This is a genomic window from Microcystis viridis FACHB-1342, from assembly GCF_014698335.1.
GTDB lineage: Bacteria > Cyanobacteriota > Cyanobacteriia > Cyanobacteriales > Microcystaceae > Microcystis > Microcystis ichthyoblabe_A.
Map to the genome: position 1 here is coordinate 1 of NZ_JACJSV010000022.1, position 57,522 is coordinate 57,522.

Consider the following 57,522-nt stretch of genomic DNA (forward strand, 5'->3'; position numbering starts at 1 on the left):
CCAGACCAACCGATGAAGACGAAACGGTCTCTTTTGAGCCAGTCATCGAGAGCATCAAACAGCCCTCTTTCTGGGGCGCGTCCGACAGCAATGGTCATGGGTATTTTTCCTCTTGCTTAACTGAAATCACGGGCAAGATTTCTTAACTTTTTTGAGTCTGGGATTACTCCCATTGTCTTATAAGATGGCGCGATCGATTGACTGGATTAGCTTAACTAAACTAGCTGCGATCGCTCGTTAATCCTCACAAACTGTAAAAGATTAACGTTTCTTAAACTAGCACAAGCTAGACAATAATTTCGAGTTCGGTAAGACTTTGGTTCCTTGCGGCCTCTATCTACCTTTAACTATTATTAGCAAAAAATTACAAATCTATACAACTTGACTCATAATTGATTTTTAATACACACAAAAACTTTTTTGTCAATGAGTATTTATATTCATTTTTTTAATTGATCGCCATTCCCAATCCTCTAGGGGTTGCTCTAGCAATTGACAATCAAAGCATTCCTCGGCGGCGGTTTTCAGGGTAGCGATAATTGTCTCTAGGGTCAAATCTGGGGCTAAATTGAGCTTTTGAGGGGCAGCACTGGCGAAAACTTGCTCAAACAGCGAATTATCCTGCTCTAACACCATCGAACCATGTTGGAGAACCGAGGAACCCCGTTGCAGTTGGGCGCTCCCAATAAATTTATTTCCCCAATTATCGACTAAATCCGCACCGGTAGCTGTACCGAAACAGTTAGCAGAATGGATATATCCCCGGCCGGCAGCACCGTAGGACAATTCTAGACCGAGATTTTGCCAGCCTGTGATTAAAAATTGACAGATTTGACAGTAAACTTTCCTAACATTCCCCTTCATCCCCGAATTTACCACCATATAAGTCAAATCCCCCTGATGTAGTACGGCCCGGCCACCGGTAGGACGACGAACTAGGGAGATTTTTTGACCTTGCCAAGTCAAATCACGCCAAAAATCGGGATATTGCCGTTGATGATAGCCCAAGGAAATAGCTGGGGGCGACCATTGATAAAAACGCAGAGTCGGGGGATGATGACCACAACGGTGTTGTTCTAGTAACCAAGAATCGATCGCCATTTGTAGCTCTGCCGATGAGATAATTGGAGGGATATAACGCCAAATTTTAGCTGCCACCAAAAGATTCTCGTAACATTTCATCATTATTATCTGCTACCGTCGCCACGAGAGTAATTGCTCGCGAAATCTCCCCAGCAGACAAATCGGCCACAGTACGCTGAGAAATCACCACCACCTGCTCATTCATAATGGCAAAATGAGATTCAAAGGTTTCGGCACAATTCATCGCTAATAACTTGCGGGTTAATCCCAATTCATCCTGAACAGGCAATTTCAGCACAGAAGACCACACCGTGAGAAAATCATCATCGCTTTCCCCAGTTAACTGCACAAATACCTCAACGCTACCATACTGAAACTTCCACAGATAACCTTTTTCTGTATGTTGTACCATAGCAGTATCATTCTGCTGCAGAGTAGAAATAACCATTTCAATCATTTCTTGGTGACTGCTCGTACTAGCCAGAAATTCATCGGTCATTGACTCTATTGCTTCTGAAGTCGCTAAACTTTCTGTGGTCATAAAAATTCCCTAAACTCGATCGATCACAATCTTATCCCAAGAGAAAAGAAAAAAAGACATTCGGGTTGGGGAAGTGGGGTTTTAGGGTTTTGGGGTTTTGGGGTTTTAGTTGAATTTCCCCACTTTCCCCACTTTCCCCACTTTCCCACTTCCCCAATTACTCAAAATTTTATGAAGCATTTGAGTAAACACCTAACTTGATCGATGACAATGGCTCTATCCCTTTCTAGCTGTCAATAATTATGCAAAGTCTTTTTCAACGTTCCCTAACTGAGACCAATTCTGGGGAAGAAGATACCCGTAGTCGTATTCTACAGGCCGCTTTACGTTTATTTGCCGCTAAGGGTTATGAAGGAACCACGACCAAAGACCTAGCAGGAAAAGCAAATGTGGCAGAAGGAACTTTATTTCGTTATTTTCCCAACAAAAAGGCGATTTTAATCGAAGTGGCCACTAGGGGATGGGTGGACATTCTCACCGACTTGCTGACGGAATTGAGCGAAATGGGCAGTTATAAAGCGGTAGCGCAGGTGATGCGACGTAGGGTGTTGAGAATGCGAGAAAATAGCGATTTATTGCGAGTTTGTTTTATAGAGGCACAATTTCACCCCGAATTAAAAGAGCGGATTCAATCGGAGGTAATTGCTAAAATGACCGATGTGGCTGAGGCTTTTTTTCAAACAGCGATCGATCATGGTATCTATCGTCCCATGAATCCGAAAATTGTAGCCCAGGTTTTTCTAGGAATGTTCGCAATTGCCGGTTTTTCTAGTGAAACTATTTTAGATAGTAATGCTTCCCCCTTAGCTTTACAAGAAATGGCCGAAGGTATTGCCGAAATTTTTCTGAATGGAGTGTTAGTTAAGTAGTCGTGCAAAATTAATTTCCTAGTCGAGACTCCGAGACTCCGAGACAGCTAATCTAAGGATAGGCGGTTAAAATCCTTTTTAGCTTACTTAAGTAGGGTTTACGGCAAAAAGTTTATTGGTGGGGTTAGGAGTCGGTCGTCAGGAGTCAGTAGCCGGTCGTCGGGAGGGGAAGTAAGAATAACAGAATGACCTCTTTAACTTAGACAATGGTGAAGTAAAAGTCGTTAACAATATCCCAGAATTACTCGAATTATCTATAGATAATCCCAATAAATTTAAAGAACACATGGACAGAGGAGATTTTGAGCGTTGGCTGGATAATATAGAGATAGGAGAAACAGAACTAGCAAATATAGCTCAGGCAACTCGAGAGAAGAATGATGATGAGCGCCTACATTATTTTCTCAGAGAATGCTGTCTAGTCTTGATTGAGAGAAACCCTTAATATTTCCTAACAAAAACTTGATTTGATCGCCAACTACCTGCAAGATAAAGAAAGAACGAATGAGATAGGAATTTACAAGGGGATAAAAATTAAAATCTTTCTGATTTCAAGCTACCAACGACCAGCGCTAGTCACTGATAACTGAAACCTGAAAACTGAAACCTGATAACTGAAAACTGAAACCTGATAACTGATAACTGATAACTGATAACTGAAATGACTCGATCCTATTTTGCTACCACCGCTAGGGGACTAGAAGAAATTGCCGCTAGGGAATTAGAATTCCTAGGGGCCAAAGAAGTGAAACCAGTATTCACCGGAGTCCATTTTCAGGGGGATATCTCCCTACTCTATCGAGTCAATCTTTGGTCAAGAATTATTTTTCGGGTTTTGGTTCCCATTGCCGAAATTCCCTGTGGGGATGGGAAGGAACTGTATGATGGTATTCAAGCCATTGATTGGCGAGATTATCTCAGCAGTGAGGAAACTTTAGCGGTACAATGTACGGGAACGAATGATCGCCTCAATCACACCCATTACACCGCTTTAAGCATCAAAAACGCTATTATCGACCAACAGCGTCAACAGGGCAATCCCCGTTCCTTTGTGGATACAGAAAACCCCGACCTGCAAATTAACGCTCATATCGAGAAAAATCGCTGTGTGCTTAGTTTAGATAGTTCTGGCCACAGTTTACATCGTCGCGGGTATCATCGGGCCATGGGAGTCGCACCTCTGAAAGAAAGTCTTGCCGCTGCTTTGGTAGAATTATCAGCATGGCAGGATGATATGGTGCTTTTGGACCCTTTCTGTGGTTCGGGAACCATTGTCATCGAAGCGACGTTAAAAGCTTTAAATATTGCCCCCGGTTTATCCCGTTCCCAGTTCGGATTCCAGAAATGGCCAGACTATCAACCGGATTTATGGCAATCTTTGCTTCAGGAAGCTAAAGAAAAACAAAAATTTCAGCTAAATGCGCCAATTTATGCTAGTGATGCCGATTATGAGGTTTTGCGTCAGGCCGAGGATAACGCCTATTTTTGTCAAGTGCAGGACTATATTAATTTTAGCTTGCAAAGCATCACCGACTTAGAACCGACGAGCGATCGAGGGATTATTCTCTGTAATCCCCCTTACGGCAAAAGATTGGGCAATACCGAAGAATTAGGGGCCTTATATAAATCCTTCGGTGATGTCTTAAAACAGAGGTTTAAGGGTTGGACAGCCTATATTTTATCGGGAAACAAAGAACTGACTAAACAAATCGGTCTGCGTTCTTCCCGTCGCACTCCCTTGTATAACGGTTCTTTGCCCTGTACCCTCTTAAAATATGAGTTGTATTAACTACATCAAAACCTTGAGACTGTCAAGGGCTAAATGAACATTCTGACGAACTGAGGCAGCAGAAGTGTGTAAATCCAGACGTTCAGCATCGGTCAAACGCACTTCCAGAATACTTTCCACACCCCGACAGCCTAAGCGACAGGGAACCCCCAGATAGACATCCTGTAAACCGTATTCACCCTTAAGATAGGCTGCCGCCGGCAGTAAACGGGATTGATTTCTCAATATCGTCTCGACCATGGTACAGGCAGAGGAAGCAGGGGCATAATAAGCGCCGCCAGTTTGCAGTAATTTGACGATTTCAGCCCCACCGTTGCGAGTTCTCTCCACTAAACGGTTAATTGTTATCTCGTCCATTAATTCGGTAATCGGCACACCACTGACGGTACAGTAACGGGGTAGGGGCAACATTAAATCACCGTGACCACCCAAAACCATAGCATGAACGTCGGCGGTACTAACCCCCAATTCCATGGCGATAAAGGTTTGTAAACGGGAAGAATCGAGGACTCCCGCCATTCCCATCACTCTTTGGGGGGGTAAACCGGTCGATTGCCAGACTAGATAGGTCATCACATCCAGGGGATTAGTGATGACAATAAAAATGGCTTCCGGAGAATACTGGAGGCATTTAGTGGCGGCCTCGACGACAATTTTAGCATTGACATTCATGAGATCATCGCGACTCATGCCCGGTTTTCTGGCTAATCCAGCCGTAATCACGACAATATCCGAGCCTGCCGTGTCTTCGTAGTTATTAGTGCCAATAATCTCGCTGTCGTGCAGTTCTATGCCCTGAGCTTCCATCAAATCTAGGGCAATACCCTGGGGCAAACCATTGACGATATCGAGGAGAACCACATCAGCGAGGTTTTTTTCGGCGATGCGTTGGGCCAGGGTGCGTCCGACGTTGCCAGCACCAATAACCGAGACTCGGGGCGATTGACAGGGGATGAGTGTATCGTAGAAGTCAACCATGGTTTATGGATGAGGCAATTCCTCATCAGGCGGGTTCCAGTTGTTCGAGCTTTAGCCACACACTGGGGGTGGGAACACAGAATTTAATCAAAGCATAATCATCTTTTACATCCAAGACTTCTGCTGTCGAGTCGAACATATAACTGGGTAAACGGCGATCGCTGGCTAGGGCTTCGAGGCTATTTTCTAGGTTTCCCGTCACCACGCGGACTAAAGCTCCTTTCTTAATTGTAGCTGCCATGTTTTTCTGGTTAAATTTGCTGGGGGTTTCCCCCATAAATTGTTACATATTCGGGCAGACCTCTGACAAGAGCTTTTTTCAGTCATCGGTTTACTGATGACTAATACCAAAGGCCGAATCTAAAACCTAATTGGTTAGGCTCAAAGCTTTGATGTACTTAGGTGGCTGGTTATAATTAAATTAAAAATGGATTTTAGGTTCGATCCCCCCCTTATTAAGGAGGGTGCCGATCCCCCCTGCCCCCCTTGATAAGGGGGGTGCCGATAGGCGGGGGGATCCCCCTTAATAAGGGGGGCATCTGAAAGTTTTCAATACCTACCTACTTAGTTTTTACCCTTGTTTTTAGGTGGGAGAATTGCCAGATTCTTTCTTGTGCATGAGTGCCTGTCGCCCCTTGCCTTTAGAAACTAATAACTGATTCCGGGCTGATGGCTTTTTGGCTTAAGATAAAGTTTAGCCCTCGATCGAGTTCTCGTGTTTTCATGGTTTTACAACTGCGCGTCTATGTTCCCGAACACCCTCTGGTTAAGCATTGGCTGGCGATCGCCCGCGATCAAAATACCCCCTCGGTACTGTTTAAAACAGCGATGACGGAACTAGGGCGCTGGTTAACCTACGAAGCAGCCAGGCAATGGTTGCCGACCCTGGAAACTAGCGTTAAAACCCCTCTAGCGGAATGTCCCGCTACTTTTATCGATCCTAGCGTACCGATCGCCGTAGTCCCGATTTTACGCGCAGGATTAGCCCTGTTGGAAGGGGCGCAAAGTCTTTTACCCCTAGCTAGTACCTATCATCTCGGTTTAGCCAGAAATGAGGAAACCCTGGAGGTGAGTTGTTATTTAAATAAATTACCGGCTAGTTTTGATCCAGCCACGAGAGTGTTAATTCTGGAACCGATGTTAGCCACGGGGGGATCAATTTCAACGGCAATGGCAGAAATTACCAGCAGAGGCGTTGATCCTGCCCTAATTCGCCTGATTTCCGTGGTGGCTGCCCCGCCGGCTTTACAGAAATTGAGTCAGAATTATCCCAGCTTGAACATCTATACGGCTATTATCGATGAAGGATTAAATAGCCGCGGTTACATCGTGCCGGGGTTGGGCGATGCCGGCGATCGAGCTTTTGGAACCTATTAGGAGAAAAATGGATTATGAGTCAGCGAGATGGGTTTGCGGGCGGTTTTTTGGCTGGTGCGATTGTCGGTGGTTTAGTGGGCGGTGTTTTGGGGACAGTGTTGGCTAATCGCAGCCGTCGCGGTTTAGCAGATGGTGATAATCAGTCTTTTTTGGAGGAGATCCGCAATGGGCGCTTGACTCCAGAGGAAGGTATGGAAATGGCCCGCCGCAGTTTAGAAGATAAAATTGCCCAGTTAAATCTAGCGATCGATGATGTGCGTCAACAGTTAGGATCGGTACAGGAAAACGGCAGCGATCATTAAATAGGGTTGGCTGAATAAATCTCAAAACCTTTATATAACTTTGAGTTAGGGATAGGTATAGCCGCTTCTTAAAAGTTGCCAAACATTAATCAAATCAAGGAGAATTTATTCTCAATTATCAAAATTGAGACAGTTTGTGCCGCTTAAATAAAGAGATTTTGATAACTAAATTAAAGCATATCTAAAGAGTTTTGAGTTAAGAGTAAAACTTCAAGTTTTCATTCAGAATATAGCGTTTCTTAAGCTAGTGAGGTACACCTATTCTTCTTTCCTTTCGTCTAAAGCCCATAACTTTTGTACCTCAGCAGACTGAAAAAAGCTATAGTTTAAGAGTCATGAGAAGAAAAACATGGGGAAAAAAGCAAAAAAAAGTTAGCGGACAAAGAAGAGGTGGTCGAGTAAATGGGATGGGAGGAGTGAGATATTCCGATAAAAAAAGATTCGTAGAATTCATCAAAAAAGGAAATTGAGAAACTTTTTATGAAGTGGTAAAAGTTTTTTATACAAAAATCATTAAAGAATGGGTGGAAGCGGGGAATAAAGAGGAGGATTTTCGAGAAAAGGGTCGAAAGATTGTCCTGATTCTCGATAATGCTAGTGTTCACAAAAAAACGGATGTTGTTGGTAAAATTGCTGAAAATATGCCCAACTTAATTTTAGAGTGTTTACCCGCATATAGCCCAGATTTAAATATCATTGAATTGCTCTGGCACTCGACAAAAGAATTTATCGCTCATCGACTTTTTAAATCAGTTGAAGAATTAGAATCTCTTTTACATCAACTTTATAAATGAAGGAGGTCTAATTATTAAGTGGGATCGCAAGTTGAAAAACAAGGGTAATTCTGTTAACGCAATTTAAATTACGAACAGCTTACTGCACACTTAAAACTCAAATCTGATAACTGATAACTGATAACTGATAACTGATAACTGATAACTGTCTTACTCGGCCTTTACCAAACCCTGAGAGCGAATACAGGCCTGTTCCCAGCGACAATCGGGATTAACTTCCACTGGTTTGAGTCGCGCCCAGATTTCGCCTTGATCATCGGCATAAAAACTATCGATAATAGCAGGAATACGAGTACCAAAAGGTTCAGTAATCAGGACAGAATCGGTCAGATTAAATACTTCGCCATTAGCTCCCGTCGCTTTTTCGATGACGGGAATTTCTGCTTTGGGAATCGGTTTTCGGAATGGAGGAGCCGAATCGAAACGGGGACGGAGAGGAGATTTTATCTCACTACTGACTGATTTTACCGTTTCCTCGGCTGGTTTTTCCTCAATTATTTCTGGAGGGGTTTCTGGAGGTTTGGGGGGTACTGCAGCCCTAGAACCCTTTTTAATAATTTGTAGAGGTTGTAGGGGAGGAGTGGTTTTAATTGGCTCTTCGGGAGGTTCAGGGGTGCTAGGGGTTTTCTTCGGGGGACGTGGCATGATACGACAAGGAAAATAAAAACTATAGGATTATTGAAGCATATCGAGCCGCTAACCCGCTCGACCAGTGCTTGTGTCAATTTTGCTGTGGCTAATTCTTCCCTGGATCCGGGCCAGATACCCCGCACTATAGCTATCTAGGAATTAGTCGATTCCCCTCTCCTCTCCAACTTATTGAAAAAACTTCTCATTAAGTATTGACAAAAATTCCTAATAAGCTTATAGTTATTTATAGTGTTCTCCTCTTAAGGATCGGCAGTGGAACCGCGCGGCAGTCTCTAACAATGCGGTTCCCATTTTTTTTTTGGAACGATAGAAGGCTTTTAACGTCTCTAAACTTCTAGGTTTCCTCATCCTTTGGCTTTTATGAACGATAATTCCGACCTGTACCTCGATCATCTCACCCATGCGGATACTGTCATCACTGCTGAAATTGTCGAGCATGAGAGTCAATCAACAGATGAGACAGATTGGGCAGCTCTATCCTCTCATTTACGTCAACAAAATCAAGAATTACAAGCGGAGATCTGGCGACGGGAGCAAGCTCTGGCGGAACTGCGATCGCGGTTAGCCGAGCAACATCGTCGCTGGCAAAGTTGCGATACCCTAATCCAGCAGCAAAACGAGGAACTGCAATACGAAAAGCAACAATTACAGCGAGCTTTAGGAGAAATCGAACAGTATCGTCAAGCAGAACAACGACAACCGATGATTATTGCCAATTTGACCGCAGAATTGACCCGCACGCGCCAACAATTAGCCCGTTTAGAGCGAGAATGTGCCTTAATTCAGGAAAGTTATCAGGAAAAAAGCCAAAAACTGTGCAACTATGACCAGCAATTGCAGGAATTACGCACCCGTCTCCAACGTCAGCAACGCTACACCCTCCAGTATAAAGCGGCCTTGGCCCAGTATTTCCAGCGCGGTAGCGATCGCAATTTTTCCCCAGATTTAGCCATTGTTGACAAGGCAGCTGCGATCGAGCCTTGGTCTCAGACAGAGAATCAAGAAAACGATGAAGTGGCTCCCATCGATGATTTTGTAGCGGAATTAGAGACTATTGAGCCAGTAGAATCCTTAAATAAGAAAGACAGGGATTGGCCCGCACCTATCATCTCTCCTTCCCCGAAATATTCCTCTTTTCGGGTTGATTTGCCCACTTTTATTAAATATCGCCAAGAAAAAGATAATTCCTGAACAACAGAAAGAGAGCCGGCGACTGTCCATGTTTCGTCTCGGCTCTCTATTCTGGTTCGCTCCTCACACTAATTAAAATCTATCATAAGCTGATGGTTTTGTCCACTAAATTCACAAAAGTTAATATTTTTATAGTTCCGTCATCGGCAGCAGTTGCCATTTTTGACGGAGAAGACGGTTAAGTAGTTTTTGACTGACGCTAATCAGGATTAATCTCGATTGCTGAATTGGGGCCGATTCTCCGATAATGCGACAGTTACGCTCAAAATTGAGCATCGCTTCGCAAAAATTCGCAGTTAGGGGATAGAGTTTCTGGCCTTCCCAACAATCGCAAACGGTTAAAATTTGCAGGATTAAGGCTATTTCGGCGGGATGATGCCATGATAATAGTTCAGACTCGGTTAATCTAATTTTTTCCCGATTGAGCAGTTGTAACAAACTAGAATAGCGAGCGTGGGTATATTGAAATAAAAAGAAAAATTCTCCTTCGGGATGGAGAGGAAGCTGATCGGAGAAAAATTTATCAATTAAATCGTTTAGTTTCAGTAACCAAAAGGACAAAAATTGCTGATCTAATAATAATTCTAGCCATCCTTCCCTAAGCTGAATTTGTGGAAAAAGGGCGATTAAATGGTTAAATATGGTTTGACATTGAGCGGGTGTAAAATAATAAAACAGAGGTGAACGATAGAGGATACTATCAGTTTTTTGGCAACGATAGAAAGTTAATTTATGGTTGTTTTCTGGAAAAAGATTAATTAATTGTTGTTTTAAACAATGCTCGATCGAGGGGTGATTGCAGATAAAATTCATACTCAGAAGGGTAAACGTAGTTGCGTGCGCCCAAAACGTCCTCTAGATATTTCCACCAAATTGAGATGCACCCAAATTATCCCTATTCTTCTTCCTTCCACACAAACACCAGAAGAGCCAGTTTTCGGATATTGTAGTAGATATCTATGGGAGAAATCCAGATATATTCTAGAACGTGAGGTGTGGAACCTGACGCGATTGCCCATAAAAATGCCAGGTTTTTGAATGTGGACTCGTTGAACCAAGAATCCCGAAGCGCTGGGATGGGAGTATCAATCGGATTCTCTCAGGAAACCCGCTTTCTGACTTGCAGTAAGATTGAGGGCATAGTATGGCAATTTCGTAGGCGATGAAGGCAGCGGCAGTTATTGAACAGTACAAAAACGGGCGGCGGGATTTCCGGGGGGAATCCTTGCGGGGTGGTAACTTTCGCGGTGCGGACTTAACAGGGGCGGATTTCAGTGGTTGTGATATACGCGGGGCAAATTTTAGTCGGGCGAATTTGACGGGGACGAAGTTTGCCGGGGCGAAGGCGGGATTGCCGAAGCGGTGGCTGGTGATTTTGCTGGGGTTGGCTTTGGTGTTAATTGTGGTTTCGAGTTTTTTCTCCCTCGTAGCCGCTTTTATGACGAGCTTAATTTTTGATTCATCCAGTACAGAAACCCAAGTTATTGGTTGGTCCACCTTAATCTTTATCATCCTCTTTTGCCTCATCTCCTGGCGCAAAAATATTTTGGCCGGAGCCGTAGCCGGAGCCGGAGCCGTAGCCGTAGCCGTAGCCGGAGCCGTAGCCGGAGCCGTAGCCGGAGCCCTAGCCGTAGCCGGAGCCGTAGCCGGAGCCGGAATCGGAGCCGTAGCCGGAGCCGTAGCCCTAGCCGGAGCCCTAGCCGTAGCCGTAGCCCTAGCCCTAGCCGTAGCCCTAGCCGGAGCCCTAGCCGGAGCCGTAGCCGTAGCCGTAGCCCTAGCCCTAGCCGGAGCCCTAGCCGGAGCCGTAGCCGGAGCCGGAGCCGGAACCGTAACCGCAGCCGTAGCCATATCCGTAACCGTAGCCTTATTTTATTGTTGGCTCGGTTGGCTGACCCTTAAACAGGAAAGCCGCGATCCTTGGTTGCGTAAAATTGTGATAGCCTTTGCTGCTATTGGTGGCACATCCTTTTTTCAAGCCAATTTAACCGCAACAGATTTTACAGGAGCCACCTTAAAAAGTACCAATTTTAATCAGGCAATCTTGAATAAAACAATTTTTAAACAAGCAATTAAATTGGAATTAGCCCGCCCCGGCAATACCTTATTAGCCAATCCCCGGTTTAGAGAATTTTTGATTGATTCCCGCACCGGAAGCGGAAAAGACTTTGCCCAAGCCAATTTACGGGGGGCATATCTGGAGGGGGCAAACCTGCAAGCTGCCAACTTGCGCCTAGCGAATATCAGTGAAGCCAGCTTGCAATACGCCAACCTTGCGGGGGCAAACCTCACCGAAGTCAACGCCGTCAATGCCGATTTGCGCCATGCTACTCTGACGGGTGCTTGCGTGGAAAATTGGAATATTGATGCCACCACCCAACTGGATGAGGTGGACTGCCAGTACATTTATCTGCTTAATGGGCAAAAAGAGCGCCGCCCCAGTAGTGGCGAATTTCAACCGGGCGAATTTACTAAATTATTTGCCGAAATGTTCGACACCGTTGACCTCATTTTCCGCAATGGGGTAGATTGGAAAGCTTTCATTGCTGCCTTAAAAGAAGTGCAAGTGCAGAATGAAAATACGCCGCTTCAGGTGCAGAGCATTGCCAATAAAGGAGATGGCGTGATAGTGGTAAAAGTCCATGTACCGCCCGATACTGATAAAGAGAAAATTCATCAAGAATTTAACCAAAATTATCAACTACAACTCGCAGCCATTGAAGCCCAATATAAGGCACAACTCACCGCCAAAGAGACAGAAATTGCCATCTATCGCCAACAAAGTGTTGATATGATGGAAATTACCAAAACCCTCGCCAACCGTCCCATCCATGTAGAAGCAAAAGCCATGAGCAACAGTAACGACAGTTCTCCAAATATCACCATCCGCGATATTAATAATTCCGCCGTCAATTTCGGCGAAATTATCGGCGATGTAACTAATACCATTAACCAAATTGCAGCCGATGCTTCCCCAGAAAATGCCCAACTTAAAGCCTTACTGCAAGAACTAACCCAGGCGATTGAAATTGACAGCCATTTAGATGAAGAAGAAAAAGCCGAAGCCGCCAATCAAGTGAAAAAGATTGCCCAAGCTAGTCAAAATCCTGATGATGCCGGACTGCAAAAGAAAGCCCAACGAGCGGTTAATTTTCTCGAAACAATTGCTAAAGCTTTGGAACCTGCCAGCAAACTTGCCCAAGCCTGTCAAAAAGCCTTACCGATAATTTTGGGAATATTAGGCTTCTGATAGGTTTGTAGTTGCGCTTTAGCGCAGTTCTAGTTAGGGTCTGCTGAAAAAGTTTTTCGGTAGAGGCAGGGTGTGGGGTGTGGGGTGTGGGGTGTGGGGTGTGGGATTTTACGGGTTTTGAGGTGGCCAATTACCTAATTTTTAGGGAAAAAGTACCTGAATTTTCCCCCTTATCACTCCCATACTTGGTACTTTTTGATTGACAAAAAGTCTAAAAGTCTTACCCAACAAGGTTTTTAGATTTATTCAGCAAACCCTAGTTAGGGCTATCGATGGCAATTGTCGATGATAGCTGAGATTCTATCACTTGATGACCGAGATTAACCGGTCGAGCATTTCCCTCTACTGGCGCGCAATAACGGGGAATTGGGCTAGAAACGAGGCTAATATGACGGTCACTCACCGCTAATCCATGGCTAGGATCATAACCTTTCCAGCCGCCCCCCGGCAAATACACCTCTACCCAAGCGTGTAAATGTCTTTCTTCTTGGTCTAAATCTCCTTCTTGATAGCCACTGACAAAACGGGAAGCTAATCCCACACAGCGACACACATCCATAAATAAAACCACAAAATCGCGACAGGAACCCTGCTTATTTTTCCAAGTGTTTCCGGGTAGATAGGGTTCCCCAGTAAGACGAATAATTTGCTGACAATTGCGGTAAATTTTGTCATTAAGATTAAACAGGAAAGATAGCACCTGTCCCTCAGTTTCCTGCATAATTTCTTGGGCTAATGCTGCCATATCAGGGTCATTATTTAACCCATAGAATTGTCTGTAGGGTTGTAATTGACTGTGGAGAGAAATAGGATAATCAAAGGGTAAACAGGTCGCCCAAGGTTCCAACAAATACTGAAAAGGATTAACCCCATGGGTTTCCACTTCACTGACCACATCAATCAATAATTCTTCCGTCGGTTGATTAAACCAAATTTGTAAACAAGAATTACCATCGAGGTCGATAATATTAGTTATTGTTAAAGGTTCTGGGTTAATTTTGAGCGTGAACTCTCGCAAAGTTTGCCCACCATCGGATTTTGGCCGCAAGCGCAGCAGATGAGGCGATAAAATCACGGGTTGATTATAGAAATAGTTGGTTTGATGCCGAATGTGATAACGCATTAAGTTGTTAATTGGGATTGATATTGAAAGTTATTTACTGGCAGAGGTGAGGCAAGTTCGGGATTAAAAACAAAGAAAGTTTCTGTCATTTTTATTCCCACATCATTAACTCTTTTTTGAATATGGTCGAGGAATTCATGCAATCCCATTTCAATAACATCCTCGATAGTTAGATAACTCATTTCGGCACAAAGTCGCCCTAAACTTCTTTCTACCGAATTGCCCCAAGTTCCTACAGGAGTACCGGTAACTTGATGCAAACAGTGGTCTAATTCCCGCAGACAAAAGTGAATTGAACGAGGAAATTCTCGATTAAGAATTAAAAATTCAGCCACGTCACTAGGAGTAATCCGTCGTTGACATTTACGATACATTTCGTAGGCACTCACCGACCGCAGTAAAGCAATCCATTGAATTTGGTCTAGAGAAGTTCCTACCCATTGAGCGGAAGGCAAGAGATAATAGTATTTAACATCAAGAATTCTGGCGGTTTTATCGGCGCGTTCCTGTAATCTTCCCATAACGCCAAAATGCCAACCTTCATTATGAGTCATCGTTGCATCCATTACCCCCGCAAAACGGTGACTAGCCAATTTAACTTGGGTAAAAAAGTTCGGTAAAGTAGTTTGAGGATGGTAAGAGGAAGCGTCTTTTACCATCAAGAAAAAACCATTAACCTGTTCCCACATTTCCGAAGAAATAATCTCGCGAACTGACCGAGCATTTTCTCTGGCCCAGCGCAAACAAGAGATAATTGAGTTACTATATTCCGTGTCAAATGTCAAGAAATTGATCACATTTTCTGCGGTGGCTGTGCCGTAACGTTTCTTGAATTGTTCTAAATCTCCCGTGGTTAAAACCAAAGGTTCCCACTGTTGCAAAACGCTGGTAGGTACATCTAACATTAAATTAAGATTAACATCCATAAACCGGGCGACATTTTCTGCCCGTTCAATATAGCGATTTAACCAATAAATTGAATCAGCAACTCTACTAAGCATAATTAACTGGGAAAAAGTGAAAAGGAAAAAGAAAAGGGTAGGGTGGGTTAGTAACCCACCAAAATTTTGATTATTGTCCTGATTACTTGGTTAAAACCCAAGTATCTTTACTGCCACCACCTTGAGAAGAATTAACCACTAAAGAACCCTTTTTCAAAGCTACGCGAGTTAACCCCCCGGGATGCACATAAATTTCATCACCCCGATGGAGAATATAGGGACGTAAATCCACATGACGACCTTCAACTTCCGTGTCAATTAAAGTGGGAACCCTAGAAAGACTTAACACCGGTTGAGCGATATAATTGCGGGGATTAGCAGCAATGCGTGGGGCAAATTCTGCCCTTTGTTCGGGGGTAGCTTGAGAACCGACTAACATCCCATAACCTCCCGATTCATTGGCAGCTTTCACAACTAATTTATCGAGATTATTTAAGACATAATCTAAGTCCTTTTCTCGCCAACAAAGATAGGTAGGAACGTTATTTAAAATCGCTTCTTCTCCCAGATAATAACGAATCATATCGGGGACAAAAGCATAAATAACCTTATCATCGGCGACTCCCGTACCCGGGGCATTAGCTAAAGCGACGCGACCTTCCTGGAAAACTTTTAGTAATCCGGGTACACCTAACATCGAATCGGGACGAAAAACCGCCGGATCTAAAAAGTCATCATCGAGGCGACGATAGACCACATCTACCCGTCTTAATCCCTTGGTGGTTTTCATTTGTAGATAACCATCAAAGACGACTAAATCACGCCCTTCCACTAATTCTACCCCCATTTGTTGGGCAATAAAAGAATGTTCAAAGTAGGCAGAATTATAGGTTCCGGGGGTTAAAACCACCACGGTGGGATTAGGTAATTGGGCTGGGGCTAAATTAAGGAGAGTTTCCAACAGATGGGAAGGATAATCATCCACCGGTTTAACATTCATTGTCTGGAAAATATCTGGGAAAGTGCTTTTCATTACCCGACGATTTTCGAGGACATAAGAAATACCGGAAGGAACCCGCAAATTATCCTCTAAAACGTACCATTGACCATCTTTATCGCGGACTAAATCGGTTCCCGTGATGTGACACCAGATACCTCCGGCGGGTTTCAGTCCCAGACAGGGTTTCAGAAATCCCGTCGCCGAGGCGATTAATTCGGGGGGAATAATGCCATCTTTAATGATTAACTGGTCATTGTAGATATCGGAGAGAAAAAGATTGAGAGCTTTGATGCGTTGTTTCAGTCCTCTTTCTAAATAATCCCAGTCCTCAGCCGAGACAATTCGGGGAATAATATCAAAAGGAAAGATTTTTTCCACCCCTTGATTGTCGCTATAGACATTGAAAGTCACCCCCAATTCAAACAGGGCCGACTGAGCCGTTTCCCGGTGTTGTTGAAGTTCTCGGGGCGGCAGATTCTGCAACCATTTGATTAAAGGGGACGAGTGGGGACGAGGTTGACCATCATCTAAGAATAGTTCGTCGTAGAAGCCTTCGGGATCGTAGGTATTTAATAGCACGCTGACCTCATTTCATACCTTACCTATTCCCAGTGTCGGACAATTGGCCTGATTTTTTGTAGTCTAGGAGACATTTTAAGGGAAATTTTAGGAAGTTAGCCGTTTTTCGTCCCTAGCGATCGCCAATCGATCCCCACCGGTGGAGAAACCTGACCGGAGCGAGAATTAGACCTGAAAACTGTGTTACATTTTTTAAAGGTCACACATTAAATCTTTCATTTTTCTTACTGGTTACGCGATGTTTACCAAACAAGTAACGGATTCTAAAGCCTATCAATGGTTTGAGGAACGCTTAGAAATTCAAGGGATCGCTGATGATATCAGCACCAAATACGTTCCCCCTCACGTCAATATCTTCTACTGTCTGGGTGGCATCACCCTTGTGTGCTTCGTGATCCAGTTTGCCACTGGTTTCGCCATGACCTTCTACTACAAACCCACTGTAGCAGAGGCCCTCTCCTCCGTACAGTACATCATGAACGAAGTTAACTTTGGCTGGTTAATTCGTTCTATCCATCGCTGGTCCGCCAGTATGATGGTCTTAATGATGATCCTGCACGTTTTCCGCGTTTACCTGACCGGTGGATTCAAAAAACCTCGCGAATTAACCTGGGTAACTGGGGTTGTCCTGGCCGTAATCACCGTTAGCTTCGGTGTCACCGGTTACTCCTTACCCTGGGATCAGGTGGGTTACTGGGCGGTTAAAATTGTTTCCGGTGTACCTGCTGCTATTCCCGTCGTCGGTGATCAACTCGTCACCCTGATGCGCGGTAGCGAAAGCGTCGGTCAAGCAACTTTAACCCGTTTCTACAGCTTACATACTTTTGTACTACCCTGGTCGATCGCGGTCTTCATGTTGCTACATTTCTTGATGATCCGTAAACAAGGCATTTCTGGGCCTCTATAATTCAGAAAAATATCTCTGTCGATCCGAAATCATTTTTAGGAGACATTATCCATGTCCACATTAAAAAAGCCCGATCTCAGCGATCCCGCTCTGCGCGCTAAGTTGGCTAAAGGGATGGGTCACAACTACTACGGTGAACCCGCTTGGCCTAACGATCTGCTCTATGTCTTCCCGGTGGTTATCTTTGGTACGATCGGACTCTGCACCGGTTTAGCGATTATGGATCCCACCATGATCGGTGAACCTGCCGATCCTTTCGCTACTCCCTTAGAAATTCTGCCAGAGTGGTATCTTTATCCCGTTTTCCAAATTCTCCGTATTCTTCCTAACAAACTCTTAGGTATCGCTTGCATGGCCGGCGTTCCCCTAGGCTTGATGTTAGTTCCCTTTATTGAAAGCGTCAATAAATTCCAAAATCCTTTCCGTCGTCCCGTCGCTACCGCTATCTTCCTATTTGGTACTGTGGTCACGATCTGGTTAGGTATTGGTGCCACTTTCCCCATCGATATATCTTTAACTCTCGGTTTGTTCTAAGTTACTGAACTCCGGCAGTTTTTTGCCCACGCTTGTGATTCCTGACTTTGGAAGAGCGATCGTGGGCAATTTTAATTGTGATTTCCTCTAACGGGTAATTTGTTGTACCAAAGCGATGACATCGCTGCGGCTGAGTTTTTCCTTACCTAACGCTAGGACTTCGAGAGTGCCATGGGCTAAAGCGAGGGGAATCTTACAAAAATCGAGTGCCGGCCCTTTCGGCAGCGATTGAGTGTAATAATCGGCTAATTTCAGATTACGACGGGCATAATTATGAATATCACTAATTGTCCAACCCTGGGGCAGAAAACTTACCCCCCGGCGCAGATCCTCGCCATGGTTGCGGGCAATATTAACCGCTTGTAAACCCCGACCAAAACCGATGGCATAACTGCGATTAGTTTGAGTGCCGTCGTACCAATTCCAGAGGTCAGACAGCAATAAACCCACAGCACCGGCCACACTAAAGGTATATTGATCTAATTCCACTTCTGTGCGAATATCCCAGTTATTCCCGGCCCAGTAGGCCATGCGATCGGCCATGGCCGCCGTGGCATCCCAAACCCGGGGGGCGATCGAATCCGGTGCTAACATTGCCCATTCGCCAATTCTCAGGGTGACTTCCGGCAAAATCTCCCGATGGACTAAGCCAAAAGTAAAATCCTCTTTGGTAGAATTTTGGGTACCTGCTTGTAAATTCAGGCTAATTTGTCTTAATATCTGGGCTTTACTGAAGTTATCTAGGTCTGGATGGTCTTCTACTTCATCGATCGCCCTCATACAGAGATAAGCTGAGGCTACTGCCTCGAGCAGACGATCCGGTAAACGACTTATGGGAATATAAAAAGTTCGACTCGTTTCTTGCAGAATCGTTAAAGCATTATCGCGCAAATTCATTCAGTCCACTCCTCACGCCAACTTAGGTAACTACGAGTTAAACCAATCAGATAGATCGGTTTAGGTGATTCCGATGTTCCTAAGACAAAGTTGCTGTCTATTGTAGTATGATTATTCAAAATTTCCCGATTATTCTCGAAAAAATCAACCATTAGGGTCTTCTTGACAATTTTTCTTTCTCGTATAGCTGAGGGACAATTACGGCAATTTTTCGAGATTACAGGCTTAAAAAGCGGTTTTTGCCCGTTTTTAAACGGTATTTTGCGGCTTCATGGCAGGGATTGAAAGGAGGTCACTTGTAAAATTGGCCCGATCATGGCCAGAGTCATCACATCCGAGCGAATTTGACCTATAACTGTCACTTTTGCCCTTGTTTGAATTAATTCGGCGGTCGGTTCCATTAATTCGTAGGTTTGACCGTTATCGGCAATTAATGCCCAAGTTCCCGTGCCTATTTCGATTCTTTTTACCTGACCCGTTACACTAACACTCATGCTTTGATTTCCCCGATCGAGGCGATCGCGATTGCCGCCCCTGTTACAAGCATTCTATCGATATCTTTCCTCGGCATTGATTGTCAATTTTGGCAGAATTTAACCCCATAAATCAGTTTTTTTTATCTAAAAAGCGATCGCTACTTCCGCCACCACCGCTAAGAGGGAGGCCACAGCCGCTAAAATCATTATTTCTCGATCGGATTGTCTCATAGCTATCTGAGTATAAATTACTAGTCCTAGTCTATATCACATCTAACCTAGAGTTAAATTGATCTAAATTATTTTATCCATAGATAAAAAGCTATAAAAGTTATCGGCAAGAAGGGAGAAATCTTTTTCTGAATTACCCTGTATTATTTGTTCAGAAACCCTAATTAAGCCTAACTGTTAATAGCTTAATGATATTCAATAACATTAGATTCCATAGGTATAAACCAATGGGAGATATTTTCTAGTTTTTGATGGATTTGATCGAGATGATCCTGCACGGGTTGCAGAAAAGTTTCGTACTGTTGCATCTGAGTTTTTAAACGCACTAATGCCAGATTAGCATCGCGCCATTGTCGCTCCTGTTCTTCAAATTCACGAGTTTTTTGCTCTAAATCCGAGCATTGCTCATCAATAGTATCTCTGTTTTTTTGTAAATCCTCTTGTAGCTCCTTGATTTCTGCGGCTAAACGTTGACTTTCTTGGAGATTATTTTGATAACTATCCTCCAGGAGAATTAACACTGGTTCAAAGCTACATTTTTGGGCATCTTCTGGGGATAAAATTCCCTGTCTGCGTTGCAGAATTTTCAGATGTTGAGAGCAAATAGCTTGCCTTTCCCGAAGATTCCGTCTTTGTCCGAACAAAGTTTCTGCCAGCATTCCTTTTCTCTCCTGTTCCTCGGCTAATTCCGCCTCTAAATTAGCTCGCTGGGATTCATCTATTGTGGCCATTCTTGCCTCTAATTCTTCCACAGTTTGAGATTGGAGAGTTAATTCTTCCTCTTGGTCGTTGACAAAAATTTCCAAGCGATCGAGGTCTGTTTGTAAATTGTTAACTAAGCTCTCCAATTTTTCTAAAGGCATTTTTTCAAGAGCTTCTAGATCGATTTTACCATCAAAATCTAGGTCTGCTGCTTGGGCGAGACGAAGGAGCATTTGTCGAGTAGAATCAGTGGTTTGTAGGGTGAGGTTAAGGTGATCGAATAATTCCTGTTTTTGACTCAGAACAGTTTCTTGTATTTGTAGTTGTATTTTCGCTGTTTCCAAAACACTGCGACTTGTCTTTAATTCCCTGGCTCTTTGTTTGAGATGATTGAGCATTTGTTCGTTGACGACCTGGCGATTTTCTACAGCTTTTTTCTGCTCCTCTAAACTTTGCCAACAACTATTTAAAATTGTCTGTTGTCCCTGCACAGATTCAAGAGTTGAATAGAGAATTTGTGAGGGAGAATTACCCAGATCGTGATTATTGGCTAAACTCTCCGCTAGAGAGCGAATAAATTGTTGTTGTTCTGGGGAAAGATTGGGGAAGGAGTTGAAATTTATTTGTTCTTCTTCCAGGTGTCGCTGTTGCTCTATCAATTGTTGTTTTAGGTTTTCCAGTTCTTGTTTTTTGCCCTCTAAATAATCGAATTCTACTTCTATGCGCTCAATTTGCTCAATTCTTTCCTCCATTTCCATTTTCTGGCGGTTGAGAATCTCGCTTTGATAGGTGAGGGATTGTTTCCACTGAGCGATTTTCTCTTGATCTTCCTTATTGCGTTCGATCAAACGGGAAATCTTTTGCAGTTGTCGCACCATCTCCGCTCCCGCTAATTCCGGTTTTCCTTGCAGTTGACGATTATCGCTCAAATTCACCAAGAGAAGCGCACCTTCTCCTATGGAGTTAGTTTCGTCGCAGGTTAAAATATCGTTTCCCGCTATGGCACTCCACGTCTGATCTTTATGCTGACAGGCCAATAGTTTCAATTCGGTTTTGTAACCACTGATAAAACCTCTAGTCTGTTTTTTTACTTCTGCAAGGTATAGCACGAGTAGTCTTCCTGTGTGATGAAAGTTTTTGTAATTGGTTTTAGAGAGAGTTGGTGATCGAGGCTAGGAACGGCCTGTCTATAGTTTCAGTGTACCCATCAGCTGCCAAAAAATTTTAAATTTCTATTATTCAAGTTTTTCTTTTTGAGACATACATTTGTCCTCAATTTTTCCTCTTACCCACTGGAAAATTTTAAATTTTTGAAGATTTTTAAGCACCAATTTACTGACCTAGTCTCAAAAAATTTGGCAGTCAATCTCATAAATCGGCTGATGTTTTCTGACCCCTTTTACCTCTGGCTGCAGTTTGAATAAGCTGACCACACATCTAAATTATCGTTTAAGACGGCGTGAGAGCGAGAGGCAAGGATAGAAAGCTAGACCTTTTGTACTGAAAATTGCCAAAGCTAGTTTAAATGCAGCAAAGCTTACTGAAAAATATCTTACATAATTAGCTTATCAGATTTATTATTAGTGACAAGAGCAAGGAAGACAGCGTTTCTTCTCAAGATGAAGTATGACGAGACTTGGCATCATCTCCAGACTAACACCTCCTCTTCCAGTATTGCCCAAGACTAGAGACTTCGTACCTCACCATTAAGATAACTGCTCTAGGTTATTCTAGACCAAAAGAAATAGCGTCTAGTGGGGGAGATTCCGAGAAATTAGGCAAGGAAGCTTCAATGAGATTGACATTCCCAGTATTTTACAATTGATTGAACTAGGACAAAGAACAAGAGAACTATTGATGGCGATCTCAGTATTGGTGAAAAAGTCGAGAGTATTTTAGAAAATTCCAACTATTCCTGGGATCTTTTCCCTAAGAAGCTCTCGCTCAGGCTATAGTGATCGAAGCTGCTCTCATTCTCTGGGATATCGCCCTACCAAAACTCGACGGTTTAACCAGTCAAGGGGGAGGCCACTGGCAAGGGTAAAAGCCAAAATGGTGGAGGCAACCGATTATTTAAGCAAACCTTTGAGCGAAAATGAGTTATGACTGCTGGTTGAGAGGGCATGAAAATCGGGTTCTACCGAACCTGTCATGTAAAACTATCAACAACTCATGCTTGTAAAGTTTGTACACTAAGGCTTTGAGTTTTTGTTAAATTGATATTTATCAACTTTAGAGCCTTGCTGTGCAGAGAGGGAGCTTGAGGAATTTTCTACAGTGTAAGTTCGGAAGAACCGAAAATCGGAGCCGATGCCTACATTGTCAAACCCTTTGAACCTATTGAGTTCATTTGCATCGTTAAACAACTGCTGCGCCGATAAAATCGCCTTCACCAGGGACAGTCTAGTCATGGTATAGGTCGAGATAGCTAAAAACGCCGCCCCAAATATTACTTAAGGCTTGCTGAATAATGGTAAAACCCTTTTAAAATAAGACTTTTGACCTGTTAAAATCCGATGTTAGTACAAGAATATAGGATTGGGACATTCAAAAACCTTGCATTATCCTTTTTATAGTACATAAGCTGGTACAAAAAAAAGAGGGCAACAAAGCCTGAAACGACCGGCTACTGACGACCGGCTACTAACCCCACCAACAAACTTTTTCAGCAAACCCTACTTACAGGAGAACAAAACAAATGCTTAACGATACCGATTTTTTTACTGGTGACGCTCAAAATACCGCCCCCGACACTCAGGAATTAGAAACTCCCTTCGGTGAACTGTACTTGCGATTTTATCTACCCTCTCAGGACGAGTTTGCCCTTAGTTCCGTGGGTATTCGCGAGGTGATGCAGCAACCAGTCGATCGCATTACCCCCATTCCCAATGCTTCACCCTTGCTTCTCGGCACGATCAATCTTCGGGGTCAAGTGATCTGGGTGGCGGATATCGGGCAATTTTTGGGAGATAGCAGCCCCTTAAACACCGATCGAGCCGAAATCCCTGTAATTGTGATTGAAGAACAGGAAACGATCCTCGGTTTAGCGGTGCAACGTTTGGGAGATATGAAATGGCTCGACCCAGATAAACTAGGTAGTGTCGTCAGTATTCCCGATCAGATCGCGCCATACGTGCGGGGAGAGTGGATTCTGGGCCAAGAATCAAAAAAAACCTTAAGACTACTCGATCATCTGGGCATACTCCGTTCTAGCCGTTGGGCGGCTTAAAACCTCAAAAAAATAGCAGAATAGCATTTATAGTAATTATTTCTTGAAACTACTAACTACTTCACCACTTTATCTTTACTAGGGGAGGGACAAATGCCGTCAGGGAAAGAATATGCGAAACTCTATGGCAAGGCGAACACCGCCTATTGCCAGGGCAACCTTGAGGATGCCGCCGTCATTGTCAAAGAAATGATCAGCAAGTATCCCGATGATGCCAACGTCATCCTTTTACAGGGACACATTTATGTCGGACTACAACAATACAGCTTGGCCGAGGGACGTTACGAAAAAGTGCTGGAATTGGCCAAAAATTCTGCCAATTTCTTTGAGCTGGTAGATTATGCTCGACGGGGTCTCGATCAGATTCAGCAATCGCGTTTTGAAGCCGAGAATGGAGATTTTATGATCGCCGCTGCGGAAAGCATTGCCTACAGCGAGGCAGCTTTCGATCCCAGTCAAGGTTTCAGCAATTCTTTGTCTGGGCGATCGCAAGCTGCTGATCGAGATCAGCAACAGGAGGTAATGGACTGGGATAGTGGTCTTTTCAATGACGAGGATTTCGGAGAGCCTACGGCGGGTACAGTTGATTCCTATGGCGATGATTTTGGGGAATCCGAGGAAACCGCCTTTAGTTCCCTTATCCTGGCTGGTTCAGGCTCTCACGGTTCCCAGTGGTCCGGGGATTCTGCGGATGGAGAACCCCCTTTCCCCTTTTTGGAAGCAGCGGAGATTGACCCGCTGCAGGAAGGGTGGGGCGGTGGGTTAGGATCAACGGGAGAAGCCACTTTTACGGCTGACTGGCGGGAAAATCCCGTCACCGGTCGAGATCAGGAGTTATCCTATGCCGATGCCCCAGAAACAAGCACTTTTGCCATTGAACCGGAACTGCCCCGCCGACAAGCGGCGAAAACTGACCTTAATCAGGGCAGAGTGACTCAAAAAAGATACGAGGAAGACGAAGCCAGAGATTTTAGAGAACTAAAACTCAATGATGAGGATTTAGACGGTTTTTCCCAACTACGTCTGACGGATATAGGCGAAGAACTGGGGGAATCGGAGCTATTTACCGGTTCGGGAGAGGAAGCTTTAACTGCTGGTTTTGTCCCCGAACCCAGGGCGAGCCTTAATGCCAGTTCTGCTGTGGGAGAGCCTAGTTTTCATCCTTCTCGTCTAGAAATCCCCGATGACAAAAGAGATAGTCATCTTGGCCCTGTTTCCGAGCGCCTGTTCGGGCCAGTGGTGGAAGTCAATCCGGGCAAATTAGCCTTTTTTGTCAACGCTTCTTTGGGCAAAAAACAACTAATTTTAGCGGCTTTAGCGGGTATTACCCCAGTGGTGTTAATTTTTGCCGTTAGCACCACCTCTTGGCTTTCTGCAAAAGTTGCCCCCAAAACAGCCCCAATACCACCAGCACCAGCCAGCCTTTCTCCTTGGAGTCAACCGAAACCAGCAATGATGTTATTAACTGGATTGGGAACCTTTGCCCTAACTTGGCTAGGTTTACAGTTGCTAATTAGTCAAATTAAGCGCAGTCTCGACGATTTGCAAAGCCAATTCGATCATCTTTCGGAAGGCAATTTTAACGCTAAAGCGACGATCTACTCGGAAGATGAATTTGGTCAACTGGCCAATCGTTTCAATCAGATGGCCAAGGTGGTGGCAACTATCACCACCTTGGCCCAAGGCCGCGCCGCCGAAACGGAACGGGAACGGAAAAATCTACAAAGGCAAGTGATTCGACTTCTCGATGATGTGGAAGGAGCGGCTCGGGGGGATCTGACCGTGGAAGCGGAGGTAAGTGCCGATGTTTTAGGGGCGGTGGCCGATGCTTTTAATTTGACGATCCAAAACCTGCGCGAAATTGTCCGACAGGTGAAAAAAGCGGCAAAACAGGTGAATCAAGCCAGTACCAATAGTGAATCTTTCGCCCGCAATCAGTCTAGCGATGCCCTGCGGATGGCGGAGGAGTTGGCCGTCACCCTTAATTCGGTACAGATGATGACCGACTCAATTCAAAGGGTGGCAGAAAACGCCAGGGAAGCCGAAGAAGTCGCCCGCACTTCCTCGATTACCGCTCTCAAGGGGGGCGATTCCGTGGAAAGAACCGTAGCGGGAATTCTGCAAATCCGCGACACGGTATCAGAAACGGCGCGAAAAGTCAAGCGTTTGGCAGAAGCTTCCCAGGAAATCTCGAAAATTGTCGCAGTAGTCTCTCAGATTGCCTCGCGAACCAATTTATTGGCTCTTAATGCCTCGATTCAAGCGGCGCGAGCAGGAGATGCAGGCCGCGGTTTTGCGGTGGTGGCCGATGAGGTACGTCAGTTAGCCTATAGATCGGCTAAATCTCTTAAGGAAATTGAACAGATCGTTTTACAGATTCAATCGGAAACGGGTTCGGTAATGATGGCAATGGAGGAAGGGATTCAACAGGTTATCGATGTCACCGAGCGCTCGGAACAGGCCAAGAAGTCCCTAGAAGATATTATCCAAGTTTCTAACCGCATCGATACGCTGGTGCGATCGATTACCGCCGATACGGTCAAACAACGGGAAAATTCCCTCAATGTCGCCCAAGTTATGCAGTCGGTGGAGTTAACCGCTCAGGAAACTTCCCAAGAATCTCAACAGGTGGCGGGTTCTTTGCAAAAATTGGTGAGTATCTCCCGGGAGCTGCTTTCTTCGGTAGAACGGTTTAAGATAGACTCGGAAGATAATTAATAATCGATGAGTGGTAATCAGTGGGTTATTGATCAGCTGCTATCGCTCAAGATTAACCGCTAGAGTTGATAAAGTTATGCCTAAACTTAGTCTCTGCATGATTGTCAAAAATGAAGCCGAAAATCTCCGGCGCTGTTTGGATAGCGTTAAAGAGGTGGTGGATGAGATGATCGTTATGGATACGGGTTCGACCGATGATACGATTGCTATTGCTCAAAGTTACGGTGCTATAGTTCCTAGCTACGATTGGCAGGGTAATTTTTCCGAGGCCAGAAATGAGGCTTTAAAATATGTTACTGGCGATTGGATTTTAGTTCTTGATGCCGATGAGGAATTAAATCCTGCTATCGTACCGAAAATGCGTCGGGCTATGGAAAAAGAGGAAAATTTAGTTATTAATTTAATCCGCCATGAAATCGGAGCCATACAATCACCCTATTCTCTAATTTCGCGGCTATTTCGCCGACATCCTCAAGTCACTTTTACCCGTCCCTATCACTCAATTATTGATGATAATGTGGCTATTTTATTAAAAAAAGAGCCTGATTGGAAAATAGTTGAACTGCCAGAAATTGCGATCTTTCACTACGGTTACACCGTCGATAAAATAGCCAGCCTAGATAAGTTTGAACGGGCAAGAAAAGCGATGGAGGGCTTTTATCAACAACATCCCCACGATCCCTATGTGTGTAGTAAATTGGGAGGGTTATATCTGAAGATTGGCAGGGATAAAGAGGGTTTTAAGCTGCTCAAACATGGTTTAAAATGCCATGGCTCTAATCCACATATTTTATACGAGTTATATTATCATCTCGCTAATTATTATTATTCAGTGGAGGAATTTAAGCAATCAGGCGATCATTTTGTTAAAGCGATTAAGCAGCCAATTTTAGATAAATTAAAACTGGGTGCTTATAATAATTTCGGTGGGTTATTATACGAAGCAGAAAAATACGAAACTGCCTTATCTGTCTTTGAGAAAACCGTAGAAATTGATCCTAGCTATGCTGATGGTTACTATAATTTAGGACTGGTTCTCAAACAACTGCACCGGCTACCAGAATCGATTAAAGCTTATAAAAAAGCTCTCAAGTTAAACCCGGATAATCCCACTATTTACCAAAATCTAGGGGTTGCTTATATAGTTTTCGGTAGTTATAATGAGGCGATCGAGATTTGGCAAAAAGGCCTACAATTATTGAAAGATCAGGGTAATTTCTCTCGCGCTGAAATGCTACAAGAAACCCTAAAAGCTTTGGGAGCAAGTGTATTGAAGGATGAACAGTAACTGTTCAGAGTTGTTGGCAAGATTGGGAGCAGCCACTGCATTTAAATTGCGAATAAGCAGTTTAAATGCAGTACATCTGATTGCTAAAACCCTGTCTAGTCAACTCCTGTGAGGATTTTTGCGAATTAATTCTTGATAGGATTATCGAGAAGTTAGACGCTGAAGACTTAGGGGTTTTGATAGAAATTATCAAGAGATAATTGCTGCCGTGTAATTGACCTTGACAAGAAATGCTATAATTTCCTAGCAAGGGGGGAAATTAATCCCTCTCGGTGTTGCCGTCGCACAATTTTGTCGGTTACTGGTTCTCGTCAGCTTGTCTGTCAAATATACCAATTCTATTTTGAATCGGTGCCGTTATGTCAAGATTCAATATTTCTGGCTGCAACGGAACTGGAAAATAAAACAATCTATTTCTTCAAATCTTCTTACCTTGGACAAAAATAATGAAATTCGAGGAAATCCAAGAGATTCTTAATGGGCAACTGCTCAAGCTTGAGAATCGCTGTCTCAATGACACAGAACAATTATTATTGCGAGGACTTTGGCAGAAAAAGAACTATCAAGAAATTGCCCAAGAAAATGGTTATAGTAGCGGCTATCTTGCCAATGTAGTTGCCCCAGGACTCTATAATAGAGTCTCGCAACTGATCGGACAAACGATCAATAAGAAAAATTTTTTATCTAGACTACAATCTCATTTTACCAACTCCACATCGCTTCAGTATTGCGATCAGGAATATCTCCAAAATGAGCGTCCAGAATACCCCGATGCTCCTATTCCCTATAATTCTTATTATTATCTAAAACGAACAAAACTTGAAGCAAAAATTATCGAGGAAATCGGACAATCTGGGGCGTTAGTACGCATTAAAGCTCCCAAAAAATGGGGGAAAACGTCTTTATTATTAACAATTTTAGAGGCTTGTCAACAGCAATTCGGTTATCAAATTGTTAGTTTAGATTTACAAAAAGCAGACCAAGACATCATAGCAAATTTTAACAAGTTCTTACGCTGGATCTGCCGTAATTGCGCTCGGCAGTTGAATTTAGAAGCCAAATTAGATGATTATTGGGATGAAGATATAGGAATTAAAATGAGTTGGACAATTTATTTTGAAGAGTATATTTTACGAGAGATAAAACAGCCACTGGTATTGGCTTTAGACGAAGTGCATCGAGTCTTTGAACATCCGAAAGTAGCGGAAGATTTTTTACCTTTAATCAGAGCTTGTTATGAAGAATCTAAGCGATCTCCCCTGTGGCAGAAATTACGTTTAATTATTGTTCAATCCACAGAATCTTATGTTTCTCTGCGATTAGAACAGTCTCCTTTTAATGTGGGATTACCCATAGAGTTACAGGGTTTTGGTCAAGAACAAGTGGCAGAATTGGCAAAAAAATATCAATTAAATGAATTAGCAACCAACGAAATTCAACAGTTGATCGACTTAGTGGGGGGACATCCTGCCTTGATTCATTTAGCGATTTATCATCTTAGCCAAGAGCGAATCACGATGCCAGATTTAATCAAATCAGCAACTACATCAACGGGGATTTATTCCTCTCATTTACAGCTGCACTGGGTCACTTTACAAAAACAACCCGAACTTGCTGGTATTTTTCAACAGATTTGTCAAGGGAATCAACCAATGATAGTCGATCCAATTATTGCTTACAAACTTAATAGTATGGGTTTAATTAAACTCAGAGAAAATCAAGCAATTGTCAGCTGTCAGTTGTATCAAAAGTACTTTATAAGCCAATATACTGGTTCAGTATAAATAAATTTTTGAACCATGGTATTAAGATAGCGATCGCTCAAGCCAATCATTATTAAATATCGTCTGATAAATCCGATTATGAACGTCCATTTTTCCATGGCGTTTTACCACTAATCCAGATAAAAATAACTCAGGTAAATAGGGATTGTTATCAATCTGTATTGGTTCTTGATGCAGGATTTGTCGATACAAGGTTAATAACTGGGGTCGGTTTGGACTTTGAAGAAGGCGATCTTGAATGGTTTTTAAATGTTCGGGTTGATCCTGCATCTCCCAATCTTGAATAATTTTTTCTGCTACTAAGTTGGCCAACCATTGTTCTTCTTGATTAGAGGAGATTGGTTGCTCACTATCCCGCATCAGTTGACAGAGTTTTTGAGTTAAGAAAGGTTGCCCTCCCGTCCAGCTTAAGACTTGTTTGAGCATTGTCTGAAGATTACTGACTTTTTCTGTTAACCCATATAATAAAGGTTGGGCTTCGTGTTCTTTAAAACTTGCTAATTCAATAGCGTTACCAATATTAAAAGGTGTTTTCTGGGGGTCAGTAATTAAAGCTGAAGGTGTGGTAGCACCAAAAAAGGCAAAAGTTAGCTCTTGAAATTGAGGTTGAATCGCTCTCTGGTTATAAAAAGAACGAATTAAAGCAAAAAAGTCAGAGACATCAAATTTTAACCCTAAAATGCTATCAATTTCATCAATAAATATAACAGTCGATTTTCCAGATTGCCGCTGATCAAAATCGTCATTAACTAGAAGAAAATTTTCTATAAATTGTCCTAATCGTTGTACAGGAGGCAGGTCTAATTGTTCACTCCACCAAGCTTTAAAAGTTTTCAATTCTTTGATTAATCCAAAACTGCGGAGCAGATCAACGGCTAATCCTTTATACCATTGTTCGGGGCTAATATTGTCTGTTCCTAGCCGAGTTAAGTCAATTACTGCACATCTAATTCCCTCCTTTTGTAATTGGCTCATCATCCGTACCATTAAGCTAGATTTTCCCATTTGACGTGCATTTAAAACATAGCAAAATAGACCTTGTTTGAGAGCTTTATAAAGATTGCGATCGGCTTGTCGAACCACATAATTCGGTGCATCCATCGGTAAACTGCCCCCCACTTGATAGACAAATTTGGGAGGTTGTTCAGCACTTTTAAGTAGGTCATTTTCCAAGATAAGTTCTGCTTGAGTTGCTTTCAGTACCTCTAAAGTATTTGTGAGTTCTTTTGTCCGTTCTTCTACTCTTTGTTCTAAGGTTTGATAGAGTCTTGAGTTATTAATAGAGATAGCAGCTTGAGCTGCTAGAATATTTAATAGTTCAACTCTTTCTGAGGTAAATGCGCCTGTTGTTAAATTATTTTCTAAATAAACAATTCCTTTTAATTGACCTTGATTGAGTAAAGGAATACAAAGAATGGATTTAGTTTTTTTAGCCACAATATAATAATCATTAGTAAATTGACCTTCAGAAGTGGCATCATTTAAAACGATAGTTTCTTTTATCCGAGCGACATAGTAAATAATACTGGTGGGTAAGATAGGAATTGAATGATCATAGTCGATAGATTCTATGGGAATCGGCTGTAAGATATTAAGCGTTTCTTGATCAATTGTTCCTTGAGCTTCAATGACCCAATTTCCTTCCTGTTCTAAAATCAGACAACCTTTCTGCGCTCCTGCATTTTCAATGACAATTTTCATTAAGTTTTGCAGAAGATTTTCTAGTTTAATTTCTCCAGAAATCGCTTGCCAGGCTTTAAGAATAGTGGTTAAATCAAGAACTGCTCCATCATTACCAGTGGTTGAAATGGTGGTACTCAGTCCTTTAGATTTGTTTTGATTGCTGATGCCTAATAAATATTGAGGGTATTCTTCTTCTAATTGTTTAACTTTGGCCTTTGCACCCCAACAAATGTAACAATGATGAGCATTTCTAAGATACAATTTTCCAAATTCTTCTCTACCTAAAGTAAAATAAAATTCAGAGGCACGTTCATAAGCTAAAGCCTCTTCATGGATAAATTCATATTTCTTTGCTCCTGCTATAGCACTATCATAATATTTCATTGCTGTCAAAGGTTTTCTCAAAACACGAGCCATTTCTGCCTGTATTAAATTGTATTTATGCTGAAAATTCATCGGGGCATGATCTTGCCAACATTTCATCAGTTTCTGATTTTCTTTGACTTGCTTAAGATATTGTTTTTTATTTTTTTGATCGAGGGATGGATATTGAGTTAGTAATGCCAAAGAATAATAAAAATTATGTTCTGTAAAAATAATTTCCGCTTTCACAAAACCTGAATATTCAAGGGCGATCTTACTGTTTTCTATTGCTTGAGGATAATCTTTAAACAAGTAACAAAGCCAAGCTTTATAAAAATAAATATTAAAGACAGAAATTCGATTGTTAACTTGGAGTAACTGCCTTAAAGACTTTTCCTCGTCGAGGATAGTACCCGTCAAGTTTTTGACGACGGATTCATTTACTAAAATTTCGACAAATTGGGCGCATATTTTTATTAAATTTAAGGGATGTTCTTGCTGATATTGAGCAATAAAATCAATATATTGTTTTTGCTGATTATGAACGAATTCTAAGTTATTCCCTACAAATAATAAATGATCGCAGTAGAAATTAGCCCCATGGCAAGCAAATTCAAGATCGCCAACTTCTAGAGCCTTTTGGATAGATTTCTTAAGGGGTTCAAGCGTTTGTTTAATATGATGTTTTTTATAGGTTATATTAATGGAAATTGAGACATAAGCTTTAGCCCAAAAATTCTTGGCATTTAATTTCTCTAAAACCTGTAAAGATAATTGTCCAAGTTGATAAGCTAAATCAATATCTAACATGAGCCAAGCAATAAGCGAGCCGTAATTAATATAAGCGTAAATCGCTGAGGGTGAATTGCCATACTGCTGGGATAGGGTAATCTCAGTATAGAGAATTGGTAATACTATAGAACTTTCAGCAAAACAAGCAGGACCCAAAATAAGACTAAAAATCTTCATTGCAATCAACTTATTAGGTTCTTTCATCACTCCTAATCTGGCTAATTTTTCAATGTTTAACGCTTGTGGTGGTGATTCCACTAAAGATATGCCTAAAATTTCTAAAGCTTTTTGTCCGTTATTTAGAGCTAAATCTATTGCGCCTCTAGCCAAGTTTATTTTAATCTTTATTTCGTAAAATTTAACTTGTTCTAAAGGACTTCGGACGTGCAGTAAAGCAAAATCACAGAGATTATCAGCCGTTTCTAGATTAGTATTCAGATAGTGAGCTTCTACTAATTCAAGATAAATATTAAAGGTAAGCTCATATTGCTTTTGCCAACTATCTAATAATAAAAGCTGACAAGCAAAATGTAAATAATTTACTGAAGCTTGGTAAGCATTAGCCGATTTAGCTTTTTTTCCCGCCCTTAAATTTAATTGACACAACTGTTCTTTATCTGAGGTATCCTTTAATAAATCAATCCCAAAATTGAGTTGATTAACTATGTCAAATAATTTGTTTTGTTGAGCTTGAGTAGTTGTCTTTTTGAGAAGAAATTGACCAATTTGCAAGTGAGTTGCTTTTCGTTCTGATTCGGGAATAAGTGAATAGGCTGCTTGCTGTACTCTATCGTGTAAAAATTTGTATTTAATCTCTACATTTTCTAAATTTAACTTTTGGTATTCTATCTGATCAAACAATAAAGGAAGTTTATAGTCTTCTGACTGAGGTAAAATAAATCCTTGTTGAAGAGCTATCGCTAATTCTTTCGCTGTAGCGGAGATAGATTTTTGTTGAACAAATGCCAATAAATCTAAACTAAAAGAGTTGCCAATACAAGCAGCTAATTTGATTATTTGTTGCGTTTTTTCAGGAAGTTTACCAATATTTCTAGCAATTAATTCCACAACATTATAATCAGTAATACCGACAGATTGTATAGCCTCACTAGACCAAATCCAACGATCTATATTGACTTGATAGGTTATTAAATTTTCACTGTATAAAGTTTTAAGAAACTGAGAGATAAAGAAAGGATTGCCTTGGGTTTTATAAAAAATTAATTCGGCTAAATCTTTAAGCTCATCCCTATTAACCTTACCGTTAAAAGTTTCCTCAATTAATTGTCGAACATTGTCATAAGATAAGGGTTGAATTTCAAGATGATTGATCACTAAATGGGTAGTTTTTAGTTTCTCTAGCATCAAGGTTAAGGGATGAGTTGAACTAACCTCGTTATCTCGATAAGCACCAATAAAAAACAAATATTTGCCTCTTTTATCGGTCACTATAAGTTGCAATAATTTTAGGGATGCCGAATCTATCCATTGTAAATCATCAAGAAAAATTACCAAAGGATGATTAGGAGTACAAAAAACCTTGATGAACTCTTTAAAAACTTGATTAAAACGATTTTCAGCTTCTAGAGAGTTTAATTGAGGAACTTCTGGCTGTTTACCAATGATTAATTCAACTTCAGGAATGACATCGATAATAATTTGAGCATTTGGCGTAATAGCCCTGATAATATGGTCTTTCCAACCTTCAATTTCCCTCTGATTTTCAGTTAATAACTGGCGAATCAATTCTTGAAATGCTTGAATCAGAGCTAGATAAGGAATATTGCGTTTTAACTGCTCAAATTTTCCCCTAATAAAATATCCTCTTGCTTCAACAATTGCTTTTTGAACTTCATTAACAATGGATGTCTTACCAATTCCTGAATAACCAGAGACTAACATTATTTCGATGGCAGATTCAACTTTTTCTACTCCTACTACTTTTGGGTGTGCTACTCGTTTGAATGCTTCTAGTAATCTCACTATTTCTTGACTTCTTCCATAGAGTTTTTGAGGAATCAGCAATTGATTGGGATAATCCCGTTCTCCCAAAGCAAAAATCTTAAGCCGGCTCTGTTTTTCTAGTTGACATAAACAAGTTTCCAAATCAAATTTGAGTCCAGCAGCACTTTGATAACGCTCTTCTGCATTTTTTGCCATTAGTTTTCTAACAATGTTAGAAATCATCGGCGGAACTGAGAATTGTTCTAAAGGAGGAGGTTGTTTCGCAATATGACAATGAACTAACTCCATCAAATCCTGAGATCTAAAGGGCAACATTCCTGTGAGCATTTCATAAAAGGTCACTCCCAAAGAATAAAAATCACTGCGATAGTCAATCCGGCGATTCATTCGTCCCGTTTGTTCTGGGGACATATAAGCCAGTGTTCCTTGTAAAAAGCGAGGATTGGTAATAGTTTGCCGCTCAAATGTTAGGTTAGAAGCAATGCTAAAATCAGTCAGTTTAACCTGTTTTGTTTCTTGGTTGATGAGGATATTACTGGGTTTAATGTCTTTATGAATAATGGGAACTTGGTGAATCTTAATTAAGATGTCTGCTAAGGAGATAGCAATGGTTAAAAACTGAGAAATAGAAAGGTGTTGGGTTGTTAAAAATTCAGCTAAAGATTGACCACCAAAATCTTCGAGAATTAGGGCAAAAACATGACGATAGTTAACCAAAACATAGGATTTAATTACCCCATCATAGTTTAAATTTTGAATAATTTCATGCTCCTGTCTCCAACAAACGATCTCTTCTATGGAGGGATATTCAGCTTTGAGAACTTTGATGATTACGGGTTGTTCTTTCTGACAAGATTTACCCCGATAAACGACGCTTTTAACCCCTTCGTAAATCTTGTGATTAATCTCATAGTTAGGAAGAGCGAACATCGAATCCTTATCTCCTACACTAAATGTCAATTATCTGATGGAAAGAAGGGATATATTTCATCTTCAAAAAGTTTTTGAATATCGGGGGAACTGTCGTTTACCAACTGCTGAAAATCCGATTTGACAGAAATATTGTAACTCACTTGACGGCGACCAATTTTGGGAAGCCAAGCCGTGTGCAAACTATAACCAAAATTTAAATCCTGATGTCTTAGCTTAGTCAAAGGACCTTGGGCGAGGTCCCCCCCATCAAAAATCCAAAATTCGCTACTACTAGGGGTAAAGACACTACAAATAATGTAACCCTCTGTAGAATTTTCTTCGCTGCCATAACGAGGAACAAACTGAGGAGAACTACCAATATATCCCCTAGGAAACTGATAAGAATCGGCAATCTTCAGGAAATCATCTGGGGTATGTAATCGAAACAGGGAAGATGGAACGCCTTGTTTCGCTAAATTCAGTAAATCCTCCAAAGCCACTGCTCGGTAGGGGGTATCTTTATATAAATCATAGAGAAACTTTGTCATCGTTTCCTGCCAAAGTCCAAAGGAAATCCAGTAAATATTATCGAGTCGTTTGGGCTGCCTTCCTGATGATAACCGATCTCGGTAAGCGTATAAACCCGTTCCCCAAGTATAGGGAGATGAGTAGATAACATTTGATTGAATGACTTCTCCTCGGTTTCCATCAATTACATAGCGTCCCAAACGGCTAATATCCATCTCATTGGGTTCCATAGAATAAACCCGCTTGGCGATTGGATGATAGGGTGGGTAAGCCGATAAGTCATATTTACGAATCCACTCAGCCACATCCCAAGAAGCAATGTGAGCAACATGAAGCGTAATCTCTCCATCAGGATTTTCGTAATCAACCAAAAAGTGAGCGGCTGGTAAAGGAATGACGAGTTTTTTAGCGATGACAGTCACTTCTTTGTCAGAATAAGCAGGGTTTTGTCCTGCTTTCAAATCGCTACGGGAAACAATATAAATAGAGGAATTAGGCAGATTGGGAGATTCAAGTAATTCTCGGAGAGTTTCTTCGACTTTCTTATTATTTGGCAAGGGATTATTGAGCACCTGCTCTATCCCAGTAATGAAAGATGTATCCATTAAAATCACATAGTCTTTAGTGACACCAATTTGATGTATAGTTTGTTTAATTCTCACGGGTGAGCCACTGGGAAGTAGTAATTTCCAGCGTTCCAAATAACCTGTTCCATCCCAACGAATTAAATAGACAAAATCGCTAATATTTTCCCCAATTAATCTTAGCAATATCTCTATATTTTTTTGGATAACATCTTGTCCCAATTGAAGACTAAACCGCAGAATATCTCGAATGATCCCAGCATCAAAAAAACCAATTACTGTGGAAACTAATTGGTAAATTTCCTCTGGTAGTTCCTCTAAGGCTAATATAGCAGGTAGTGTTTCCATAAAATTGATAATGGCTCTACCATAATTTACACTAAACATCTCGCCTGTATAAGCATCAAAAGCAGGATGGGCGGTACTCAGAATCGGCTTGAAGGGATATTTAGGCTTGTTAATCTCCGCTTGCCATTCTTGATTAGAGCCAACAGGTGTAACGACTTCAAGTGTTTCGGTATCTAGTTCATAGGGACGGCTTACATCATAAGTCACCAGCAAACGGTCCAGGGATTCATCCGCTGATGGCATGGGTAAAAAGGCAGTATTTAGCTCATTACGAAAGCCAAGCGAATAAGAAAAGCGGACAATTCCATGATTGCGAAATCTATATTTTTCGTAGGGGCTTCCTAGTTGGGTTGCTTTATCTGCATAATAGTCTGCGGGTTTAACCAACCTTGTTTTAATTCTCGCTTCACCGGGCCGATCAAAATCGAGTCGGTAAATCATACCGTCGCCATTCAAAAATGAGTCTCCATCAGGAAAAGGGAGACCCCCAGAATCAACCGTTCCTACTGGTGCGACCATAAAAAAATGACCCTGCAAGTCTTCTGGTAATTGCCCTTCAATCTCTAAGTTAAGCTCCGTGTGTTCACATCTATTCGCAGTCAGGATTGATTCTGGGATCAAGGGACAACCAGAAGGTAAGTTAGAACTATAATTATTGGGGTTTTCAGTCATAATATCTTAATAATCTGAGATTGATAGGGAAAATACTTGGATTAAGTTCAACCTAATCTTATTCTTTATATCATACTATAAATTTTTATACTCTTCGTCAAGCTTCCATAACCAATAGGGAAGCCAACCACACCCGGACTCTAGAAACGCCACTCTCAGCCTCCGATGACGTTCTAACACCCCCCCTTCAATTAAGGCTAACAGTGCCATCATTTGTTCCATCGGGTGAGAACAAGCATGAAGCGCAAACCGACTATTAAATCGCTCTGCACCAGTGGTGGATAAGCGGCTATGAGTGCCTTCATGAATTCCTACAGCCATGTCCAAATCCTCGCAGGCCGTCCAAAAGGGTTCATAGGCTGGATCGCTCAAAATTCTGCCTTTAACGGGGTTAGGGCGCAAAAAAACCGCCTTCCAGCCCAAGTTTGCCATGCGGTGTAGCTCTTTTACCATGTCTTCGGGATCGTGTTGATTGACTGCAGCGACTCCTTTGAGTCTGGCCGGGTCATAGCTACAAAATTCTTCATATAACCATGTATTGTAAGCACGGACAAAAGCCCCCATCACTTCAGCAGGTAGGCTATCAATGGCAAATAACCACAGTCCGTAATTAGGATAAATAAAAGCCACATCTATGCCCATTTGTGTCATAGATTGAACATGGGACTCTGGGTTATAGCGATTGAGATAAGCATGGGGATGAGCTTGCATCATCTGCTTATTCCCTTCTGCTTGGACTTGTGGGGAGATTTTTTGACTAATCGGTTCTCCTTTGATTTTCATGTCAGCAGAAGGATCAAATTCCCTAAATTTAGGTTCTAGGTATTGTCCCCACATTGCGGGGGGTTCAATGACATGGGAATCAGCATCAATAATTTTGTACCCGTTGAGCATAGAGGTTTTTTGGGAATTTTCTACCTAAATTATATTTGATTGGGAAAAAGCGATCGCTTTTTTGCGGCTTTCTTTTCATCCCCTAAAACTGCCTGGATTGATTGGGTTAAACTTGATACAGCACTTTATTAAACTTAACGAATGGAAGCGATTGAATTTAAAATGATTCTTCATGATGGCACAGTTGTCATTCCCCCTGAATACCCCTCTAAGTGGGAAGGTAAGGCGATCCGTGTGATACTCTGAAGGGGTTTTGAGCTTGACTCAACCTTCTAAGATACATATCATGTATGTATAACATTTGAATATGATCCCAGAAAAGTAAAAACCAACTGGCAAAAGCACGGTGTTTCCTTTGCAGAAGCTGAAATGGTGTTTTTTGATCCCCTCGCTATTCATGATCTTGATCCCGATTGTATAACAGAAGAACGTTTTATTGCAATGGGGATGGGAAACATGGGATCACTATTAGTGGTTATTTATACTTTGCGAGGTGAAGTCATTCCCTTGATTTCCGCTCGTCGTGCTACAAAACAAGAGAGAAAAACTTATGAGAAAGGAATATGATTTTTCTAAAGGAAAACGAGGGGCGCTCATTTCCTCTCAGGGAAAAACACGCATTACCATTTATCTAGATGATGAGATTCTAGCTTATTTTCGAGAACAGGCTGAAACCGCAGGAATGGGTTATCAAACCCTAATTAATGAGGCTTTAAAACAATATATCCAATCTCCTTCTGAGCGATCGCTCACTCAGTCCGATTTACGCCGTATTCTTCGGGAAGAATTATCAGCCCTCCAATAATGTTGCTTGTGATAGTTAAAAGTTAGGCGATCGCTGTCTGTTTTCAAGGATTGCGATCGCTTTTTAATTTTTTCTTGTCAAAGTTTAGTTAAACGGTAAGAGGGGTAATTTTGTAAAGATGTGCTAAATTGGAAGCTTTTTGTAGATCACCTTGACGAAGGGCTTCTCGGACATCATCTAATTTTTGAGCGTCTTCTAATGATAAATAGGGCGACCATCCTTCGGGAGTCTCAATCAGTTCTACTTCCACTTCAGCCATGTACTCTCCAATGTGGATGAGTTTAATGTGAGGCTTTTTTGTCATGGTTTTCTCCTTGTAAAATCACTTGACCAACGTGCTGGATCAGGTCTATAGGCAGTGACTAGAACAGCAGGCGATTCGGTATTCTTGGCTATACCCCAAACCACATGAACGGGTTTACCCTGACTATCTTTCTGTAAGACTAGCACACAACGCCCTTTAGGATATTCCGGGTAATCTTCGAGAATGACAGCTTCTCTAATACCTGTTATCACATCCCTTACCAGAATACCGTCATTTGCTAGTTCATCGTAGCCATGGGCTGATATTTTGACTTGCCCACGGGAAAGTAAAGCCAGAACTAATTGGAAGGTTATACTCATCATCTAATCATAGCATCTCTTTATTCAAGGAAGAAGGTGATCGCTGTCTGTTTTCAAGAATTGCGATCGCTTTTTTGCTGCCTTCTTTTCATCCCCTAAAACCGCTACAAGTCAGAGGGTAAAAGGGTTTTGAGGATTTTAGCCGAATGATTAATTCATTAGTTCTACTTTCAGGGATGAGGGAGTCATACCATAAAGTCACCCTTTGAATCTAATACAAATCTAATATAAATCTCATATAAAAGTTAATATTCTGCTCAAAAAAACCTATTAGAAAAGTATTAACTTTAGAGATTGCCATTACTCAAAATAAAACTTATTCTGGTATCAAAGGTGATTGAACCAATCACTTTTAACCCCAAAGACAAGGCATTTTGCTTAAGGCATTATGGCTAACTCGAAAAATTCAGAAATGGATTTTTGAGAGTGTTTTAGGGGTAGAGAATTAATTGGCAACCAGTTAAAAAGAGGACTATCTATTATGGGTGATTGGCAAATACAATACCGTAATCTATCTTCTCAGGAAGTGATGATAACACATTATGGTGGAGTAACCCAAGCTGTAGTTGGCGAAATCAATCATGAGCCAGACCAAAAACTAGGAGTTGGTGGATCGGACTACCTTTCTATGGATCAGAATGCGATGAAATTTATCGCAGATGGAGATATAGATTTCTACCAAGGTATTGTCGGAAAAGGACAAACCTTGTGGGTTCGTATTCATGTTCCTATCCAAGTATTTGGAATTGGTACTTCACCTTATTGGTTTTATCTTATCAATAGGGGTGGTGATCCTGGGCTAGATTCGCCTTCATGGTCTCAGCATGATTCAGATACGGTAAATACAACTTTCGGTGAACTGATGGTTACGATGAGTCCGACTAAAAGTCATTCGACAATTACAGTCAATGTTACTTTAGAGGATCAATCTTAGCCTAATCACGTTTAACACTAAGCTCATTTGAGCTTAAATTTCACAGTACATTTCATCTAAAACAAGGAGAATTATCATGGCATTTGAAGAGGAATTGTTCGATTCTGTTATTGAAGATGAAGAACTTATGGGAATAGCAAGAGAAGTAGAAGGATACGGAACCTTCTCAGAAGAAAGTATTGTAAGAGAAGAAGTAACTACTTTCACAGATCAAGTGCTATCGTCCGCCAAAACCTTCAAAGACTGGGTAGTTTCAAAATTGAAAGGGCTTACTCTCACTGATGTTGTTATGGTTGGTACTGGCGTTATTATGCTGTACGAATTCATTGAGAAGCAAGCTCAAAAATCCTCACAAAGTGGCAAAATGATTGCCTTAAGTGAGGCAATTAAAGGGGCTAAACAGACCTTAGAAACTGATTACGACAGAACAATTGTCCAAGCGGCAAAAAAACAGCAATCAAATCCCAATTTTTCCACGTGGCCAAAAGAAGTTCAAGATACCATCACAAGTGAAGCAAACATGAATGGTGAAGTCTATTGGTTAGTGATTGGACCAAAAATCATGGAAGCAATGGCAACAATGCCTATCTATGATGCCTCTCATTAATCAGTGTGATAAAGGCGCATTAGCCTAACACAGAAGCGAGGAAACAGTTTCTTCACTTTTCCTCGCTCGTTAATTATTGTTTGTTGACTTTTGTACTTTCCTAAAAGGAGAAATTTATGGAAGAACTATTTGCTGCCTTATTAGAGGTTATTGTTGAAGGTGATCTCATCGCGGAAGCTGCACTTTTTATCTCGGAAGATATTCTATCAGAAGTCGCATTTTCAATGGAAATGCTAGGGGAGGTTTATTCAACAATGGTTGAGTCCTTAAGTGTTTTCAAAGAATGGATGGTTACAACCTTTGAGTTAACAGAAGATGTCGTTAATGCCATGCTAGGACTTCAGATTATGTACAATATGATCTATACCCATTATCAACAAGTTGCCAAAAGTGGCAGATGTATTTCTGTATCGGTAGCTCTCGAAGATATAGAAGCAACGTTGAAAAAAAATTTCATACAGATGATTGAACTTGCCCGTAAACAGATAGCCCAACCAAATTTTAGCAAGTTACCAGCAGATATTCAGAAGCGTATTCGTGATATTGAGCATCAGGCACCCATGCAATACTGGTTATCCGTAAAAATTGATATCATGCACTCTCTTATGAAGTTACCAATATACAGTCATAGCTAAACACTTCCATATATTTCTGTGACATGAAATCTCAATTGACATCTCTAGAAAATACTCTAAGACTATTATTATGGATGTCTAATTAGATAAATATTTCACGATTTTCAGGATTTATAGTCATTTCAGATAAGTCTGATACACTCTAGACCAGTTAAACCCTTATGAACTCTGGCATTGATATTCTTAATCTTAATTGAAATGACTATAAAAGATGAAAGAATCTAACAATTTGTATTCAATGGATAGAAATATTATAGGAAGTAGAGTTATTCTTGTTCGTCCTCATTTAGATTTTATAGATGAGTTTCTTGCTGCTGTTGAGTCTAGTAAATCGCTACACACTCCATGGGTGAAACCTCCTTCTACTAAAAACGAATTTATCGCTTATTTACAAAATACGGTTCGGCCATCTAGGGAATCTTTTTGGGTACGATCTACATTAGATTCAAGCCTCGTTGGTGTCATTGAAGTCCGAAGCATCTTACCTTCAGTTGATGACTCTGGAACTATTAGCTACTTTGCTTTTAATCCATGGTCGGGTTGCGGACTTATGCGAGAAGCTCTAACACATTTTATCACTTTTATTTTTAAAAGTCGGAAGCTGAGACGATTAATAGCTGATATCGAAGCTGAAAATACAAATTCGCTAGGTCTTGTTTTTAGACTTGGCTTTCAGCAAGACGGAGATGTAACTAAATTACTTACAGATGGCTCATTTCGCAACTATCAAAAATGGGTACTATACAGCGATGATTGGCTCAAAAGCATTGTAATCTAAGGAGGCGCATAATTGCTGATTTTCTGACAAACATTAGTGCAATCACCTGATCTTGTAGGTTGGGTTGAGGCAAATACCTACACCGCACCAACGTCCAAGACCCAGACCCTGTAAAGGAATGATTACTATTGTAGCTGATGACGAAGAACACTTGCAAGACTTTGCGGAGTATTTGCCTTGAAATACTTACTTGATACTCATACTTTGCTTTGGTACACCCTTAAGAAGCTGATCTTGTAAATTGGGTTATCTTTAATTAAGTTTCTCCCTTACTTAAATTATGACAAAACAATTGAATGTCATTGATTATGGTTTGATAAGAATTAACAATTTGATGGGCGATGATTAAAACCTTTTCCTCATCTAATTGGCAAGAATAAGCACTTCTCACCAGATGACGAAACCGCCGTAACTCATCCAAAATGAGCCTTGTTTCTTCTGTAATAACTGCTTTTCTCACCCTAGGTATATCAACAGACATTTGCTCTAATAAATCTCGATGCCATTTATCCCCCGTTGGGAATCTTTGATCAATTTTTTTAGCAATCACTTCAAATATACGCTCAATTCCAGTATAAACTCCATGGAAATTAAGCGCAATAGAATTAATTAATGCGTTTTGATACATGACATCCGATTGATTAGATAATTCTCTTAAAAATATCTCTAACTGTTGTAGGGCTTGAAGAATTTTATTGAGTTCTTGATTAATTCTATCTTGAATTGATAAATTAGTCATAATTCAACCCCCTGAGCAATTGCTGCTAAAATATAAGGAGGAGCCTTTTGAACTTCTACTAAATCCACCTCAAAATCCTGTCCATTATCTAACTCTGCTATCGCCTTAAAATAATCTTTCTCTGGTAAATCCCAAACCGCTAAATCAAGATCAGAATGGGGAGTTATTTCTTCATAATTTAACAATGAACCAAATAAAACAACTTTCGTGACTCCATACTTCTCTTTAAGGAGACTAGCACATTTTTGAGCAATTTTTAACCCTGCTTATTGCCGTTGTTTCATCTCTAATAGAAATTGTTCACGGGTTGCTCTCGCTGCTAAAACTTCAGCAATAATCTCTTGTTTTCGTTCTTCAGTTAACTGTGTCATTATGATTACCCCTAAATCATTGAATATCAATAGTTTCTATAATAGCAATTTTTGTGATCAGCGATCGCTTCTTCTTCTCGATTGGATTGAAACAACGAAACCCAACAATAATAAAGGTGTGTTACTGCGGTGACACACCTTTTATCTATCAGTCATCAGGAGAGCTTATTTATTTTCTGCTTAGATCAGTTAAAATTGAGGAATGATCGGCCTAGAAATTGGGTTTATCTTCGTACTTAACCTTAACATGAGAGTGTAGGCTGGGTTTCACTATCGTTCAACCCAACCGTATTTTATCTGTTCCTTGCTGAGATTCAGTTAAAATTGTAGCGTTATCACCATGAGTTAGATAGAACCCAACATCCATGATCAACTCTCTCAAAGAAGCCCAGGCTAAACTCCCCGAACTGATTGACAATCTCAAACTGGGGGAAGAATTGTTAATCACCGACAATAATCGTCCAATTGCCCAATTAATCGGGCAAATACCCATACCGCCCCAACGCCTAGTCCCCGGACTATGTCAAGGAATAATTACCATCGTAGCTGATGACGAAGAACATTGGCAAGATTTTTTGAAAACTTAAATAGAGATTTAACACTATGACTAAATTAGATATAGCTCAAGCTAAATCCGATCTCTCAAAACTTCTCGATTTGGCAATTAACGGAGAAGAAATTGTTATTATGCAAGGCGACGAGCCAGTAGCCAAAATTTCCCCCATCAAACGACCCTTAAAACGAGGAAGTGCTAAGGGAAAAGTATGGATGAGCGATGACTTTGATGAACCTCTTGAAGACTTTCAAAATTACAGGGAATGACTTTTTTATTGGACACACATATTTTTCTTTGGTTTGTTAATGACGATCCTAGATTAAGCAATGCTCTCAAAGATTTAATTGAAGATGAGAACAATTTTAGTTATCTTAGTATCGCCAGTCTTTGGGAAATGTCTATTAAATATAATTTAGGAAAGTTAAGGTTAGTTCCTTCCTATGAAGAGTTTATTGAGAAAGAAGTGAACGAAAGTAGGATTGTTTTACTAAATCTTGAACTAGAGCATCTAAAAATTAATGCTTCTCTACCTTTTCACCACAGAGATCCTTTTGATCGCATTATTATTGCTCAATCTATGGCTGAGAATCTCCCTATCATTACAAGTGATTCAATTTTCAGTCAATATTCGATTGCGCTTATTTAGTGTAACTCAACAAATGAAAATATTATTGATCTTAGATCAAGATGAAGGAATAGCTCCCAATGATCCAGCCGCTCTTCTAGATTAGATTGAAGCAACGAAAACCAACACTAATAAAGGTGTGTTACTTCGCTGACATACCTTTTACCTATCAGTTATAATGGAAAGGTTTGAAGCCTAGACTTTCATCGAAAATTTTGGGTCTGAAACCCCGTCGTTCTACGACGGCTTTACTGTTAAATATTAGCGCATTTACACGATATATGCTAAAATGTGAGACATGGAAAAAGCCTATTTTTACCGATTTTACCCAACACCCGAACAAGAGTCGCTATTGCGACGCACTTTGGGCTGTGTAAGATTAGTTTACAACAAAGCTCTCCACGAACGAACACAAGCTTGGTATGAAAGACAAGAAAGATTAGGCTACGCTCAAACTTCTTCAATGACGCACTTTGGGCTGTGTAAGATTAGTTTACAACAAAGCTCTCCACGAACGAACACAAGCTTGGTATGAAAGACAAGAAAGATTAGGCTACGCTCAAACTTCTTCAATGACGCACTTTGGGCTGTGTAAGATTAGTTTACAACAAAGCTCTCCACGAACGAACACAAGCTTGGTATGAAAGACAAGAAAGATTAGGCTACGCTCAAACTTCTTCAATGTTGACCGATTGGAAAAAGCAAGAAGAATTAGACTTTTTAAACGAAGTTAGCTGTGTACCTTTACAACAAGGGTTAAGACATTTACAAACAGCTTTTACTAATTTCTTTGCTGGTCGTACTAAGTATCCCAACTTTAAGAAAAAACATCAGGGAGGAAGTGCCGAATTTACCAAATCTGCTTTTAAATTTAAAGACAAACAAATCTATTTAGCCAAATGCACAGAACCTTTACCTATTCGATGGTCAAGACAAATACCAGAAGCTTGTGAACCAAGCACAGTAACAGTCAGATTACATCCTTCTGGACGTTGGCATATCTCAATTAGATTTGATGACCCAACGATTAAGCCTTTACCAGTAACAGATAAAGCCATTGGAATTGACTTAGGAATTAGTAGCATTGTGATTACCAGCGATGGCGACAAAGTGTCTAATCCTAAGCATTTTAAAAAGCATTATCGGAGACTGCGAAGAGCATCGAAAAATCTTTCCAGAAAACAGAAAGGGTCAAAAAATCGGGAAAAAGCAAGAATCAAAGTAGCCAGAATTCACGCTCAAATCACCAATAGTAGAAAAGACCATTTACATAAGCTAACCACTCAATTAGTTCGTGAAAATCAAACGATTGTTGTTGAGAATTTAGCCGTTAAGAATATGGTCAAAAACCCGAAATTATCTCAGGCAATATCTGATGTAAGCTGGGGAGAAATAACCCGACAATTAGCCTATAAATGCCGTTGGTATGGCAGAAATTACATCGAAATAGATAGATGGTTTCCTAGCTCTAAAAGGTGTAGTAATTGCGGGTATATTGCTGAGAAAATGCCGTTAAATGTTCGAGAATGGGACTGTCCAGACTGTGGGACTCACCATGACCGAGATATTAACGCTAGTAAAAACATTTTGGCCGCAGGGCTTGCGGTGTTAGTCTGTAGAGCGACCATAAGACCAGAACAGAGTAAATCTGTTAAGGCAGGTGCGAAAAATCCTTCGGGAAAGAAGCAGAAACCTAAATCGTGAGGTTTGGGAATCACCGTCCGTTTACGGCGGTGAGGATGTCAACAAATGATGCTCATCTCTCTGAAAAATCTGGGTATCGTATCGTACATAGTGTAATGTCGTTGTCACTACATTATGTTAAAATAATTAAGTTTGGAATTACACACCCATCTTATGAGTAGTAAAACAAAAAGTAAGACTCAGCGTAATACCCTAAATTTGCGAATTAAGCCAGAAGAACGCAATTTGATCGATATGGCAGCCAAAGTGCAAGGTAAGAATAGAACTGATTTTATTTTGGAAGCCGCGCGGAATGCTGCGGAGGAAACTTTGCTCGAACGTACTATTTTTTTGGCTAGTCCAGAGGCTTATGCAGAATTTATCGCACTTCTAGATGCACCACCTCAACCTAATGAACGTTTACGCAAAACCATGCAGACGCTCGCACCTTGGGAGAAGGAATGAATTTGACACCACCTGAACCTCTGGCTAGTTATCACTCAATCACTGATTTTTCCTGCGGAATTACTTCTCTTGATGATTGGTTGAAGCGTCGAGCTTATGCTAATCAAGCCAGTGGTGCAACTAGAACTTTTGTTACCTGCGTTGACAATAGGGTAGTTGGGTATTACGCCCTTGCTTCCGGGGCGATTAGTATACAATCAGCTAATGGTAAATTTCGGCGGAATATGCCTAACCCAATTCCAGTGGTAATTTTGGCACGATTGGCAGTAGATACTTCTTACCAAGGTCAAGGTTTAGGATGCGGTTTATTTCGTGATGGTGCGCTACGGGTTGTTAAAGCGGCTGATACCATTGGTATTCGGGGAATTATTGTTCATGCTATTTCAGAAGAAGCTAAGAATTTTTATTTGGCTTTAGGTTTTGATGTGTCTCCTCTTGAACCGATGACGTTGATGATTACTCTTAATGATTTACGCGCTTGTATTGCTTAGTGCGCTACAGGGGCAACACGGGGTCAACCACAGGGGGTTTGCCCCTACAGGTACGTTTAAGTCCAGAATAACTTTGCTTATGGCCTCATGAACAAGATGTTTGCCCTGATACACTTTACTTAGATTCAGTGCGATCACCAGTTATCTTTAATTAAGTTTCTCCCTTACTTAAATTATTACAAAACAATTGAATGTCATTGATTATGGTTTGATAAGAATTAACAATTTCATGGGGGATGATTAAAACCTTTTCCTCATCTAATTGGCAAGAATAAGCACTTCTCACCAGATGACGAAACTGCCGTAACTCATCCAAAATGAGCCTTGTTTCTTCTGTAATAACTGCTTTTCTCACCCTAGGTATATCAACAGACATTTGCTCTAATAAATCTCGATGCCATTTATCCCCCGTTGGGAATCTTTGATCAATTTTTTTAGCAATCGCTTCAAATATACGCTCAATTCCAGTATAAACTCCATGCAAATTAAGCGCAATAGAATTAATTAATGCGTTTTGATACATGACATTCGATTGATGAGATAATTCTCTTAAAAATATCTCTAACTGTTGTAGGGCTTGAAAAATTTTATTGAGTTCTTGATTAATTCTATCTTGAATTGATAAATTAGTCATAATTCGACCCCCTGAGCAATTGCTGCTAAAATATAAGGATGAGCCTTTTGAACTTCTACTAAATCCACCTCAAAATCCTGTCCATTATCTAACTCTGCTATCGCTTTAAAATAATCTTTCTCTGGTAAATCCCAAACCGCTAAATCAAGATCAGAATGGGGAGTTATTTCTTCATAATTTAACAATGAACCAAATAAAACAACTTTCGTGACTCCATACTTCTCTTTAAGGAGACTAGCACATTTTTGAGCAATTTTTAACCCTGCTTGTTGCCGTTGTTTCATCTCTAATAGAAATTGTTCACGGTTTGCTCTCGCTGCTAAAACTTCAGCAATAATCTCTTGTTTTCGTTCTTCAGTTAACTGTGTCATTATGATTACCCCTAAATCATTGAATATCAATAGTTTCTATGATAGCAATTTTTGTCATAAGCGATCGCCCATTTTGTCAGTTGGGTTGAGCAATAATAACTTTTGTCTGTCAAATATTAGTGACGCTTGAGCGAAACCCAACCACACCAATGTCGTCAATAATGTTGAGTTTCTAACTGGTATTAGTGCATTACGCTAACGCTAACTCACCCTACACGCTAACTTTTATCTCATCGGTAAAGATTGCAATCCAAAACAGAGACCTTGACAGACTCTTGTTAGAAAATTTAAATCCAAAGTAGCGATTGTATCCTGAGAACTATGATAATAGGGATTACGCATATTAGCAGTATCTGTCACCATAATTGCCGAATAACCGCAATCCCAAAAGGGAGAATGATCGCTGCGTCGAGTATCGGGGACGATATAACCTCCAAAAATTACCGGCAACCATTCGCAGGGAGTCTGATTTTCTCTCATGACTCGACTAAGAAAATTTAAATCCTCACGGGTTTTGAGATTGCCAATCAAAGCGATAAAATCCCCGGTGTTGGGGTAAAAATGTTCTAGAAAAGCTGGATATTTTTGAGAATGGGGATTTTTATCACAGTAACCGAGCATTTCTAAGGATAACATTAACCTTAAATCCTGCTTAGTTTGTTTTAATTTTTCTGCGTAGGCAATGCTCCCCAGTAATCCGTATTCTTCTAGATCGAAGGCAATTAAACGAATTGGATAATTAGCCTGATTCTCCCCAAAAAACCTCGCTAATTCTAATAATACCGCTAATCCCGTGGCGTTATCGTCAGCCCCCGGCGACCCCGGCACCGTGTCATAATGAGCGCCAATTAAAATCGGAGGTTTTTGACTATTGTTAGGCAAATCCAAGATTAAATTTTCGTAAACTTTTCCCTGAAAAGGGAAACAATGTGATTCAACCTTTCCCCAATTTCCTAACTCTTGCCGTAGGTATTCTCGCACATAAAAATGTCCTTGACTAGAGAAAAAAGGGTTTCTTTCTCGGACAATTTGTTCTAGGTGTTGGCTTAAGCGATCGCTAAGAAGATCAAACATTGATAGCAGCAGATAATTTAATCAAAAGAGCCAATGGATAGAGAAACTGAGGGAAAAATCGGGGAAAATAATAATTGTTAATTAGGGTCTGCTGAAAAAGTTTTTCCTGGTGGCAGGGTGTGGGGTGTGGGGTGTGGGGTGTGGGGTTTTACCCATTTTCACCTGGTCAATTACCTAATTTTCAGGGAAAAAGTACCTGAATTTTCCCCTCAATCACTGCAAGGGTCGGGACTTTTTGAGGTCAAAAAAGTCTAAAAGCCTTATCCAACAAGGTTTTTAGATTTATTCAGCAAACCCTAATTATAAAATATTCTGTGGAGCTAAAATCATGACAAATCTCCAGTTGACTAGCTATGATTGTATCGTTGTCGGGGCAGGATTAGCAGGATTAATCGCTGCGCGTAATCTCCAGAGGCAAGGTCATCAAGTTCTGGTGATCGAAGCGCGAAATCGTTACGGTGGTAGGATGTCTGGTCAATATCTCCCCTCCGGACAGTGGATCGATCGAGGTGGTCAGTGGGTGGGTCCAACCCAAGAGCGTTTTTTAGCCCTCCTCGATGAGTACAAAATACGTCGTTTTCCCTCTCCCAATCAGGGAAAAACCGTCCTAGTGTTCAACAACAAACGCTATGAATTCAATGGTTTTTTTCAAGGTTTCCACGAGGGAGAAGTACCCGATATCGGCCCGGCAGAATGGCAAGATGCGATGTCAGCATGGGCGCGTTTTCAAGAACTAACCAAAACCCTACCTTCCGGTTATCCCCAAAGCAACGATCACACCAAAAAACTAGATAGTAAAACTTTTGCCCAGTGGATTGAAGAAAACACCAGCACAGATTTTGGTCAATGGTATTTTGCTTATATGGTGCGTGCAGTGGGTTTTCTCGGGCCGGCCGAACCCCAGCAAGTCTCACTGCTGCACGTTCTTTGGGGACAAAATTGCGCCCCTCAGGCCGAACATCCAGAAGCCGAACTGATCCATGGCGGAGCCGGACAAATTCCCGACAAGATCGCGGCGGAATTAGGAGAGCGAATTCGACTGGGGGAACCAGTTGTTCGCCTTAATTACGACTCGGCCGGTGTCACCATAGAAACCACCCAGAACACTTTTACCGCCAAATTTGCCATCATTGCCATGCCGCCCCATCTTGCCGGCCGCATTATTTATCATCCCCCGCTGCCACCCCAGCGAGAACAACTAACCCAACGAGTACCGATGGGATGCTGCGCTAAAATCCTGATTTCCTATGAGCAACCTTTCTGGCGAAAACAGGGACTAGCGGGAGTTGCTCAAGGGAATTGTCAATGGTTGGAACTCTGTGCCGATAGTTCCGATCCCGAAACCGGTGTCGGGGTAATCGCCACCTTTGTGGTTGGCGATCGCTATATTCGTTGGCGCTCAATGAGTGGCCCCGCGCGTCGTGCCGCCGTCCTCTCGGATTTAGCTATTTATTTCGGTCAAGAGGCTCTTTTCCCGATCAGTTACGATGAGGTGGATTGGCCCGGGGATCCCTGGACTGGTGGCGCCTATGCCGCTTTTATGCCCCCCGGAGTCTGGACAAGTTTCGGCGAGGCTCTTTTTACTCCCGTCGGACCGATTCACTGGGCCGGCACAGAAATGGCTGATCGCTGGCCAGGATTTTTTGAGGGAGCGATCCGCACAGGTGAGGCAGCGGCTGATCGAATCGCCTTGCTTTTGCGGGAAAAATGAGCATTTACAGGGCTAGGACACCTTTTAGGTCAAAAAAATCCTCATAGTCAAGTTTCGGGGGCTAATAGGGCAAAAAAATCCTAAATCATCACTATTTCGCCCTGGTAATGTTCGACGAAATGCTGGACACGATGACGATATTCTTTAATTGTCCGATCGACCCATTCCCGCTGCTCACTGTTAGCATAGATATGCACTAAAGGTTCTCCAGCATCGGGTAAAATCAATACCCAGTCATCATTGAGGGGATTAATCACCTTCACCCCATCGATTAACTCTAGATTATCGGTAGCGTGAGTTTCCACCAGATAGCGCATCAAGGATCCCTTGACTTTCCAAGGACAACGCACCGCCGTATTCTTATTGTAAATGCGCGGTAACTCGGCCCGCACCTGAGCTAGAGAACGTTCCTGAATGGTTAACATCTCCAAAAGTTTCGCCACGCTGAACATGGCATCGAAACCGGGATGTAATTGCGGAAAAATAAAGCCAGTTTGCCCAGAGCCTCCTAAAACCACATTAGGATTGGTTTGACATCCTTCCATTAAAGCGCTAGGACTGGCTTTTGTCCGCACCACCCGGCCATCGTGACGACGTGCGATCTGTTCCACGGCACTAGAAGCATGAACCGGCACTACCACTGTACCGCGAGGATGGGCGGTCAGAATTGTATTCACCATTAAAGCAGTTAATTGTTCCCCGCGAATCGATAAACCACTCTCATCGACGAGGACTAACTGTTCCCCATTGGCCGAAACCTGTACACCTAAGTTCGCTTTCAGGGCCTCCACCACATGGCCCAATTGATGGATTAGTAACTCTCTTTCCTGCATGGAAAGGGCATTCTGACGTAAACTGGCATTGAGAACCACGGCATCACAGCCAAATTTGGCCAGTAATTCCGGTAAAATTGCCCCTGAGACTCCGTAGGCGTAATCAATGACGATTTTGGAGCTACTGTTGCGAATGACCTCCACATTTAGCTGAGTTTCAAAGGTTTTGCGGTAATTATCGAGAATATCAGCCGGATAGGACATACTGCCGATTTCCTGCATTCCCACCCGTCGCAGATCTTCTTTGAAATAGGCCCCTTCGATTTTCTTTTCCCTCGCTTTGGAAACATTAATCCCTTTTTCGTCTAAAAACTCGATTAAGAGAAAATCCGGGCGATCGGGATGAATACGAACGTGAATACCACCGACTACGTTTAATTTAGCCACTAAAGTCCGCGAAATCGGTAAAGCATTCGCTTGTAGGTTTTGGATATTAACTCCCACGGACATTAAACCGGCAATCAGCGATCGACTGACCATGCGCGAGACACTACGTTGATCCCGGGAGACGATTACCGTTGACCCCGGTTTTAGAATGGAACCGTAGGATGCCCCCAGTTTAACGGCGAATTCGGGCGTGATATCGATGTTAGCGAGGCCCGATACTCCTCGTTGACCAAAGAGGTTTTTATGGGCAGTATTTCCCCAAATCAGGTTAATATTGAGGATGGCTCCCGATTCGATCTGTTTACTCGGCCAGACTCTCACCCCGGAATTGATCTGCGCTTCTTCTCCCACGATCGATAATTGTCCGATCACCGCACCTTCGTGTACCTGGGCCCGTCGATCAATTCTGGTTCCCCTAGCGATCGTACAAGCGGCTAAATTGACCTCATCCCCGATCACCACACCATTCCAGAGGATGGGACGTTTCAGATCGGAACCGGCACCGATGGTGACATTATCGCCGATAACCGAACCCCTCTCGATCAGAACATTTGCACCAATGCGACAATGATTGCCGATCATGACCGGGGCCTCAATGTGGGCGCTAGGATCGATATAGGTATTAGTGCCGACCCACACTCCGGGGGATTTTTCTCGATAGGGAAATTCCAGGTTAACTTTGCCGGATAAAGCGTCGTATTGCGCTTCTCGGTAGGCCTCCAGATGACCGACATCGCACCAATAACCATCGGCCACATAACCATACATAGGTTCGCCCCTTTGCAGCAGCAGCGGAAACAAATCTTTAGAAAAGTCGGCTTCTTCTTTGTAAGGGAGATAATCGAGGACTTCTGGTTCAAGAATATAGGTTCCGGTGTTGACAGTATCGGAAAAAATCTCGCTGGTGGATGGTTTTTCGATAAAACGGCGAATTCTGCCTTCTTTGTCGGTAATCACTACCCCAAACTCGATCGGATTGGGAACCCGCGTCAGGACGAGGGTTGCTTTCGAGTTTTTGCTTTTATGGAATGCGATCGCTTTTTGCAGGTCAAAATCGGTGATACTATCGCCACTAATCACCAGAAAGGTATCATCTAACCATTCGGCAATATTTTTTACACATCCTGCGGTGCCTAGGGGTTGATCCTCCTCGACAGCGTAGGTGATTTTTACCCCAAAGTCGCTGCCGTCTTGAAAGTAGTCGCGCATGACATCGGGGAGATAGTGCAGGGTGGTGATAATTTCGGTAATGTCATGCTTTCGCAGTAAATTAATAATATGTTCGGCGATCGGACGGTTGAGAATCGGAACCATCGGTTTGGGAAGATCACAAGTAAGCGGACGTAATCTTGTCCCCGAACCACCTGCCATTAGTACCGCTCGCATAACTTCCTCCCAAGGCTATCTTTTCGCCGTTTTTAAATAGTTTTTGCAAATTATGGCTTTAGTTTTCCTATCTCGATCGAGCTAGTTCCTAACCGGCATTCTAACACCGTCTCCCGGATTCAGGACAATATTTTCTTTTCCCAAGCCGGCAAAACCCAAGCTTACAATGGGAGATGTGAATTGTCTAAATCTAAGGATGAGATGGCATGAGACTCGTTATTTTTATCTTAATAATTTTTTATGGTGTCGGTGGTTGGAAATTCTGGAACGGGTACAGAAGCACTAATTTTAGTTCCAGTTTACCCAATCGTTTAGCTTTAACAATGTTCTGGCCGCTTCTGTTGGCTGTTAATCCCGCCTATCGCAAGAATTTTAAAAAAGCCCTCAAGGGCAAATAAAATTAACATACTGCCAAGGTTGCGGCCATAAAACAGAAAGTAGCTGGGTATCGATGGCAATCAACAGTTTAGCCATGAATGGCTTATCATGGTTAGGGAAAAAAGGGGTCGTAGCTCAGTTGGATAGAGCGAGTGCCTCCTAAGCACTAGGCCGCCGGTTCGACCCCGGCCGATCCCGCCTTTTTCAGTGAACAGTAAACAGTGAAAAGAGACCGGGAAACTGCTATTTATAGCGCTTTTCACGTTATTGAGGTATCGACAAGTTTTGCCAACAAAGGACTTAAGCTCCTTGCCCATGCCTCATTCTGATGAAAACTGCTATAGCGTTCATTATCAAAATATCTACGGGCTTAATTAAGCCCGTAGGCACGGCTACGGGCAACTTCTAGAGGTTAGGCTTGATCGCTTCTGTTCTCGTTAATCTGTCGGATGATTTCAATCATTTGAGCGTGTCGATCATCCATTCTCTCTAGATGCCGGTAAAAATCGGCTTGAGTCTCATAAAAATCTGATTGTGCGCTTGCTATTCGAGCTAGGTAATCGTAAAGCCCTTTTTTCTCCTGTTTCCGTTCTTCGCGGTCACTAGCGACGGCATCAGCTAGGGATTGAATAGCGCGAGCGTTCGATTCCACTATTTTCTCGATCCGCTCTAATCTGTCTTCTGACATTTTGGTAAACTCCTAATAGACTAATTTCTTGTCCCCCACCGATGCCCCTCGGATGGCGGAATAATATTAAATCCGTTGAGTATAGGCTATATATCAGGACAGCCGAACGGCAAAAGGCAAAAGGGGGAATAAATAACCAGTTTTTAATAACCGGATTTAGTATCACTCAAAACTTAAAACTGATCACTGATCACTGATAACTGCTATTTATCTTCTCATTCTGCCCTTAACTTGATACCAAAGCCTTCTTAAACGTAGATCAAGAGAAAAACCCCGACGGGTGGGAATAACAATCGTGCCACCGATGCGATCATGGAAAGCGCGGTTCAATTGCTCATCACCGATCGCCATACCACAATCGGCGAAAAGGGGCGAAGATAATAAAATCAAGCTTAAAGGATTGCCAAAAAAAGTATTTAACCCTACCATCATTAAAGCTGCCCCGCCACCAGCGATCGCCTCTCGTTTGCTTAACTCCAAAATTCCGGGTAAACGCTGAAGTTGTAGATCGATGATCTTCATATCCAGGGCCCAACTTCCTAAACTCTGACCCTGATTCTGCGCGACTAATAACACCCGCAAACACCACCAAATCAGGAGAAAAAGGAAAAATTGTAGTACAGGCGAACTGTTAGCAAAGGAGCTTAAAAACCAGATCGAGGCAAAGTCGATCAGGAAAGCATAGGCACGACGATCTAAGGGAATTTTCGGAAATTTTTGCGGTAGATTATCTTCAGGTGGGATGGGGTAAACCATAAACTAAATTCTCGGAAAAATCCTGCTGTTTATCTTCTACTCTAATCGGGAAATTGGCAATTCTAGAGTGAGTGGAACGAACCACAGAGACACAAAGGACACAAAGATTGATCGCTATTATATAAGTTAAACTTATCACACAAAGAATAAGAGAGCCAGAGATCTAGGCTACCATTGAGCAAAGGTAGCCCAGAATACAGGGATAATCATGGAGCAAGATTCATTACTAACGGAGGTTATTCTAACCCATCCACGGCAAAGTTTGGGAGAGATCCAACTGGATTGGATGCCACAACCGGGTAATTATTTGGCCTTAAAAGGACAAACCTATGCGGTTTTGGAACGTCACCACCAGTATCAATACAAGATTGGTGGCTATTGTTTACGCAAAATTTCCCTTTATGTACAAACTGCTCCCACCCCTAACGAAAAAAGTTTGATTGAAGGACGTTGGGTGATGGGGGATGCTAGTTGTCGTTTTAACGCCAGATCCGAACTGTTACGCTGTGCGATTAACCCCCCAGGTCCCTGTCAAGATTGTCGTTTTTACGAAACTATTAAGCCTTAAAAGAGCCTTTTTCGGCAACAATCTGGCTATTTTTCCCCTAGCTGACTGCTATATTGACAAATCGCCTATGAATCATCCTTATTCTTGGATCGAGGACAGCTTAAAAACCCTCCATCGGGCCAATTGGTATCGAAGGGTTAAAACCATTCAAGGCCGGGGCGGAGCCGTTATAGAATTAGAGGGTCGATCGCTGATTAATTTTGCCAGTAATGATTATCTGGGATTAGCAGCCGATGAAAGAATGATCGCGGCAGCCATAGCAGCAACACAACGCTATGGAACTGGAAGCACCGGCTCGCGTCTATTAAGTGGACACCGAGATCTTCATCGAGACTTAGAATTAGCGATCGCATCCTTTAAAAATAGCGAAGACGCGATCGTTTTTAGTTCGGGATATTTAGCCAATTTGGGGACAATTACCTGTTTAGTGGGGCAGAAAGACCTGATTTTAGGCGATCAATACAATCACTCTAGCCTCAAAAATGGAGCCAAGTTAAGCGGTGCCACGGTGAAAGAATACCGGCACAATAGTCTCGAAGACTTAGAAAATCAGTTATTAGCCCACCGTCATCACTATCGTCATTGTTTACTGCTCACTGATACAGTGTTTAGTATGGATGGGGATATCTGTCCCCTAGCGGGAATTCTCGCTCTAGCCGAGATTTATAATTGCATGGTTTTGGTGGATGAGGCCCACGCTACCGGGGTTATGGGGGAAAATGGCACAGGTTGCGTGGAATATTGTGGTTGTCAAGGACGGGAATTAATTCAGATGGGGACCCTGAGTAAAGCTTTAGGCAGTTTAGGGGGATATGTGACCGGAAACGCCAAAATTATCGATTTTATCCGCAATCGCGCCGCCACCTGGATTTATACTACCGGTTTATCCCCCGCCGACACCGCCGCTGCTAGAATGGCTTTAGAGATTATTCGTCTGGAACCGGAACGTCGCCAACGCCTACACCAAAATATTAATTTTGTCAAGAGTAAATTAAATAATCTTAATATATTGCCTTCAGAAGCGGCGATTTTATGTTTACCGGTAGCCAATCCAGGTCAAGCCCTAGAATTATCGCAAAAACTGCTAGAAAAAGGGATTTTTGCCCCCGCCATTCGTCCTCCTACCGTTCCCACCAGTCGTCTGCGATTTACTGCCATGGCCACCCATAGCCTCGCTCATCTAGAGATTCTTGTCCAGTCTATTGGCGAATCTTTCCCCACATAGAGAAAAAGTTTTTCGTGGGAAGTGGGGAACAACTAAGTTGAGCGGCGGTTAGCATCCTTGATCCCATCATCAAGCTCTCTAGCCTGGCCGCTCCAACGACTTGTTAGACTGGGCTTTCGCAATAAGGGACTTCCAAAAAATAAACTATTCATTCTCAAGAATAATAATCATTCTCGGAGTGTGGGAGGTAGGGATCGATGGTTGCCCCCTCCTTCCAATTTTGTAG

Annotated in this window: 53 protein-coding genes, 1 tRNA gene and 3 pseudogenes; 32 read left to right on the forward strand and 25 right to left on the reverse strand. The window is 41.9% G+C overall.

Features of this window, described 5'->3' with window-relative positions; genetic code table 11:
- Window positions 1-423: 423 nt before the first annotated feature.
- Together H6G40_RS09280 and H6G40_RS09285 are read right to left on the reverse strand one after the other, a co-directional pair.
- Entirely contained in the window at window positions 424-1,185 is a 762-nt protein-coding gene (locus H6G40_RS09280; RefSeq protein WP_069473757.1) for a lipoate--protein ligase family protein, read from the reverse strand.
- On the reverse strand, window positions 1,148-1,624 hold the full coding sequence (locus tag H6G40_RS09285) for a YbjN domain-containing protein (RefSeq protein WP_069473758.1): 477 nt from the start codon (window positions 1,622-1,624) through the stop codon (window positions 1,148-1,150). The genes H6G40_RS09280 and H6G40_RS09285 overlap by 38 nt, the downstream gene beginning before the upstream one ends.
- A 242-nt stretch (window positions 1,625-1,866) precedes the next feature.
- On the opposite strand from H6G40_RS09285, the gene H6G40_RS09290 reads away from it, so the two are divergent.
- Together H6G40_RS09290 and H6G40_RS09295 are read left to right on the forward strand one after the other, a co-directional pair.
- Window positions 1,867-2,493 (forward strand): TetR/AcrR family transcriptional regulator, encoded by a 627-nt coding sequence (locus H6G40_RS09290; protein WP_002738367.1) that lies wholly within the window; start codon window positions 1,867-1,869, stop codon window positions 2,491-2,493.
- A 661-nt stretch (window positions 2,494-3,154) separates the two neighbouring features.
- Entirely contained in the window at window positions 3,155-4,282 is a 1,128-nt protein-coding gene (locus tag H6G40_RS09295) for a THUMP domain-containing class I SAM-dependent RNA methyltransferase (RefSeq protein WP_002738408.1), read from the forward strand.
- Here the strand turns inward: H6G40_RS09295 and mdh are convergent, their stop codons facing one another.
- Both mdh and ndhO read right to left on the reverse strand, forming a co-directional pair.
- Entirely contained in the window at window positions 4,283-5,260 is a 978-nt protein-coding gene (gene mdh, locus H6G40_RS09300; protein ID WP_002790897.1) for a malate dehydrogenase, read from the reverse strand. It lies immediately after the preceding gene.
- A 25-nt stretch (window positions 5,261-5,285) separates the two neighbouring features.
- Window positions 5,286-5,501, reverse strand: coding sequence for an NAD(P)H-quinone oxidoreductase subunit O (gene ndhO, locus H6G40_RS09305; RefSeq protein WP_036397110.1), 216 nt, complete (start codon window positions 5,499-5,501; stop codon window positions 5,286-5,288).
- Between the two features lie 482 nt (window positions 5,502-5,983).
- On the opposite strand from ndhO, the gene upp reads away from it, so the two are divergent.
- The 3 genes and pseudogenes from upp to H6G40_RS23230 all read left to right on the forward strand — a co-directional run.
- Entirely contained in the window at window positions 5,984-6,637 is a 654-nt protein-coding gene (gene upp / locus H6G40_RS09310; protein ID WP_016516455.1) for a uracil phosphoribosyltransferase, read from the forward strand.
- A 14-nt stretch (window positions 6,638-6,651) separates the two neighbouring features.
- Window positions 6,652-6,939 carry a ssl2009 family thylakoid membrane protein gene (locus H6G40_RS09315; RefSeq protein ID WP_002738615.1) on the forward strand — a complete coding sequence of 96 codons (288 nt, stop codon included), beginning with the start codon at window positions 6,652-6,654 and terminating at the stop codon, window positions 6,937-6,939.
- A 311-nt stretch (window positions 6,940-7,250) separates the two neighbouring features.
- Window positions 7,251-7,800, forward strand: a pseudogene (locus H6G40_RS23230) (IS630 family transposase); the annotation flags it as partial.
- An 83-nt stretch (window positions 7,801-7,883) separates the two neighbouring features.
- Here the strand turns inward: H6G40_RS23230 and H6G40_RS09325 are convergent.
- Window positions 7,884-8,378 carry a hypothetical protein gene (locus H6G40_RS09325; protein ID WP_002738874.1) on the reverse strand — a complete coding sequence of 165 codons (495 nt, stop codon included), beginning with the start codon at window positions 8,376-8,378 and terminating at the stop codon, window positions 7,884-7,886.
- A 366-nt stretch (window positions 8,379-8,744) separates the two neighbouring features.
- On the opposite strand from H6G40_RS09325, the gene H6G40_RS09330 reads away from it, so the two are divergent.
- Window positions 8,745-9,575: a hypothetical protein gene (locus H6G40_RS09330; protein WP_002751676.1), complete on the forward strand. Its 831-nt coding sequence runs from the start codon at window positions 8,745-8,747 to the stop codon at window positions 9,573-9,575.
- A gap of 129 nt (window positions 9,576-9,704) precedes the next feature.
- On the opposite strand, the gene H6G40_RS09335 is transcribed toward H6G40_RS09330, so the two are convergent.
- Window positions 9,705-10,388: a DALR anticodon-binding domain-containing protein gene (locus tag H6G40_RS09335; RefSeq protein WP_190537567.1), complete on the reverse strand. Its 684-nt coding sequence runs from the start codon at window positions 10,386-10,388 to the stop codon at window positions 9,705-9,707.
- A 349-nt stretch (window positions 10,389-10,737) separates the two neighbouring features.
- Here H6G40_RS09335 and H6G40_RS09340 point away from each other — a divergent pair, with 349 nt between their 5' ends.
- The gene (locus H6G40_RS09340; RefSeq protein ID WP_190537569.1) at window positions 10,738-12,822 is read left to right on the forward strand and encodes a pentapeptide repeat-containing protein; all 2,085 of its coding nucleotides are present in this window, start codon (window positions 10,738-10,740) and stop codon (window positions 12,820-12,822) included.
- A gap of 256 nt (window positions 12,823-13,078) precedes the next feature.
- Here H6G40_RS09340 and H6G40_RS09345 read toward each other — a convergent pair whose 3' ends face one another.
- From H6G40_RS09345 to H6G40_RS09355, 3 genes are all read right to left on the reverse strand, one after another.
- Window positions 13,079-13,945, reverse strand: coding sequence for a transglutaminase family protein (locus H6G40_RS09345; RefSeq protein ID WP_069475045.1), 867 nt, complete (start codon window positions 13,943-13,945; stop codon window positions 13,079-13,081).
- A complete protein-coding gene (locus tag H6G40_RS09350) occupies window positions 13,945-14,946 on the reverse strand; it encodes an alpha-E domain-containing protein (protein ID WP_002751685.1) in 1,002 nt (333 codons plus the stop codon). The genes H6G40_RS09345 and H6G40_RS09350 overlap by 1 nt, the downstream gene beginning before the upstream one ends.
- A gap of 82 nt (window positions 14,947-15,028) precedes the next feature.
- The gene (locus H6G40_RS09355) at window positions 15,029-16,465 is read right to left on the reverse strand and encodes a circularly permuted type 2 ATP-grasp protein (protein WP_002738532.1); all 1,437 of its coding nucleotides are present in this window, start codon (window positions 16,463-16,465) and stop codon (window positions 15,029-15,031) included.
- A 238-nt stretch (window positions 16,466-16,703) separates the two neighbouring features.
- Here H6G40_RS09355 and petB point away from each other — a divergent pair, with 238 nt between their 5' ends.
- Together petB and petD are read left to right on the forward strand one after the other, a co-directional pair.
- On the forward strand, window positions 16,704-17,372 hold the full coding sequence (gene petB / locus H6G40_RS09360; RefSeq protein WP_002738970.1) for a cytochrome b6: 669 nt from the start codon (window positions 16,704-16,706) through the stop codon (window positions 17,370-17,372).
- Window positions 17,373-17,423: 51 nt separating this feature from the next.
- Window positions 17,424-17,906, forward strand: a complete 483-nt coding sequence (gene petD / locus H6G40_RS09365; RefSeq protein WP_002738373.1) for a cytochrome b6-f complex subunit IV — start codon at window positions 17,424-17,426, stop codon at window positions 17,904-17,906.
- Window positions 17,907-17,993: 87 nt separating this feature from the next.
- On the opposite strand, the gene H6G40_RS09370 is transcribed toward petD, so the two are convergent.
- The 3 genes from H6G40_RS09370 to hmpF all read right to left on the reverse strand — a co-directional run bounded on the left by H6G40_RS09370 (window position 17,994) and on the right by hmpF (window position 21,321).
- Window positions 17,994-18,803 (reverse strand): squalene/phytoene synthase family protein, encoded by an 810-nt coding sequence (locus H6G40_RS09370; protein WP_069475044.1) that lies wholly within the window; start codon window positions 18,801-18,803, stop codon window positions 17,994-17,996.
- A 269-nt stretch (window positions 18,804-19,072) separates the two neighbouring features.
- Window positions 19,073-19,297: a hypothetical protein gene (locus H6G40_RS09375; RefSeq protein ID WP_002738436.1), complete on the reverse strand. Its 225-nt coding sequence runs from the start codon at window positions 19,295-19,297 to the stop codon at window positions 19,073-19,075.
- Window positions 19,298-19,695: 398 nt separating this feature from the next.
- A complete protein-coding gene (hmpF, locus tag H6G40_RS09380; RefSeq protein ID WP_002739140.1) occupies window positions 19,696-21,321 on the reverse strand; it encodes a pilus motility taxis protein HmpF in 1,626 nt (541 codons plus the stop codon).
- Window positions 21,322-22,910: 1,589 nt separating this feature from the next.
- On the opposite strand from hmpF, the gene H6G40_RS09385 reads away from it, so the two are divergent.
- The 4 genes from H6G40_RS09385 (at window position 22,911) to H6G40_RS09400 (ending at window position 29,231) form a co-directional block, all read left to right on the forward strand.
- Entirely contained in the window at window positions 22,911-23,441 is a 531-nt protein-coding gene (locus tag H6G40_RS09385; protein WP_002739344.1) for a chemotaxis protein CheW, read from the forward strand.
- 93 nt (window positions 23,442-23,534) lie between these two features.
- Window positions 23,535-26,159, forward strand: coding sequence for a methyl-accepting chemotaxis protein (locus H6G40_RS09390; protein ID WP_190537571.1), 2,625 nt, complete (start codon window positions 23,535-23,537; stop codon window positions 26,157-26,159).
- A gap of 76 nt (window positions 26,160-26,235) precedes the next feature.
- Entirely contained in the window at window positions 26,236-27,447 is a 1,212-nt protein-coding gene (locus H6G40_RS09395; protein ID WP_024969886.1) for a glycosyltransferase, read from the forward strand.
- 446 nt (window positions 27,448-27,893) lie between these two features.
- Window positions 27,894-29,231 carry an AAA-like domain-containing protein gene (locus H6G40_RS09400; RefSeq protein WP_002738345.1) on the forward strand — a complete coding sequence of 446 codons (1,338 nt, stop codon included), beginning with the start codon at window positions 27,894-27,896 and terminating at the stop codon, window positions 29,229-29,231.
- A gap of 21 nt (window positions 29,232-29,252) precedes the next feature.
- On the opposite strand, the gene H6G40_RS09405 is transcribed toward H6G40_RS09400, so the two are convergent.
- From H6G40_RS09405 to H6G40_RS09415, 3 genes and pseudogenes are all read right to left on the reverse strand, one after another.
- On the reverse strand, window positions 29,253-34,964 hold the full coding sequence (locus H6G40_RS09405; protein ID WP_190537574.1) for an AAA family ATPase: 5,712 nt from the start codon (window positions 34,962-34,964) through the stop codon (window positions 29,253-29,255).
- Window positions 34,965-34,990: 26 nt separating this feature from the next.
- Window positions 34,991-37,078 carry a carotenoid oxygenase family protein gene (locus tag H6G40_RS09410; protein WP_002739327.1) on the reverse strand — a complete coding sequence of 696 codons (2,088 nt, stop codon included), beginning with the start codon at window positions 37,076-37,078 and terminating at the stop codon, window positions 34,991-34,993.
- Window positions 37,079-37,156: 78 nt separating this feature from the next.
- A pseudogene (locus tag H6G40_RS09415) lies at window positions 37,157-37,972 on the reverse strand (amidohydrolase family protein); the annotation flags it as partial.
- Between the two features lie 294 nt (window positions 37,973-38,266).
- On the opposite strand from H6G40_RS09415, the gene H6G40_RS09420 reads away from it, so the two are divergent.
- Both H6G40_RS09420 and H6G40_RS09425 read left to right on the forward strand, forming a co-directional pair.
- Entirely contained in the window at window positions 38,267-38,539 is a 273-nt protein-coding gene (locus H6G40_RS09420) for a BrnT family toxin (protein WP_042790994.1), read from the forward strand.
- Complete coding sequence (locus tag H6G40_RS09425) at window positions 38,523-38,777, forward strand: BrnA antitoxin family protein (protein ID WP_002738362.1); 255 nt, start codon at window positions 38,523-38,525, stop codon at window positions 38,775-38,777. The genes H6G40_RS09420 and H6G40_RS09425 overlap by 17 nt, the downstream gene beginning before the upstream one ends.
- Before the next feature lie 88 nt (window positions 38,778-38,865).
- Here the strand turns inward: H6G40_RS09425 and H6G40_RS09430 are convergent, their stop codons facing one another.
- A complete protein-coding gene (locus H6G40_RS09430; RefSeq protein WP_002757627.1) occupies window positions 38,866-39,081 on the reverse strand; it encodes a hypothetical protein in 216 nt (71 codons plus the stop codon).
- Window positions 39,078-39,401 carry a DUF4258 domain-containing protein gene (locus H6G40_RS09435; protein WP_016516510.1) on the reverse strand — a complete coding sequence of 108 codons (324 nt, stop codon included), beginning with the start codon at window positions 39,399-39,401 and terminating at the stop codon, window positions 39,078-39,080. Before H6G40_RS09435 ends, H6G40_RS09430 begins: the two co-directional genes overlap by 4 nt.
- A 481-nt stretch (window positions 39,402-39,882) precedes the next feature.
- On the opposite strand from H6G40_RS09435, the gene H6G40_RS09440 reads away from it, so the two are divergent.
- The 4 genes from H6G40_RS09440 (at window position 39,883) to H6G40_RS09455 (ending at window position 42,355) form a co-directional block, all read left to right on the forward strand.
- Window positions 39,883-40,335, forward strand: coding sequence for a hypothetical protein (locus tag H6G40_RS09440; protein WP_069474884.1), 453 nt, complete (start codon window positions 39,883-39,885; stop codon window positions 40,333-40,335).
- 76 nt (window positions 40,336-40,411) lie between these two features.
- Entirely contained in the window at window positions 40,412-40,942 is a 531-nt protein-coding gene (locus H6G40_RS09445) for a hypothetical protein (RefSeq protein WP_002739412.1), read from the forward strand.
- Window positions 40,943-41,058: 116 nt separating this feature from the next.
- Entirely contained in the window at window positions 41,059-41,577 is a 519-nt protein-coding gene (locus tag H6G40_RS09450) for a hypothetical protein (RefSeq protein ID WP_002738566.1), read from the forward strand.
- A 211-nt stretch (window positions 41,578-41,788) separates the two neighbouring features.
- Window positions 41,789-42,355: a GNAT family N-acetyltransferase gene (locus H6G40_RS09455; protein ID WP_080601649.1), complete on the forward strand. Its 567-nt coding sequence runs from the start codon at window positions 41,789-41,791 to the stop codon at window positions 42,353-42,355.
- 256 nt (window positions 42,356-42,611) lie between these two features.
- Here H6G40_RS09455 and H6G40_RS09460 read toward each other — a convergent pair whose 3' ends face one another.
- Entirely contained in the window at window positions 42,612-43,094 is a 483-nt protein-coding gene (locus H6G40_RS09460) for a ribonuclease toxin HepT-like protein (RefSeq protein WP_002739268.1), read from the reverse strand.
- Entirely contained in the window at window positions 43,091-43,348 is a 258-nt protein-coding gene (locus H6G40_RS23935; RefSeq protein WP_238560471.1) for a nucleotidyltransferase family protein, read from the reverse strand. Before H6G40_RS23935 ends, H6G40_RS09460 begins: the two co-directional genes overlap by 4 nt.
- Before the next feature lie 482 nt (window positions 43,349-43,830).
- Here H6G40_RS23935 and H6G40_RS09470 point away from each other — a divergent pair, with 482 nt between their 5' ends.
- The 8 genes and pseudogenes from H6G40_RS09470 (at window position 43,831) to H6G40_RS09505 (ending at window position 47,285) form a co-directional block, all read left to right on the forward strand.
- The gene (locus tag H6G40_RS09470) at window positions 43,831-44,052 is read left to right on the forward strand and encodes a type II toxin-antitoxin system Phd/YefM family antitoxin (RefSeq protein ID WP_002738398.1); all 222 of its coding nucleotides are present in this window, start codon (window positions 43,831-43,833) and stop codon (window positions 44,050-44,052) included.
- A gap of 16 nt (window positions 44,053-44,068) precedes the next feature.
- Window positions 44,069-44,287 carry a type II toxin-antitoxin system Phd/YefM family antitoxin gene (locus H6G40_RS09475; RefSeq protein ID WP_002738737.1) on the forward strand — a complete coding sequence of 73 codons (219 nt, stop codon included), beginning with the start codon at window positions 44,069-44,071 and terminating at the stop codon, window positions 44,285-44,287.
- Window positions 44,284-44,667, forward strand: a complete 384-nt coding sequence (locus H6G40_RS09480) for a type II toxin-antitoxin system VapC family toxin (RefSeq protein WP_002757635.1) — start codon at window positions 44,284-44,286, stop codon at window positions 44,665-44,667. Before H6G40_RS09475 ends, H6G40_RS09480 begins: the two co-directional genes overlap by 4 nt.
- Window positions 44,668-44,944: 277 nt before the next feature.
- Window positions 44,945-45,181: a helix-turn-helix domain-containing protein gene (locus H6G40_RS09485; RefSeq protein ID WP_242028733.1), complete on the forward strand. Its 237-nt coding sequence runs from the start codon at window positions 44,945-44,947 to the stop codon at window positions 45,179-45,181.
- The gene (locus tag H6G40_RS24135) at window positions 45,120-45,290 is read left to right on the forward strand and encodes a helix-turn-helix domain-containing protein (RefSeq protein WP_190537576.1); all 171 of its coding nucleotides are present in this window, start codon (window positions 45,120-45,122) and stop codon (window positions 45,288-45,290) included. The genes H6G40_RS09485 and H6G40_RS24135 overlap by 62 nt, the downstream gene beginning before the upstream one ends.
- Window positions 45,223-46,350, forward strand: a pseudogene (locus H6G40_RS09495) (RNA-guided endonuclease InsQ/TnpB family protein); the annotation flags it as partial. The gene H6G40_RS24135 and the pseudogene H6G40_RS09495, both read left to right, overlap by 68 nt.
- 153 nt (window positions 46,351-46,503) lie before the next feature.
- Window positions 46,504-46,794, forward strand: coding sequence for a type II toxin-antitoxin system TacA family antitoxin (locus H6G40_RS09500; protein ID WP_069474469.1), 291 nt, complete (start codon window positions 46,504-46,506; stop codon window positions 46,792-46,794).
- Entirely contained in the window at window positions 46,791-47,285 is a 495-nt protein-coding gene (locus tag H6G40_RS09505) for a GNAT family N-acetyltransferase (RefSeq protein WP_002738857.1), read from the forward strand. The genes H6G40_RS09500 and H6G40_RS09505 overlap by 4 nt, the downstream gene beginning before the upstream one ends.
- Before the next feature lie 151 nt (window positions 47,286-47,436).
- On the opposite strand, the gene H6G40_RS09510 is transcribed toward H6G40_RS09505, so the two are convergent.
- The 3 genes from H6G40_RS09510 to H6G40_RS09520 all read right to left on the reverse strand — a co-directional run bounded on the left by H6G40_RS09510 (window position 47,437) and on the right by H6G40_RS09520 (window position 49,364).
- A complete protein-coding gene (locus H6G40_RS09510; RefSeq protein ID WP_002738740.1) occupies window positions 47,437-47,919 on the reverse strand; it encodes a ribonuclease toxin HepT-like protein in 483 nt (160 codons plus the stop codon).
- Entirely contained in the window at window positions 47,916-48,290 is a 375-nt protein-coding gene (locus H6G40_RS09515) for a nucleotidyltransferase family protein (RefSeq protein ID WP_002739096.1), read from the reverse strand. The genes H6G40_RS09510 and H6G40_RS09515 overlap by 4 nt, the downstream gene beginning before the upstream one ends.
- Window positions 48,291-48,515: 225 nt before the next feature.
- Complete coding sequence (locus H6G40_RS09520; protein ID WP_002738738.1) at window positions 48,516-49,364, reverse strand: M28 family metallopeptidase; 849 nt, start codon at window positions 49,362-49,364, stop codon at window positions 48,516-48,518.
- 328 nt (window positions 49,365-49,692) lie between these two features.
- On the opposite strand from H6G40_RS09520, the gene H6G40_RS09525 reads away from it, so the two are divergent.
- Window positions 49,693-51,075 (forward strand): flavin monoamine oxidase family protein, encoded by a 1,383-nt coding sequence (locus H6G40_RS09525; RefSeq protein WP_190537578.1) that lies wholly within the window; start codon window positions 49,693-49,695, stop codon window positions 51,073-51,075.
- A gap of 80 nt (window positions 51,076-51,155) precedes the next feature.
- Here the strand turns inward: H6G40_RS09525 and H6G40_RS09530 are convergent, their stop codons facing one another.
- Window positions 51,156-53,681 (reverse strand): mannose-1-phosphate guanyltransferase, encoded by a 2,526-nt coding sequence (locus H6G40_RS09530; protein ID WP_190537580.1) that lies wholly within the window; start codon window positions 53,679-53,681, stop codon window positions 51,156-51,158.
- A 206-nt stretch (window positions 53,682-53,887) separates the two neighbouring features.
- Here H6G40_RS09530 and H6G40_RS09535 point away from each other — a divergent pair, with 206 nt between their 5' ends.
- Together H6G40_RS09535 and H6G40_RS09540 are read left to right on the forward strand one after the other, a co-directional pair.
- Entirely contained in the window at window positions 53,888-54,079 is a 192-nt protein-coding gene (locus tag H6G40_RS09535) for a hypothetical protein (RefSeq protein ID WP_069474472.1), read from the forward strand.
- Between the two features lie 104 nt (window positions 54,080-54,183).
- Window positions 54,184-54,257 (forward strand) — tRNA-Arg (locus tag H6G40_RS09540).
- A 214-nt stretch (window positions 54,258-54,471) separates the two neighbouring features.
- On the opposite strand, the gene H6G40_RS09545 is transcribed toward H6G40_RS09540, so the two are convergent.
- Together H6G40_RS09545 and H6G40_RS09550 are read right to left on the reverse strand one after the other, a co-directional pair.
- Entirely contained in the window at window positions 54,472-54,747 is a 276-nt protein-coding gene (locus H6G40_RS09545) for a hypothetical protein (RefSeq protein ID WP_002738957.1), read from the reverse strand.
- A 207-nt stretch (window positions 54,748-54,954) separates the two neighbouring features.
- Window positions 54,955-55,503, reverse strand: coding sequence for an RDD family protein (locus H6G40_RS09550; RefSeq protein WP_002739343.1), 549 nt, complete (start codon window positions 55,501-55,503; stop codon window positions 54,955-54,957).
- A 208-nt stretch (window positions 55,504-55,711) separates the two neighbouring features.
- Between H6G40_RS09550 and H6G40_RS09555 the strand changes: the two genes are divergently transcribed.
- Both H6G40_RS09555 and bioF read left to right on the forward strand, forming a co-directional pair.
- The gene (locus H6G40_RS09555; RefSeq protein ID WP_069474473.1) at window positions 55,712-56,071 is read left to right on the forward strand and encodes a DUF6464 family protein; all 360 of its coding nucleotides are present in this window, start codon (window positions 55,712-55,714) and stop codon (window positions 56,069-56,071) included.
- 67 nt (window positions 56,072-56,138) lie between these two features.
- Window positions 56,139-57,296 (forward strand): 8-amino-7-oxononanoate synthase, encoded by a 1,158-nt coding sequence (bioF, locus tag H6G40_RS09560; protein ID WP_002739188.1) that lies wholly within the window; start codon window positions 56,139-56,141, stop codon window positions 57,294-57,296.
- Window positions 57,297-57,522: the final 226 nt, after the last annotated feature.

Bases quoted from the DNA above. Each gene is read 5' to 3' on its own strand.
- H6G40_RS09280 (WP_069473757.1), bottom strand. From the start codon at position 1,185: ATGATGAAATGTTACGAGAATCTTTTGGTGGCAGCTAAAATTTGGCGT.
- H6G40_RS09285 (WP_069473758.1), bottom strand. From the start codon at position 1,624: ATGACCACAGAAAGTTTAGCGACTTCAGAAGCAATAGAGTCAATGACC.
- H6G40_RS09290 (WP_002738367.1), top strand. From the start codon at position 1,867: ATGCAAAGTCTTTTTCAACGTTCCCTAACTGAGACCAATTCTGGGGAA.
- H6G40_RS09295 (WP_002738408.1), top strand. From the start codon at position 3,155: ATGACTCGATCCTATTTTGCTACCACCGCTAGGGGACTAGAAGAAATT.
- mdh (WP_002790897.1), bottom strand. From the start codon at position 5,260: ATGGTTGACTTCTACGATACACTCATCCCCTGTCAATCGCCCCGAGTC.
- ndhO (WP_036397110.1), bottom strand. From the start codon at position 5,501: ATGGCAGCTACAATTAAGAAAGGAGCTTTAGTCCGCGTGGTGACGGGA.
- upp (WP_016516455.1), top strand. From the start codon at position 5,984: ATGGTTTTACAACTGCGCGTCTATGTTCCCGAACACCCTCTGGTTAAG.
- H6G40_RS09315 (WP_002738615.1), top strand. From the start codon at position 6,652: ATGAGTCAGCGAGATGGGTTTGCGGGCGGTTTTTTGGCTGGTGCGATT.
- H6G40_RS09325 (WP_002738874.1), bottom strand. From the start codon at position 8,378: ATGCCACGTCCCCCGAAGAAAACCCCTAGCACCCCTGAACCTCCCGAA.
- H6G40_RS09330 (WP_002751676.1), top strand. From the start codon at position 8,745: ATGAACGATAATTCCGACCTGTACCTCGATCATCTCACCCATGCGGAT.
- H6G40_RS09335 (WP_190537567.1), bottom strand. From the start codon at position 10,388: ATGAATTTTATCTGCAATCACCCCTCGATCGAGCATTGTTTAAAACAA.
- H6G40_RS09340 (WP_190537569.1), top strand. From the start codon at position 10,738: ATGAAGGCAGCGGCAGTTATTGAACAGTACAAAAACGGGCGGCGGGAT.
- H6G40_RS09345 (WP_069475045.1), bottom strand. From the start codon at position 13,945: ATGCGTTATCACATTCGGCATCAAACCAACTATTTCTATAATCAACCC.
- H6G40_RS09350 (WP_002751685.1), bottom strand. From the start codon at position 14,946: ATGCTTAGTAGAGTTGCTGATTCAATTTATTGGTTAAATCGCTATATT.
- petB (WP_002738970.1), top strand. From the start codon at position 16,704: ATGTTTACCAAACAAGTAACGGATTCTAAAGCCTATCAATGGTTTGAG.
- petD (WP_002738373.1), top strand. From the start codon at position 17,424: ATGTCCACATTAAAAAAGCCCGATCTCAGCGATCCCGCTCTGCGCGCT.
- H6G40_RS09370 (WP_069475044.1), bottom strand. From the start codon at position 18,803: ATGAATTTGCGCGATAATGCTTTAACGATTCTGCAAGAAACGAGTCGA.
- H6G40_RS09375 (WP_002738436.1), bottom strand. From the start codon at position 19,297: ATGAGTGTTAGTGTAACGGGTCAGGTAAAAAGAATCGAAATAGGCACG.
- H6G40_RS09385 (WP_002739344.1), top strand. From the start codon at position 22,911: ATGCTTAACGATACCGATTTTTTTACTGGTGACGCTCAAAATACCGCC.
- H6G40_RS09390 (WP_190537571.1), top strand. From the start codon at position 23,535: ATGCCGTCAGGGAAAGAATATGCGAAACTCTATGGCAAGGCGAACACC.
- H6G40_RS09395 (WP_024969886.1), top strand. From the start codon at position 26,236: ATGCCTAAACTTAGTCTCTGCATGATTGTCAAAAATGAAGCCGAAAAT.
- H6G40_RS09400 (WP_002738345.1), top strand. From the start codon at position 27,894: ATGAAATTCGAGGAAATCCAAGAGATTCTTAATGGGCAACTGCTCAAG.
- H6G40_RS09405 (WP_190537574.1), bottom strand. From the start codon at position 34,964: ATGTTCGCTCTTCCTAACTATGAGATTAATCACAAGATTTACGAAGGG.
- H6G40_RS09410 (WP_002739327.1), bottom strand. From the start codon at position 37,078: ATGACTGAAAACCCCAATAATTATAGTTCTAACTTACCTTCTGGTTGT.
- H6G40_RS09425 (WP_002738362.1), top strand. From the start codon at position 38,523: ATGAGAAAGGAATATGATTTTTCTAAAGGAAAACGAGGGGCGCTCATT.
- H6G40_RS09430 (WP_002757627.1), bottom strand. From the start codon at position 39,081: ATGACAAAAAAGCCTCACATTAAACTCATCCACATTGGAGAGTACATG.
- H6G40_RS09435 (WP_016516510.1), bottom strand. From the start codon at position 39,401: ATGAGTATAACCTTCCAATTAGTTCTGGCTTTACTTTCCCGTGGGCAA.
- H6G40_RS09440 (WP_069474884.1), top strand. From the start codon at position 39,883: ATGGGTGATTGGCAAATACAATACCGTAATCTATCTTCTCAGGAAGTG.
- H6G40_RS09445 (WP_002739412.1), top strand. From the start codon at position 40,412: ATGGCATTTGAAGAGGAATTGTTCGATTCTGTTATTGAAGATGAAGAA.
- H6G40_RS09450 (WP_002738566.1), top strand. From the start codon at position 41,059: ATGGAAGAACTATTTGCTGCCTTATTAGAGGTTATTGTTGAAGGTGAT.
- H6G40_RS09455 (WP_080601649.1), top strand. From the start codon at position 41,789: ATGAAAGAATCTAACAATTTGTATTCAATGGATAGAAATATTATAGGA.
- H6G40_RS09460 (WP_002739268.1), bottom strand. From the start codon at position 43,094: ATGACTAATTTATCAATTCAAGATAGAATTAATCAAGAACTCAATAAA.
- H6G40_RS09470 (WP_002738398.1), top strand. From the start codon at position 43,831: ATGATCAACTCTCTCAAAGAAGCCCAGGCTAAACTCCCCGAACTGATT.
- H6G40_RS09475 (WP_002738737.1), top strand. From the start codon at position 44,069: ATGACTAAATTAGATATAGCTCAAGCTAAATCCGATCTCTCAAAACTT.
- H6G40_RS09480 (WP_002757635.1), top strand. From the start codon at position 44,284: ATGACTTTTTTATTGGACACACATATTTTTCTTTGGTTTGTTAATGAC.
- H6G40_RS09485 (WP_242028733.1), top strand. From the start codon at position 44,945: ATGGAAAAAGCCTATTTTTACCGATTTTACCCAACACCCGAACAAGAG.
- H6G40_RS09500 (WP_069474469.1), top strand. From the start codon at position 46,504: ATGAGTAGTAAAACAAAAAGTAAGACTCAGCGTAATACCCTAAATTTG.
- H6G40_RS09505 (WP_002738857.1), top strand. From the start codon at position 46,791: ATGAATTTGACACCACCTGAACCTCTGGCTAGTTATCACTCAATCACT.
- H6G40_RS09510 (WP_002738740.1), bottom strand. From the start codon at position 47,919: ATGACTAATTTATCAATTCAAGATAGAATTAATCAAGAACTCAATAAA.
- H6G40_RS09515 (WP_002739096.1), bottom strand. From the start codon at position 48,290: ATGACACAGTTAACTGAAGAACGAAAACAAGAGATTATTGCTGAAGTT.
- H6G40_RS09520 (WP_002738738.1), bottom strand. From the start codon at position 49,364: ATGTTTGATCTTCTTAGCGATCGCTTAAGCCAACACCTAGAACAAATT.
- H6G40_RS09525 (WP_190537578.1), top strand. From the start codon at position 49,693: ATGACAAATCTCCAGTTGACTAGCTATGATTGTATCGTTGTCGGGGCA.
- H6G40_RS09530 (WP_190537580.1), bottom strand. From the start codon at position 53,681: ATGCGAGCGGTACTAATGGCAGGTGGTTCGGGGACAAGATTACGTCCG.
- H6G40_RS09535 (WP_069474472.1), top strand. From the start codon at position 53,888: ATGAGACTCGTTATTTTTATCTTAATAATTTTTTATGGTGTCGGTGGT.
- H6G40_RS09545 (WP_002738957.1), bottom strand. From the start codon at position 54,747: ATGTCAGAAGACAGATTAGAGCGGATCGAGAAAATAGTGGAATCGAAC.
- H6G40_RS09550 (WP_002739343.1), bottom strand. From the start codon at position 55,503: ATGGTTTACCCCATCCCACCTGAAGATAATCTACCGCAAAAATTTCCG.
- H6G40_RS09555 (WP_069474473.1), top strand. From the start codon at position 55,712: ATGGAGCAAGATTCATTACTAACGGAGGTTATTCTAACCCATCCACGG.
- bioF (WP_002739188.1), top strand. From the start codon at position 56,139: ATGAATCATCCTTATTCTTGGATCGAGGACAGCTTAAAAACCCTCCAT.